This is a genomic window from Geobacter sp. AOG2 (genome assembly GCF_019972295.1).
Lineage (GTDB): Bacteria > Desulfobacterota > Desulfuromonadia > Geobacterales > Pseudopelobacteraceae > Oryzomonas.
In genome coordinates this window covers 3,176,260-3,233,575 of record NZ_BLJA01000001.1, presented here as the reverse complement: position 1 = coordinate 3,233,575, position 57,316 = coordinate 3,176,260, and the positions used below count along the sequence as shown (strand labels likewise).

At 58.4% G+C, this 57,316-nt stretch carries 51 protein-coding genes (2 of these 51 running past the window's edge); 28 read left to right on the top strand and 23 right to left on the bottom strand.

The genetic code is table 11. The features are described 5' to 3' along the window. From LDN12_RS14705 to metK, 4 genes are all read right to left on the bottom strand, one after another. A protein-coding gene (locus LDN12_RS14705; protein WP_223923410.1) for a U32 family peptidase crosses the window boundary here: on the bottom strand, positions 1–2,035 show its 5' portion. Its footprint begins 338 nt before the window's first position; the window shows 2,035 of its 2,373 coding nt (coding positions 1–2,035); its start codon is at positions 2,033–2,035; its stop codon lies beyond the left edge, outside the window. Positions 2,036–2,217: 182 nt separating this feature from the next. Next, the gene (gene asd, locus LDN12_RS14700; RefSeq protein ID WP_223923409.1) at positions 2,218–3,318 is read right to left on the bottom strand and encodes an aspartate-semialdehyde dehydrogenase; all 1,101 of its coding nucleotides are present in this window, start codon (positions 3,316–3,318) and stop codon (positions 2,218–2,220) included. Between the two features lie 31 nt (positions 3,319–3,349). After that, entirely contained in the window at positions 3,350–4,438 is a 1,089-nt protein-coding gene (gene leuB / locus LDN12_RS14695; protein ID WP_223923408.1) for a 3-isopropylmalate dehydrogenase, read from the bottom strand. 220 nt (positions 4,439–4,658) lie between these two features. Beyond that, positions 4,659–5,825: a methionine adenosyltransferase gene (gene metK, locus LDN12_RS14690; RefSeq protein WP_223923407.1), complete on the bottom strand. Its 1,167-nt coding sequence runs from the start codon at positions 5,823–5,825 to the stop codon at positions 4,659–4,661. Positions 5,826–6,049: 224 nt separating this feature from the next. Between metK and LDN12_RS14685 the strand changes: the two genes are divergently transcribed. The 6 genes from LDN12_RS14685 to LDN12_RS14655 all read left to right on the top strand — a co-directional run bounded on the left by LDN12_RS14685 (position 6,050) and on the right by LDN12_RS14655 (position 14,250). Continuing rightward, complete coding sequence (locus LDN12_RS14685) at positions 6,050–6,562, top strand: hypothetical protein (RefSeq protein WP_223923406.1); 513 nt, start codon at positions 6,050–6,052, stop codon at positions 6,560–6,562. After that, positions 6,562–8,628 (top strand): MXAN_6640 family putative metalloprotease, encoded by a 2,067-nt coding sequence (locus LDN12_RS14680; RefSeq protein WP_223923405.1) that lies wholly within the window; start codon positions 6,562–6,564, stop codon positions 8,626–8,628. Before LDN12_RS14685 ends, LDN12_RS14680 begins: the two co-directional genes overlap by 1 nt. 139 nt (positions 8,629–8,767) lie before the next feature. Next, positions 8,768–9,784 carry an efflux RND transporter periplasmic adaptor subunit gene (locus LDN12_RS14675; protein WP_223923404.1) on the top strand — a complete coding sequence of 339 codons (1,017 nt, stop codon included), beginning with the start codon at positions 8,768–8,770 and terminating at the stop codon, positions 9,782–9,784. A gap of 62 nt (positions 9,785–9,846) precedes the next feature. Continuing rightward, on the top strand, positions 9,847–11,775 hold the full coding sequence (locus LDN12_RS18010; protein ID WP_374045061.1) for an ATP-binding cassette domain-containing protein: 1,929 nt from the start codon (positions 9,847–9,849) through the stop codon (positions 11,773–11,775). Positions 11,776–11,789: 14 nt separating this feature from the next. Continuing rightward, the gene (locus tag LDN12_RS14660) at positions 11,790–12,923 is read left to right on the top strand and encodes an ABC transporter permease (RefSeq protein ID WP_223924076.1); all 1,134 of its coding nucleotides are present in this window, start codon (positions 11,790–11,792) and stop codon (positions 12,921–12,923) included. 199 nt (positions 12,924–13,122) lie between these two features. Further along, positions 13,123–14,250: an ABC transporter permease gene (locus LDN12_RS14655; RefSeq protein WP_223923403.1), complete on the top strand. Its 1,128-nt coding sequence runs from the start codon at positions 13,123–13,125 to the stop codon at positions 14,248–14,250. A 25-nt stretch (positions 14,251–14,275) separates the two neighbouring features. Here the strand turns inward: LDN12_RS14655 and LDN12_RS14650 are convergent, their stop codons facing one another. The 5 genes from LDN12_RS14650 to LDN12_RS14630 form a co-directional block, all read right to left on the bottom strand. Then, positions 14,276–14,962 carry a haloacid dehalogenase type II gene (locus LDN12_RS14650; RefSeq protein ID WP_223923402.1) on the bottom strand — a complete coding sequence of 229 codons (687 nt, stop codon included), beginning with the start codon at positions 14,960–14,962 and terminating at the stop codon, positions 14,276–14,278. Positions 14,963–15,048: 86 nt separating this feature from the next. After that, entirely contained in the window at positions 15,049–15,684 is a 636-nt protein-coding gene (locus LDN12_RS14645; protein WP_223923401.1) for a LysE family translocator, read from the bottom strand. A gap of 28 nt (positions 15,685–15,712) precedes the next feature. Then, the gene (locus LDN12_RS14640; protein ID WP_223923400.1) at positions 15,713–15,901 is read right to left on the bottom strand and encodes a hypothetical protein; all 189 of its coding nucleotides are present in this window, start codon (positions 15,899–15,901) and stop codon (positions 15,713–15,715) included. A gap of 17 nt (positions 15,902–15,918) precedes the next feature. Then, positions 15,919–17,952, bottom strand: a complete 2,034-nt coding sequence (locus LDN12_RS14635) for a cache domain-containing protein (protein WP_223923399.1) — start codon at positions 17,950–17,952, stop codon at positions 15,919–15,921. Between the two features lie 34 nt (positions 17,953–17,986). After that, positions 17,987–19,357, bottom strand: a complete 1,371-nt coding sequence (locus LDN12_RS14630) for a sigma-54 dependent transcriptional regulator (protein WP_223923398.1) — start codon at positions 19,355–19,357, stop codon at positions 17,987–17,989. Between the two features lie 356 nt (positions 19,358–19,713). On the opposite strand from LDN12_RS14630, the gene LDN12_RS14625 reads away from it, so the two are divergent. The 12 genes from LDN12_RS14625 (at position 19,714) to LDN12_RS14570 (ending at position 32,402) form a co-directional block, all read left to right on the top strand. Beyond that, the gene (locus LDN12_RS14625; protein ID WP_223923397.1) at positions 19,714–20,826 is read left to right on the top strand and encodes a hydrogenase small subunit; all 1,113 of its coding nucleotides are present in this window, start codon (positions 19,714–19,716) and stop codon (positions 20,824–20,826) included. After that, positions 20,810–21,745: a hydrogenase 2 operon protein HybA gene (hybA, locus tag LDN12_RS14620; RefSeq protein ID WP_223923396.1), complete on the top strand. Its 936-nt coding sequence runs from the start codon at positions 20,810–20,812 to the stop codon at positions 21,743–21,745. The genes LDN12_RS14625 and hybA overlap by 17 nt, the downstream gene beginning before the upstream one ends. Beyond that, positions 21,745–23,049, top strand: a complete 1,305-nt coding sequence (gene hybB, locus LDN12_RS14615; RefSeq protein WP_223923395.1) for a Ni/Fe-hydrogenase cytochrome b subunit — start codon at positions 21,745–21,747, stop codon at positions 23,047–23,049. Before hybA ends, hybB begins: the two co-directional genes overlap by 1 nt. A gap of 65 nt (positions 23,050–23,114) precedes the next feature. After that, a complete protein-coding gene (locus LDN12_RS14610; RefSeq protein ID WP_223923394.1) occupies positions 23,115–24,794 on the top strand; it encodes a nickel-dependent hydrogenase large subunit in 1,680 nt (559 codons plus the stop codon). 145 nt (positions 24,795–24,939) lie between these two features. Then, complete coding sequence (locus LDN12_RS14605) at positions 24,940–25,422, top strand: HyaD/HybD family hydrogenase maturation endopeptidase (RefSeq protein ID WP_223923393.1); 483 nt, start codon at positions 24,940–24,942, stop codon at positions 25,420–25,422. Positions 25,423–25,703: 281 nt separating this feature from the next. Beyond that, on the top strand, positions 25,704–26,687 hold the full coding sequence (locus LDN12_RS14600; RefSeq protein ID WP_223923392.1) for a methyl-accepting chemotaxis protein: 984 nt from the start codon (positions 25,704–25,706) through the stop codon (positions 26,685–26,687). Between the two features lie 20 nt (positions 26,688–26,707). Next, a complete protein-coding gene (locus LDN12_RS14595; protein ID WP_223923391.1) occupies positions 26,708–27,712 on the top strand; it encodes a hypothetical protein in 1,005 nt (334 codons plus the stop codon). Then, complete coding sequence (locus tag LDN12_RS14590) at positions 27,709–29,202, top strand: Ni/Fe hydrogenase subunit alpha (RefSeq protein ID WP_223923390.1); 1,494 nt, start codon at positions 27,709–27,711, stop codon at positions 29,200–29,202. Before LDN12_RS14595 ends, LDN12_RS14590 begins: the two co-directional genes overlap by 4 nt. Next, complete coding sequence (locus LDN12_RS14585) at positions 29,202–29,678, top strand: hydrogenase maturation protease (protein ID WP_223923389.1); 477 nt, start codon at positions 29,202–29,204, stop codon at positions 29,676–29,678. Before LDN12_RS14590 ends, LDN12_RS14585 begins: the two co-directional genes overlap by 1 nt. After that, the gene (locus LDN12_RS14580; RefSeq protein WP_223923388.1) at positions 29,675–31,612 is read left to right on the top strand and encodes a CoB--CoM heterodisulfide reductase iron-sulfur subunit A family protein; all 1,938 of its coding nucleotides are present in this window, start codon (positions 29,675–29,677) and stop codon (positions 31,610–31,612) included. Before LDN12_RS14585 ends, LDN12_RS14580 begins: the two co-directional genes overlap by 4 nt. Continuing rightward, positions 31,609–32,079 carry a hydrogenase iron-sulfur subunit gene (locus LDN12_RS14575; RefSeq protein ID WP_223923387.1) on the top strand — a complete coding sequence of 157 codons (471 nt, stop codon included), beginning with the start codon at positions 31,609–31,611 and terminating at the stop codon, positions 32,077–32,079. Before LDN12_RS14580 ends, LDN12_RS14575 begins: the two co-directional genes overlap by 4 nt. 98 nt (positions 32,080–32,177) lie before the next feature. Then, on the top strand, positions 32,178–32,402 hold the full coding sequence (locus LDN12_RS14570) for a sulfurtransferase TusA family protein (protein ID WP_223923386.1): 225 nt from the start codon (positions 32,178–32,180) through the stop codon (positions 32,400–32,402). An 89-nt stretch (positions 32,403–32,491) separates the two neighbouring features. Here the strand turns inward: LDN12_RS14570 and LDN12_RS14565 are convergent, their stop codons facing one another. Continuing rightward, the gene (locus LDN12_RS14565) at positions 32,492–34,219 is read right to left on the bottom strand and encodes a SulP family inorganic anion transporter (RefSeq protein ID WP_223923385.1); all 1,728 of its coding nucleotides are present in this window, start codon (positions 34,217–34,219) and stop codon (positions 32,492–32,494) included. A gap of 239 nt (positions 34,220–34,458) precedes the next feature. Here LDN12_RS14565 and LDN12_RS14560 point away from each other — a divergent pair, with 239 nt between their 5' ends. After that, a complete protein-coding gene (locus LDN12_RS14560) occupies positions 34,459–34,941 on the top strand; it encodes a DUF2062 domain-containing protein (protein ID WP_223923384.1) in 483 nt (160 codons plus the stop codon). 70 nt (positions 34,942–35,011) lie between these two features. Here the strand turns inward: LDN12_RS14560 and LDN12_RS14555 are convergent, their stop codons facing one another. Next, positions 35,012–36,013, bottom strand: coding sequence for an inorganic phosphate transporter (locus tag LDN12_RS14555; protein ID WP_223923383.1), 1,002 nt, complete (start codon positions 36,011–36,013; stop codon positions 35,012–35,014). After that, on the bottom strand, positions 36,006–36,626 hold the full coding sequence (locus LDN12_RS14550) for a DUF47 domain-containing protein (protein WP_223923382.1): 621 nt from the start codon (positions 36,624–36,626) through the stop codon (positions 36,006–36,008). The genes LDN12_RS14555 and LDN12_RS14550 overlap by 8 nt, the downstream gene beginning before the upstream one ends. Positions 36,627–36,846: 220 nt before the next feature. On the opposite strand from LDN12_RS14550, the gene uppP reads away from it, so the two are divergent. The 4 genes from uppP (at position 36,847) to lepB (ending at position 39,886) form a co-directional block, all read left to right on the top strand. Then, entirely contained in the window at positions 36,847–37,659 is an 813-nt protein-coding gene (gene uppP / locus LDN12_RS14545) for an undecaprenyl-diphosphatase UppP (protein WP_223923381.1), read from the top strand. Positions 37,660–37,706: 47 nt separating this feature from the next. Beyond that, entirely contained in the window at positions 37,707–38,396 is a 690-nt protein-coding gene (gene radC, locus LDN12_RS14540) for a DNA repair protein RadC (protein ID WP_223923380.1), read from the top strand. 61 nt (positions 38,397–38,457) lie between these two features. Next, the gene (locus LDN12_RS14535) at positions 38,458–39,057 is read left to right on the top strand and encodes a DNA-3-methyladenine glycosylase I (protein WP_223923379.1); all 600 of its coding nucleotides are present in this window, start codon (positions 38,458–38,460) and stop codon (positions 39,055–39,057) included. Positions 39,058–39,235: 178 nt separating this feature from the next. Continuing rightward, on the top strand, positions 39,236–39,886 hold the full coding sequence (gene lepB / locus LDN12_RS14530; protein WP_223923378.1) for a signal peptidase I: 651 nt from the start codon (positions 39,236–39,238) through the stop codon (positions 39,884–39,886). Positions 39,887–39,900: 14 nt separating this feature from the next. Here lepB and LDN12_RS14525 read toward each other — a convergent pair whose 3' ends face one another. The 3 genes from LDN12_RS14525 to LDN12_RS14515 form a co-directional block, all read right to left on the bottom strand. Beyond that, positions 39,901–40,020 (bottom strand): tautomerase family protein, encoded by a 120-nt coding sequence (locus LDN12_RS14525; protein ID WP_223924075.1) that lies wholly within the window; start codon positions 40,018–40,020, stop codon positions 39,901–39,903. A 115-nt stretch (positions 40,021–40,135) separates the two neighbouring features. Further along, entirely contained in the window at positions 40,136–41,377 is a 1,242-nt protein-coding gene (gene glgC / locus LDN12_RS14520; RefSeq protein ID WP_223923377.1) for a glucose-1-phosphate adenylyltransferase, read from the bottom strand. A 255-nt stretch (positions 41,378–41,632) separates the two neighbouring features. After that, positions 41,633–42,601, bottom strand: a complete 969-nt coding sequence (locus tag LDN12_RS14515; RefSeq protein WP_223923376.1) for a GlxA family transcriptional regulator — start codon at positions 42,599–42,601, stop codon at positions 41,633–41,635. A gap of 126 nt (positions 42,602–42,727) precedes the next feature. Here LDN12_RS14515 and LDN12_RS14510 point away from each other — a divergent pair, with 126 nt between their 5' ends. After that, positions 42,728–43,360 (top strand): cysteine hydrolase family protein, encoded by a 633-nt coding sequence (locus LDN12_RS14510; protein ID WP_223923375.1) that lies wholly within the window; start codon positions 42,728–42,730, stop codon positions 43,358–43,360. 287 nt (positions 43,361–43,647) lie between these two features. Here LDN12_RS14510 and hemG read toward each other — a convergent pair whose 3' ends face one another. Then, a complete protein-coding gene (hemG, locus tag LDN12_RS14505; RefSeq protein WP_223923374.1) occupies positions 43,648–45,054 on the bottom strand; it encodes a protoporphyrinogen oxidase in 1,407 nt (468 codons plus the stop codon). A gap of 181 nt (positions 45,055–45,235) precedes the next feature. Next, positions 45,236–45,664, bottom strand: coding sequence for a MarR family winged helix-turn-helix transcriptional regulator (locus LDN12_RS14500; RefSeq protein ID WP_223923373.1), 429 nt, complete (start codon positions 45,662–45,664; stop codon positions 45,236–45,238). A 528-nt stretch (positions 45,665–46,192) separates the two neighbouring features. Here LDN12_RS14500 and LDN12_RS14495 point away from each other — a divergent pair. The 3 genes from LDN12_RS14495 (at position 46,193) to LDN12_RS14485 (ending at position 49,652) form a co-directional block, all read left to right on the top strand. Next, complete coding sequence (locus LDN12_RS14495; protein WP_223923372.1) at positions 46,193–47,731, top strand: hypothetical protein; 1,539 nt, start codon at positions 46,193–46,195, stop codon at positions 47,729–47,731. Between the two features lie 69 nt (positions 47,732–47,800). Beyond that, positions 47,801–48,511, top strand: a complete 711-nt coding sequence (locus LDN12_RS14490) for a glycosyltransferase family 2 protein (RefSeq protein WP_223923371.1) — start codon at positions 47,801–47,803, stop codon at positions 48,509–48,511. Positions 48,512–49,166: 655 nt separating this feature from the next. Further along, complete coding sequence (locus LDN12_RS14485; RefSeq protein ID WP_223923370.1) at positions 49,167–49,652, top strand: ferritin family protein; 486 nt, start codon at positions 49,167–49,169, stop codon at positions 49,650–49,652. A gap of 239 nt (positions 49,653–49,891) precedes the next feature. On the opposite strand, the gene LDN12_RS14480 is transcribed toward LDN12_RS14485, so the two are convergent. After that, positions 49,892–50,062: a twin-arginine translocase TatA/TatE family subunit gene (locus LDN12_RS14480; RefSeq protein WP_223923369.1), complete on the bottom strand. Its 171-nt coding sequence runs from the start codon at positions 50,060–50,062 to the stop codon at positions 49,892–49,894. An 18-nt stretch (positions 50,063–50,080) separates the two neighbouring features. Beyond that, positions 50,081–51,940, bottom strand: a complete 1,860-nt coding sequence (locus LDN12_RS14475) for a metallophosphoesterase (RefSeq protein WP_223923368.1) — start codon at positions 51,938–51,940, stop codon at positions 50,081–50,083. A 257-nt stretch (positions 51,941–52,197) separates the two neighbouring features. Between LDN12_RS14475 and LDN12_RS14470 the strand changes: the two genes are divergently transcribed. After that, the gene (locus LDN12_RS14470; protein WP_223923367.1) at positions 52,198–53,097 is read left to right on the top strand and encodes a DnaJ C-terminal domain-containing protein; all 900 of its coding nucleotides are present in this window, start codon (positions 52,198–52,200) and stop codon (positions 53,095–53,097) included. An 83-nt stretch (positions 53,098–53,180) separates the two neighbouring features. On the opposite strand, the gene LDN12_RS14465 is transcribed toward LDN12_RS14470, so the two are convergent. From LDN12_RS14465 to LDN12_RS14450, 4 genes are all read right to left on the bottom strand, one after another. Then, a complete protein-coding gene (locus LDN12_RS14465) occupies positions 53,181–53,927 on the bottom strand; it encodes a sensor histidine kinase (protein ID WP_223923366.1) in 747 nt (248 codons plus the stop codon). Positions 53,928–54,014: 87 nt separating this feature from the next. Continuing rightward, entirely contained in the window at positions 54,015–55,412 is a 1,398-nt protein-coding gene (locus LDN12_RS14460; RefSeq protein WP_223924074.1) for an ammonium transporter, read from the bottom strand. A 186-nt stretch (positions 55,413–55,598) separates the two neighbouring features. Continuing rightward, positions 55,599–55,937: a P-II family nitrogen regulator gene (locus LDN12_RS14455; protein WP_223923365.1), complete on the bottom strand. Its 339-nt coding sequence runs from the start codon at positions 55,935–55,937 to the stop codon at positions 55,599–55,601. Positions 55,938–56,064: 127 nt separating this feature from the next. Beyond that, positions 56,065–57,316, bottom strand: the 3' portion of a protein-coding gene (locus LDN12_RS14450) for an ammonium transporter (protein WP_223923364.1). It continues 452 nt past the right edge of the window; the window shows 1,252 of its 1,704 coding nt (coding positions 453–1,704); its start codon lies beyond the right edge, outside the window; its stop codon occupies positions 56,065–56,067.

Below are 57,316 nucleotides of genomic sequence, written 5' to 3'. Positions count from 1 at the left end.
GGGCGGCCAAAAGGTCTGTCAGGTTGGCGGCGTCGTCCTCGATATAGAGGGTGCATGTCTCAGCTCCCAACTCCCGCCAGGCGGCCAAGGCCTGGCTGTTGAGGGAAAAGCAGCGGTGCCAGGTGGAGATGCGCACGCCCGCCAACCCTTTCAGAAGAAGGAAATGGGAGAGATTGGCAGCCTCGAAATTCCGGAATCCGGCCTGGTGCAGTTGGCGCAAGGTGTCGCGATACAGTTGCATATCCCGGTCGAAGATTATGAAGGGGAGCTGCCAAATTACGCGCTCCTCATAGCCGCGCATGCGGGGAATCGTTCCGGGGAGTTGGTGGATGGCCGCCCTGGAGAGCGGCAGAATCGTGGTATCGGCACCGCTTTGCAGTGGGAAACGCCAATCCTTGGGTTGATCCATGACCACCGCCAGGACCTCCTTGGGGCCGGTAGTAACGGGGCCTGCGCGAAACTCCGCCACATCGCCCAAGGCCGCCGTACGAGATGCAGTGACCCGCTCACGGAAGCCCGTGGAGAGAACCTCGTCCAACTGTCGATAAAACTGCCGCCGCACCTCCTTAAAGATGGCCGACGGTATCAACACCACCGGGAAATCGGGAGCCTCCAAGGATTCCAGCAGGAAGGGTGTCTCGCCGGTCCTGGCAAACTGCCCATGGAGCACTGACTGCATGTCTCCGCTACGGGCCGGCTCCAACGGGCCGAGGGGAAATTGGAATGGGTGCTTCAACCCACCGGCCTCGGCGTCTATATGCATGACACCGTCATGCAGAGCGACCCGCAGCCGACACGGCACCTTATCCCGCTGCACCGACTCCAGCCGCCGCAGGCAGGCATTCTCGCTCAGGGTGAAGGCCTCGCGGGAGGAGACTTTATAGACCGAGTCCCCGACACTGAAACGGAAGGGGGTTTCCACTTCCACCACGCTGCCCGCGCGAGCCTCCATCACCTTCTTGCGACCCACGAATAGCTCACGCACGGTCCAAGCCTGACCGGCCATATCGCTCTTGGGCTGGGCTCGCAGCCGATCCCCCACGAACAAAGGGTCACGACTCTCGAAGGTCAAGCGGTTGCCCTTAACTCCCTTGATCTGGCCGACGAAACGACCGGTCCCCCCCTTCTGCCAGGGGTTGGCGATGTCGTCCGGCTGTTGGGAGGCAAGAAAGCCTTTGGTCGGGGTACGGCCGAAGGAATATTTCAGGACCTCTTTGGCAGTGCCCAGCGCTTCCTTGCGGGACCGCTCCGGCGCATCCAGGACCAGTCGGTAGGCCTCGACCACGCTGGCCACGTACTCGGCCGATTTCATGCGCCCCTCTATCTTGAGGGATTTCACCCCGGCCTTGGCCAGTTCCGGCAGCATGTCGATGGCCGACAGGTCACTGGTGGAAAAGTAATGCCCCTCTTTGCCGCGATGGTTATACAGGCGGCGGCAGGGTTGGGCGCAGCGCCCCCGGTTGCCGCTGTGCCCCCCCAGATAAGAGGAGAAGAAGCACTGCCCCGAGACGGAAAAACAAAGGGCGCCGTGGACAAAGGTCTCAATCTCCACCGACGTGGCCGCGGCAATGGCCGCCACCTCGTCCAGGGCCAGTTCGCGGGCCAGTACCGCCCGCTGAAATCCCAAATCTTCCAGCATCTTGACGCCGGCCGTGTTGTGAATGGTCATCTGGGTCGAGGCGTGGAGCGGTATGGTGGGGAAGTGACGGCGAATCAGCCGGGCCACGGCCAGGTCCTGGAGGATCACTCCGTCCACCCGCATCCCCGCCAGGGCGGCCAGGGTCTCCACCAGTTGTGGCAATTCCTTCTCCTTCACCAGGGTGTTGAGGGTGATGTAGATCTTCCGGCCGTGGGCGTGGGCATAGGCCAGCATCCGTTCCATCTGGCCCATGGTGAAGTTCTTGGCCCGGGCTCGGGCGGAGAAGTCGCGCAGCCCGGCATAGACCGCATCAGCCCCCTTTTCCATGGCGGCGAAGAAGGATTCCAACGACCCGGCCGGGGCCAGGAGTTCGGGTTTGTTCACTACTGAGTTCATGGCAACCTTTTCAAATGAGAAAGCGCCCCCACGAGAGAGGCGCTCCGGATCTTACCTAAAGAACGTGATTTTACGCAAGGTCAAGGCTGCCGGGGGGGCACGCCGAGACGTAGCAAGGCTATGTCGCAGGCGGGAGCCCGAAAACTTACACGGAGATTGCGCAAAAGACACGTTCTCATTCATTACTTCTCAACAAGGATTCTCAACATGCGCCGCAACGGTTCCGCCGCACCCCACAGGAGTTGGTCGCCGCAGGTGAAGGCCTGCAGGTACTGGGGTCCCATCTTCATCTTGCGCACCCGGCCGACCGGAACCATAAGGGTGCCGGAGACCGCAGCCGGGGTAAGTTGGGCCAGGGTGTCGGCCTTGGTGTTGGGCACCAGCTTGGCCCACTGGTTGTCGTTGGCGATCAACTGTTCGATGTCGGCCAACGGCACGTCCTGCGTGAGCTTGATGGTCAATCCCTGACTGTGGCAGCGCATGGCACCGACCCGTACGCAGATGCCGTCCACCGGGATCGGCGTGGTCGTGCCCAGAATCTTGTTGGTCTCGGCAAACCCTTTCCATTCCTCGCGGCTCTGGCCATCCTCCACCTCCCGATCGATCCAGGGGAGCACGCTCCCGGCCAAGGGGTAGCCGAACTCCTTCTTGGGCATGACATCGCTACGGAGGGTGGCGGTCACCTTCCGATCGATCTCCAGTATGGCCGACGAGGGGTCCTTGAGCAGGTGCGCGACCGAGTCGTGCAGAACGCCCTTCTGAGCGAGCAGTTCACGCATGTTGGGGGCGCCTGCGCCGGAGGCCGCCTGGTAGGTCATGGAGGAGAGCCATTCCACCAACCCGGCACGGAACAGCCCCCCCAGCCCCATCAGCATCAGGCTGACGGTGCAGTTACCGCCGATGAAGTCTTTTTGTCCCTTGGCCAAGGCTGCATCGATGACGTTGCGGTTGACCGGGTCGAGAATGATGACCGCTTCCGGTTCCATGCGCAGGGTGCTGGCCGCGTCAATCCAATAGCCGTTCCACCCCTCTTTGCGCAGTTGCGGGTGAACCGCCTTGGTGTAGTCGCCCCCCTGGCAGGTGAGGATGACGTCGAGCTTCTTCAACTCGGCGATATCGTCGGCACTCTTGAGGCTGCCGGCGTTCATGGGGGCCGGCTGCCCGGCCTGGGACGTAGAGAAGAACACCGGCTCGATACCAATGGTGAAATCACCCTCCTCCTGCATCCGCTGCATGAGGACCGAACCGACCATACCGCGCCAACCGACGATTCCGACTTTCATAGTCTGTTCCTTTTCCGAGTGAGTTGGATTTCTATAATGCCGCGATGATCGCGTCGCCGATCTCTTTCGTGTTCACCAGTTTTTCCCCCGGTTTATTCTGATAGATGTCACGGGTGCGGAAACCCTGGTCCAGGATCTTGGCCACGGCGTTGTCGATGGCGTCGGATGCTTCGACCATGCCGAAGGAGAAGCGAAGCATCATACCCGCCGAAAGGATCTGGGCGATGGGGTTGGCGATCCCCTGGCCGGCGATATCCGGGGCCGAGCCGCCGGACGGCTCATACATGCCGAAGGTGCCCTCGGCCAGGGACGCAGACGGCAGCATGCCCAGAGAGCCGGTCAGCATGGCAGCCTCGTCGGAGAGAATATCGCCGAACATGTTCTCACACAGGATCACGTCGAACTGTTTGGGCCAGCGCACCAGTTGCATGGCGGCGTTGTCCACGTACATATGGGACAGCTCCACGTCCGGGTACTCCCTGGCAATGGTCGTGACGATCTCGCGCCACAATACCGAGCTGGAGAGAACGTTGGCCTTGTCGATGGAACAGACCTTTTTGCCCCGCTTGCGGGCTGCCTGAAAGGCCACATGGGTAATGCGCTCGATCTCCGGCACGGAGTAGCGCATGGTGTCCACACCGATACGGTCCCGGCCGCTCCCCTCGATACCCTTGGGCTGGGAGAAGTAGATGCCGCCGGTCAGCTCGCGAATGACCAGGACGTTGAAACCGCCCGCGATGACCTCCTCCTTGAGCGACGATGCGCCGGTAAGGGACGGGAAGATAATGGCCGGCCGCAGGTTGGCATAGAGGCCGAAGATCTTGCGCAGGGGGAGCAGCGCCCCGCGCTCCGGCTGTTCGTCGGGCGGCAGGGTTTCCCACTTTGGCCCCCCCACCGACCCAAACAGGATGGCATCACTGGACTTGCAGATGTTCACCGTTGTCTCGGGCAGGGCTTTGCCCTCGTTGTCGATGCCGGCCCCGCCCACGTTGGCGTGGGTCCGTTCGAAGGTTACCTGGTATTTCTTCTCAACGGCGTCCAGTACCCGCAACGCCTCGGCCATCACCTCCGGTCCGATGCCGTCGCCCGGCAGGACTGCTACCTTATACCCTTGTGCCATGCAAATCTCCTCTGATATATATTCGCAGTATACTAATTTCCATACCACCGTTTTGTCAACAGCGAGGATATAGCTCGTATCCCGAACGGTTAGTTCAAGCTCGCAATTTCCGCGACTGGCCGCATGGGACACTGGGTAACAAAACGGGGCGGTTTTGCAACCGCCCCGGCCTTGTCCATCCATTCGGCAGGATGTATGCAATGCTGTGCGGCTGGGACGCTTAGATGCCCGCCTTGGTCTTGAGAATCTCTGCCTTGTCGGTTTTCTCCCAGCTGAATTCGGGCAGCTCACGGCCGAAGTGGCCGTATGCCGCGGTCTTTTTGTAGATCGGACGGAGCAGGTCGAGCTGTTCGATGATGGCGCGGGGACGCATGTCGAATACCTCGCGCACCAGTTCCGCCAAACGGTCTTCGTTCACCTTGCCGGTGCCGAAGGTATGCACCATGATGGAGACCGGCTGAGCCACGCCGATGGCATAGGCCACCTGCACTTCGCACCGTTCGCACAGACCGGCGGCCACCAGGTTCTTGGCCACGTAGCGTCCCATGTAGGCCGCCGAGCGGTCCACCTTGGAGGGATCTTTGCCGGAAAAGGCACCGCCCCCGTGACGGCCCATGCCACCATAGGTATCGACGATGATCTTGCGGCCGGTCAGGCCGCAATCGCCCATGGGACCTCCCACCACGAAGCGGCCGGTGGGGTTAATGAAATAGCGGGTATCGGCATCCAGCAGGTTAGCCGGAATGACCTTTTTGACCACCTCCGCGATCACTCGTTCTTCGATCTCCTTGTGGGTCACGTCGGGGGTGTGCTGGGTGGAGATGACCACCGTGTCGATACGGCTCGGCTTGCCGTCCACGTATTCAACCGAAACCTGGGACTTGGAGTCGGGACGGAGAAAGTCCAACTGCCCGGATTTGCGCACCTCGGCCAGTTTTGCTACCAGTTCATGGGCCAACTGGATCGGCATGGGCATAAGTTCGGGGGTTTCGTTGCAGGCATAGCCGAACATCAGCCCCTGGTCGCCAGCACCCTGCTCTTTGTGCAGGCCGTCACCCTCATTCACCCCTTGGGCGATGTCGGGCGACTGGCGGTCGATTGAAACCAGCACCGCGCAGGTGTCGGCGTCGAAGCCCATTTCAGAGTCGGTGTAACCGATCTCCTTGATGGTATTGCGCACGATCTCGGAATAATTGATGACGGCGTTGGTGGTGATCTCTCCGGCGATGACGGCCATGCCGGTGGTCACCAGGGTTTCGCAGGCCACACGGGCCGTTTTGTCCTGGGTAAGAATGGCGTCGAGAATGGCATCGGAGACCTGATCGGCAACCTTATCGGGATGACCTTCGGATACCGACTCTGAGGTGAATATGAATTTTTCGGACATGAAACGGAACTCCTCTCTGGTGTCAATGATGCTGTATGCAAGGCGCTTAAGAGCCGGGTAACCGAAAAACCGGTAAAATCGTGGGTAATGAACTTCTTAATTTATAAATATGTGTTTGTTTTGTCAAGCAAAGATAGTCCGGCTTCATTCCGTTTGACTCGTGCACGCGACTTGCTGCACAATAACTCAATTTTTCGAAATTTCAGGTTCCGGGGAGTCACCCCATGTCCGCCGGTTTCAACCTCATACTTGCCGTAGTTGTCTGCCTGTTCCTGTGCGCTGCTGCCGTAGCATCCTCGAAACGCCGGGGGGACGCCTGGAATTATTACCATTTCGACGGTAGCCGCTTCGTCGCCGGCCAGACAACAGACGGAAAGGGCTTTGTGGCGGTGCGTGACGGTGCCCGGCCGGTAATACTGACGCATACCGCAAAGATCGAAGCGGCCATTCTGCCGGCAGGCACGGGTGTCGTGGCCGGAATCTGCTACGTCCGGACTTCGGGCGGAAAGCTGACCGAAGGCGCCGGATACCTGGCCAGCCCCACCATGCGCCTGCCCATCTCATCGAACAACGGTGTCGTAACAACCGTGCAAACCGACGAACAGGGCTATTTCACCGCCGTGCTCCCTCCGGGACGTTATGTCGTCGGAGACGGGCCACTTGCCAGGGAAGTTCGCGTGGAAAAAGATCAAACATCGCTCATTGCATTACGCGTGGGCAAAAGGATGGTGGACTGATGGAAAGCTGGCTCAGGAGGCTCGCCGTCGCGCTTGTTTGCGCACTTGGCCTCACCCTGCCGGGATATGCCGGGCAACTTGACGACTATTATCTGGCCGCATTCGGCGAACAGGCCGGTAGCGCCATGGAGAAAGCGCTCCTGTCCACGACGGCGGAAACAGCCGGGACCGCCCAATGTGGAACTCCGCTCAAGCACGGGCTCAGCCGGGATTGGAGCCAATTGGAAGCGGCAACCCAGGTGGTCCTTGCCAAACAGCTTGCCGCGCCGACTCTGACGGGCGAGGCAACCCTCCTCTCCAGCAGCGGACACTTCCTGATCCACTACGCAACATCGGGCAGCGACGTCCCCACGCCGGCAACCGGCTATAGCGTGACCTCATGGGTTCAGACCGTGGCTGACACCTTCGAAAACGTTTATTCGCACTACATGACCGTTTACGGCTACCACCCGCCGCCAGGCACCCCCTACAACATCTATCTGCGCAGCCTGGCTTCGCTGAAAATATACGGGCAAACGACATCAACTTCTTCTGCACCCTCCACAGGTTTCGCCAATGCCTACGGAAGCTACATCGAAATCGACAAGGATTTCACCAGTACCGTCTTTCATCCGCTGATATACACTCCTCTGCAAAGCCTCCAGATCACTGCTGCCCACGAATATCACCATGCCATCCAATACGGTTACAACTTCTTTTTTGATGTCTGGTATGCCGAGGCAACCTCCACCTGGTACGAGGACGAATTATACGATGGCGTCAACCAGCTTTATGCGTACCTCAGCGCATCACTGCTGAATACGAACTTGAGCCTCAATATCGCCCCCAACATCTCCACAGGCGGCGGGTACGGCCGCTGGCTGTTCAACCGACATCTTGCCGAAGCACATGGCGGGCAAAGCATCGTGCGTAGTTTCTGGGAACGCCTGGCGACAACAACGCCATCCGGGGGCGACATCCCCATGCTGCCCATAATCGACACGCTGTTACAAGCGGACGGTTCAAGCCTGGGCACGGATTTTCTCGGCTATGCCGGCAAGCTGTACACCGGTGCCTGGACTACCCATCAATCGGAGACCGTGCTGATTCCATCCCCAACCATGGCAGGGGAATTCAGTGCCTACCCGATAACGGTTGCCTCTATCCCCTCGCCGTCCACAACCTTGCCGCACTACTCGTTCGCATTCTTCCGCATACTGCCGCCAGCCGCTTCACCCGCGACATTAACCATTACCCTCACCGCCGATGCCGGTATTTCGGCCGTCGCTTTCCGCAAGACAGGGACCGGCACGAGCTCATTCATCCCCGGTACCGGCAACAATCTCATAACGGTCCCCGCTTTCAACACCGCCGACGAGGTCGTGCTCCTGCTTGCAAACACCACCGGCAACGACAACCTTTTTGCCGGATTCAGCAGCGACGGAACCCAAATCGCGTATGCCCTGCCGGGAACAACAATCCAGTCGGCTACTCCTTCCAGCGCACCGGCATCGGTCACCTTGTCATGGTCGGCGGTCGCCGGGGCAACAAGCTACCAAATATACCGCTCGGCGACCTCTTCCACATCCCTTTCCCTCTACAATGAAGTATCGGCGACCTCCTTTGTCGACAGCGCCATTGTTGTGGATCACACCTATTACTATTCGGTAATGCCCATCAAATCGGCCGGGCTTACTGGACCGGCTTCGCAAGTGGCAAACGTCACCGTACCTGCGGCTACAGCTTCCTCATCCGGCGGCGGTGGTGGCTGTTTCATCGCCACAGCGGCATACGGCAGCTACCTTCACCCCCAGGTCCGGGTGTTACGCGACTTCCGCGACCATTACCTGCTGACCAACGCCCCCGGCCGGGCCTTTGTGGCGTTCTATTATCGTTTCAGTCCACCACTGGCAGGCATTATCGCCCGCCATGAGGTACTTCGCGCTCTCACGCGGTTACTTCTGACGCCGATTGTCATGGCCGTTGCCCACCCGATGATGATGGGCGTCGCATTGCTATTGGCAACAAGCCTGTACATCCCGGTACGACGGCGGTGGAAGAGGATCATTCAGGCCCGAACCGCGTGAGAGCACCGCAACAAGGGTTACGGGATAACAAAAGAGGCGGCCGTGGCCGCCTTTACCGTGACGGGGCAAGTGCCATTGCCTGCCCCTGTGATATACTTAAAAACATGTCTCAGTGTGGCAATTCCCGGGAGGCCCCTCAATGCAGAAAAGGATAATTATCGGCGCCACTATTGTCACGGCACTTGCCCTGACGGCATTCCTCGTCATGTGCCGCAGACCGGCAGAGACGGGAGTTCTCAAGGTTTCGGGGACAATAGAGGTTACCACGGTCGAGCTGTCGTTCAAGGTCGGTGGCCGCTTGGCCCAGCGCCTGGTTGATGAGGGTGAGATGGTCACAGCCGGCCAGTTGGTGGCGCGTCTGGAGGATGACGAACTGAGAGAGGACAAAAACGTCCGGGCGGCTGAAAAGCGTTCGGCCCAGGCGGCCCTGGCCGACCTGCGGGCCGGTAGCCGCCGCGAGGAGATCGCCCAGGCCGAGGCGGTCCTGGTGCGGATGAAGGCCGAGGCGGAACGTTTGAAAAAGGATGCCATCCGCTCCGAAGCGCTCTTCAAACGTGACGTTATCCCCCAGAAGGACCTAGATGCCGCCCGAGCCGGGCGCGACGCCTCGGCGGCCGCGGTGCGTGAGGCAGAGCAGCACCTGAAACTACTGCGAATCGGGCCCCGGCCGGATGCGGTGCGACAGGCAAAGTCGCAAGTTGAAGCAGCCGAGGCTGGGTTGGCCCTGACCGAAACGCGCCTTTCCCAGAGCATGCTCTCTGCACCTCTAAGCGGGCTGGTTCTGGCCAAACATGCCGAGCAGGGGGAGATGTTGGCCGTGGGCGCTCCGGTCGTCACCATCGGAAAAATGGACGATGTCTGGCTGCGGGCCTATATTCCGGAATCCGAGATGGGGCGGGTCAAGGTTGGGCAGCGGGCACGCGTCACCGTGGACACTTGGCCGGGACGCCTCTTCGAGGGGACGGTGTCCTTCATCTCGCCCGAGGCGGAATTCACCCCTAAAAACGTCCAGACAGAGAAGGAGCGGGTCAAACTGGTCTACCGCATCAAAATAACCCTGTCCAACCCCAGGATGGAACTGAAGCCGGGCATGCCGGCCGATGCGGTGATCGAGACGGGAAGTCAGAAGGGCTCGCCCCAAGGGAGCACTCATTGATCACGCTGCCGGCATCGAATGCCCGTGCTCTTTCAGATTGTTATGGTGCAAGGTAAAACGATATGACCGTTGTAGCCACAGAGCTCACCCGCCGTTTCGGCGGCCTGACCGCCGTAGACGGCCTGACCCTTTCCGTGGCTCCCGGGGAGTTGTTCGGGCTGGTGGGCTCGGACGGTGCCGGCAAGACCACCACCATCCGCATGCTGACCGGCGTGATGGACCCAAGCTCCGGGGATGCCCGGGTGCTGGACTATCCCTGCCGAGACCTTGAACCGGTGCGCGGCGAGATCGGTTACATGAGTCAGCGTTTCGGCCTGTACCCCGATCTGACCGTGGCGGAGAATATCCGTTTCTACGCCGACATCTTCGGCGTGGCGCGCCGCGAACGGCAGGAGCGGACCGAGCACCTGCTCGCCTTCAGCAACCTCGCCCCGTTCCGGGACCGCAAGGCCGCCAATCTTTCCGGCGGCATGAAGCAGAAGCTGGGACTGGCCTGCGCCCTGATCCACACCCCCAAGGTGCTTTTTCTGGATGAACCGACCAACGGCGTCGATCCGGTTTCGCGCCGGGACTTCTGGCGCATCCTCTACGGCCTGTTGCGGGAGGGGGTGACCATCTTCGTGGCCACCGCCTACCTGGACGAGGCGGACCGCTGCCACCGGGTCGGCCTGATCCACAAAGGGCGCCTGCTGGCCTGTGACAAACCAACCGCCCTACGACGACTGACCCGCGGGAGCGTTCTGGAACTGGTAACTCCGGATGCACGCGCCGCGTCCCAGATGTTGCGGCGGGAACGCCCCGATCTCGCCGTCTCCCTGTTTGGCGACCGGCTCCACCTGACCAGCGATGCGCCGGAGCAGACCGACCGGGAATTGCGCGAACTGTTCCGGCAGTTCTGCATGGAATTGCAGGCCCTGGAGCAGGTCGAACCGACTCTGGAGGATGTCTTCGTAGCTATGATCGGCGGCGCGGATGGACAGCAACCGGGACCATCCTCTCCCGCCCCATCCGAACCTCCACTGGAAAAGGTAACCGGGGAACCGGCCGTGTCGGTACGGGGTCTGACCCGCCGCTTCGGCGACTTCACTGCCGTCAATGCCATCGACCTGGAGGTGGCCCAGGGGGAGATCTTCGGCTTCCTCGGCCCCAACGGCGCCGGCAAATCCACCACCATCCGCATGCTGTGCGGCATCCTGGAACCGAGTGCCGGCGAAGGACGGGTAGCCGGCTGTGATGTCCTGCATCAACCTGAACTGATCAAGACGCGGATCGGCTACATGAGCCAAAAATTCTCCCTGTACGAAGACCTGACCGTGGAGGAAAATATCGCCTTTTACGGCGGTATCTACCGCATCCCCCCTAAAAAGCTGATGCAACGGGCGCAGTGGGTGATCGCCATGGCCGGATTGGAAGAGCGGCGCCATTCCAAGGCGGGCGAACTCTCCGGCGGCTGGAAGCAGCGCCTGGCCCTGGGATGCGCCATGCTGCACGAACCGCCTGTGATCTTCCTGGACGAGCCAACCTCGGGGGTGGACCCCATCAGCCGCCGTTCCTTCTGGGATCTGATCAACCGGCTGGCAGCGGGCGGCGTGACCGTATTCGTCACCACCCATTACATGGACGAGGCCGAATACTGCGACCGCCTGGCCATGATCTATCGGGGAGAACTGGTGGCTCTGGGGAGCCCGTCGGAATTGAAGCAGGGACACATGGCCGAAGAGGTTCTGGAAGCGGCCTGCGAACGCCCCCAGGATCTGCTGGAGGAACTGGAGCGGCTCCCCGGCGTACGCCATGCGGCCCTGTTCGGTCGTGGCGCCCACGTGGTAACCGAGGATGGCGCAGCCACCGAAACGGCCCTGGCTTCATCCCCTCTGGCCAAGCAGGTGCGCTTACGCAGGGTGCTCCCCTCCCTGGAGGATGTGTTTGTTTCCCTGATCGAGGCGCGGGACCGGGCCGAAGGATCGAGCCGACTGCAAAGGGAGAACACATGACTGGCCGCATCGCCATAAAAATGCGCCGGACCTGGGCCGTGGCCCGCAAAGAGAGCCTGCACCTGATGCGCGACCCCCGCAGCCTGATCATGGGCCTCGCCATCCCTATGCTCATGCTGTTTTTGTTCGGCTACGCCCTCAATCTGGACATCGAAAAGGTTAAGCTGGCTGTGTGGGACCGGAGCGACACGGCGGCCAGCAGGGATTTCGTGACCCACTTCTCCTCCTCCCGTTACTTCCAGCTTGTGGAGCGGGCCTCGTCCTACGGCGAGATAGAGCGCGCCATCGACAGCCGCCGCGCCATCATCGCCCTGGTGGTGCCGGTAGACTTCAACCGCACCCTGGCGGGGCACGGGCGGGCCGATGTTCAGGCTATTCTGGACGGCAGCGATGCCAACACTGCCACCATCGTGCTGGCCTATGCAGAAACGGTGGCCCGTGCTTTCTCGGCCGAGATCATGGTGCAACGCCTTAACCGTGCCGGCCGCTCCCCGACACCAGCACCGGTGGACCTACGGCCCCGAGTCTGGTTCAACACCGACCTGGTGTCGCGCTATTACATCTTCCCCGGCCTGATAGCGGTGATCATGATGGTTATCGCGGCCCTGCTCACCTCCCTGACCGTGGCGCGGGAATGGGAGACCGGCACCATGGAACAGCTTATCGCCACGCCGCTCTCCGGCGGAGAGATTATTGCCGGCAAACTACTCCCCTACTTCATGATCGGGATCATCGACCTGATCCTATGTGTGCTGGTAGGATACTTTGTCTTCGGCGTGCCTTTCAGAGGAAATCTGGCGCTCTTGTTCGCCCTGTCCCTGTTTTTTTTGGTGGGGGCGCTGGCCTTGGGGATACTGATCAGCATCCTGGTCAAAAGCCAACTCCTGGCCAGTCAATTCGCCCTGGTGACCACCATGCTGCCGGCCTTCCTGCTCTCCGGGTTCATGTTCCCCATCGACAACATGCCCCAGGTGATCCAGATCGTCACCAACGTGGTCACGGCGCGCCATTTCGTCCACATCCTGCGCGGTATCTATCTCAAGGATGCGGGTATCCGGGAACTGGCCCCCCAGGTGCTGGTACTGGCCTTCTTCGGCGTGGCGGTGCTGACCTTGGCGGTGAAGAAGTTCAAAAAGAAAATCGATTGAAAAAGTTGAGGGATGAGAGACTCTGGCGGTGAGAATCTTCAGGAGAAAGATCGATTTATTTTTCAGGTTGTCCAAAAATAGTCAGATCGCCGCACCCGCAGAAAACCACGAGAAGGCGTAGCAGCGCTACATCGCACGAAGTGGTTTTCGAGGATGCGGCGAAATGGCTGTTTTTCAACAACCTGCAAGGGAACATCGCATGTTCGAACGGCTGAAGGCCATGCTCATAAAGGAGTTTATCCAGGTGCTGCGGGACCCGCGCACTAGGTTCGTGATCTTCGTCTTCCCGGTATTCCAGGTGGTGGTCTTCGGCTATGCGGTCAACACCGATGTGCGCAACAGCCGTACCGCCGTACTGGACCGGGATAACAGCCGCGAGAGCCGGACGATCGTGGAACGGTTCCAGCGCTCCGGGTACTTCGATATCACCGAACGAGTCACGGACGAGGGCCGTATCCGGTACCTGCTGGATCGTGGCCAGGTGCGGGCGGTCCTGGTTTTTGACCACGGCTTCGAAGGACGTCTGAGGAAGGAGGGTACGGCTCCACTGGCCCTGATTCTGGACGGCAGCGACGCCAACTCGGCTGGAATCGTATTGGGTTACGCCTCTTCGATCATCAGCGCCTACAACACGGAAGAGCTGACAGGCCGACTAGCCCGCAACGGGGTTGCCGCCCGGCCGGAGGGGGTGGTGCTACGCTCCCGGGCCTGGTTCAACCCCAACCTGGAGAGCCGGGTCTATTTCGTACCGGCGGTCATCGCCATGCTGGTTATGGTGGTGACCATGCTCCTCTCCAGCATGGCCGTGGTGCGGGAGAAGGAGATCGGCACTATCGAACAGGTAATAGTCACGCCTATCACCAAAGGGGAGTTCATCCTCGGGAAGACCATCCCCTTCATCCTGATGGGTTACGCCAATGTGATCATTGTTGCCTTCGTGGCAGTACGCTGGTTCGATATCCCCATCCGGGGGAGCCTGGGGCTGCTGGCCTTCAGTACCGGCCTATTCCTCATGAGTTCTCTGGGGGCGGGGCTCTTGATCTCTACAGTCAGCAGCACTCAGCAACAGGCCATGATGACCGCCTTTTTCGTTATCTTTCCCTGCATGCTGCTCTCCGGCTTCTCGTTCCCCATCGACAACATGCCGGTTGCAGTGCAGTACATCACTCTGATCAATCCCCTGCGTTACTTCATGATCATCCTGCGTTCCATCTTTCTCAAGGGGGTGGGGATCACGGTACTCTGGCGGGAATTGGCTGCCCTGGGGGCCATTGGGCTGACCGTGCTGCTGGTGGCGGTTGGACGATTCAAAAAAACGGTGGGATAGGGGGGGCCCGGCCCCCTTGCGTTTGTTAGCTCTCTCCGTGTTCCCGACTGATTTGCTCTGCAAGGTCCAAAAGGCTATTGACCGTTACCGTCGGCTCGATCCCCCATGGATCGAACACCGCATCCGGCGAGCGTTTGACCCATGCAGCCCGCATCCCGGAGGAGATTGCCCCGATCACGTCGAACGGATTGCTCGACACCAGCCAGGCATTCGACCCTATGGCACCGGCCCTCCGCAAAAAATGGCTATAGACAGCAGGATTTGGTTTAAACGACTTCATTTCATCGACGCTCACCACCCCTAAAAAGTAGTCTTTGATACCGGCATTCTTCAGCAACCCCTCCACCGCAACGGCACTGCCGTTGGAAAACGCGAAAATCCTGAAACCGGATTCCCGTGCACGAGCCAACCCTTCTTCCACATCGGCGAACGCCGGTAAGACGCTATATGCCTCCAAAAGCACCTGTTTGTCCTCGTGACTGAATGGGACCCGAAAAAATGAACTCGTGTAATCGAGAGCATTGGCGGTGCAGACGGCAAAATTCTCATAATTCTGCATCAGCCCCCGCCGAAATGAATATTCCAGTTGCTTCTCACGCCACGTACGTGAAAATTCAGAGGCTCTGTCACCGACATGCTTTTCCAGGGCAACAATGACGCCATGGGTATCGATGAGGGTTCCATAGACGTCGAACGCAAGTGTTATAGCCATACGATGCCCCCTTTTTTCATGCCTGATGTTTGAGTTCGGCGACAGCCCCGGCCCGACTGCTGGAAGAATGACCGTCCCCGAGCCAATTAGACCTGCCGGGTGGAGGCGACCAGTTTAACCCCCAAAATGGTCATGACCCCTCCTGCCGAACGGTCTATCCAGGCCTTGTACCGCAGATAGGCGGCACGTGGCCCGGCAGACGAAAGGGCCACGGCTACCAGGGCATACCAGCCCGCTTCGATCATAAAAATGACCACAACCGTAACCGTGGAGAGAGACAGCGGAAAGTTCTGGGGCAGGAAGGCGGCAAAGACACTCGCGTACACAATCGCCGCTTTCGGGTTGCTGACTTGTGTGCCGAGAGCCATTGCAAAAGAACGCCTGGCGTTCCGTTTTTTGGGTTCGGATGCTTCGGATTGAAACGCAAGCGGCTGGCTGGCTCCTTTCCATATCCGGCAGCCAAGATAGACAAGGTAAAGCCCGCCCATAGCCTTCAATGCCAGATACACGCCCGGAACAGCCACGAAAACCGCCTGAAGGCCTGCCAACGCCGCTACAGCGAAAAAAACTCCGCCGACCCCCATGCCGAGGGCAGCCGCCAAGCCGGCAGAACGCGACGAGGCCACGGCGGTACGGGCAACCATGAGGAAACTCGGTCCGGGGCTTATGGCGCCGACCGTTATGGCACCTGCGATGCCAAACAGGGGGAGGATTTCAAGCATATCAATCTCCTTGGCGAATTCCAGGCTGTCACTCTTTCCCTTTATCCCTACGGTAGAGGTCGATCAGAAAGTCGGCATCCCTGGGGGAGAGGTCGAATTTGAAGACCGCCTCCTGGATGAGCGGAGGAAGCCGCAGCTCGGGGTTTTCCTGAAGGTGACCGGCGATCCACTTGACAGCGCGTCTCAGGTCTTCTCCATCTGGTAACAGGTCATGCATAGACGATAGCGCTCCTTTTACGCGATAATATCTTTATCCTTCTCCACCTGTAGCTCTTGCTGTTCAGAGGTCTGTCGAAGAGGCAGGATCACGCTGAAGATCGTACCCTGGCCCGGTTCGCTCAAAACTTCGATCTCGCCACCGTGATCCCTGACGATACCGTAGGATACCGCCAGTCCCAGGCCGGTCCCTTGGGGTTTGGTAGTATAGAAGGGAGAAAACAGTTTCTCCAACTGCTCCTCGTCGATTCCCGGGCCGGTATCCGCCACTGCTATCCTGCACAGTCCGTCTTCCGGGTCTGCACCGATATCCACGAAGAGCGTACCGCCCCCCTCCATGGCCTGCAGGCCGTTCACTATCAGATTGGTGAAGACCTGACGCAGTTGGTCTTCGTCAGCCTCGATCACGATCTCTTTTCCCCGGTAATCGCGCGTCACGGTATAGGGATCAAGAGATACCTGGTGCCCAACCTGGTCCAGGATATCCTCCAGAACCTCCCCCAGGGAAAACCGGCTAAGCTGTTTGGTGCTACTGCGCGAAAATGCTCGCAGATTCTTGACGATTCGCTCGATCCGAGCGACTTGGCGCATGATGGTGTCGAGTTCCTCGGGGCCGTGATCACCGCCACCATTGTTCATCTCCAGGAGTTCCACGTTCCCCCGGATGATGGCCAGAGGATTATTGATCTCGTGGGCCACGCCGGAGGCCAGAAGTCCTATGGCCGCCAGACGCTCAGCCTGGGCTAAGTCCTTCTGGGCCAGCAACAGCTGTTCGTTTTTCTCCTCAAGTTGGGTGGTCCGTTCGGTCACCTTTTCTTCCAGCGTGTGGTTGAGTCCCAGGATTTCACGTTCCCGCTCCATCAACCGATGCTTCATGACATTGAACTCGGAGGCCAGCGAGGCGATCTCGTCATGACTGTCCACCGTAATGTCGGATAACTTTTCACCGGCTGCGATTCTGCGAGCCCCCTCTTCGAGAGCCTTGATCGGGCGGGCCATCTTGGAACCAAGCCAGGCCGAAAGCGGTACGCCGAACAGGGTAACGAGGATAAGGACCCCGGAAAAGATGATGTTGATCTGGGAACGAAGCTCGGCATACGGCTGTTCCGGCGTCCCCACGTAGAGAGCCCCGACCACAGCGCCGCGGTAGTCCCTGAGCGGTTCATAGGCGGTAAAATTCCATTTGTCGAGGACAAATGCCTTACCGTTCCATTTTTCGCCCCGGCTGATGGCACTATAGACCTCGGCGGACATCATGCTTCCTATAGCCCGTTCGCCTTTTTCGTCCATCACGCTGGTGGCTATGCGCACATCATCCAGAAAGATCGTCGCACTGCCGGTCGGTTGGCCGGTGCTCTCACGAGGCTGAAAGATAACCCGTGTGATTCGGTCTACAAGTTTGTTGTCGCCATTCAGCAGCATGCCCCCGTAGACCACGCCGGCAACGGAACCGTCGGAAGCCATGACCGGCGCAGCGGTAACCAGGAACAGCCCGCGGTTTTCGACCCGTTTCGTGTAGACCCGGGAAAGGGGTGTCGGCATGATAGGGATATTCAACTGTGAGGGCAATTGCGGATTTTCACGCGCAACCTGTTCGGACGGCAACAGGGCGATACCGCTGCAGACGATCCCCTTGGCAGCATCGGAGATGATCTTTTCAGCTTTGAGCGTATCGCCAGTACTGCCGGGGTTGGCGGCCCGATAACGAACAAAACCGTAACGGTCCACCAGAGTCAGGAAGCTGAGGCGGTCGTTCCTGAGTATGGATTGGAGCGGGAGAGCGGCAGAGGGGCCTTCGTTGTCGCGCAGGGCGGCTGACAGCTCCGGAGACAGGCCAGCCAGGCGGATGACGTCGCTCAGACGCACCAATTCCCCGAGAAAGATCTCATTGGCCGAGCTCAGGTTGGTTTCCACCGTTTGTTGGGCTTCACTGAGGAAGCGCGTGATAATGATCGAGGAGCCGACCACCCAGCAAACGGCGATGGCCGCCACCAGCGGCACCATGGTGCCCACCGTCAGCTTGAAGCGTATGGAGGTGAGCAGGAACTTCATGAAGTCTTGCGTCGCCAGGAACCAATGTCCACCATCATTCGGCCCGGCCGGCACTCAGGCCGAATTCGACGATCTTACGGTCCAGTGTCTTGCGGGATATACCGAGAATCTCGGCCGTACGGCTCTTGTGGAAACCGGTCCGCTTCAATACTGCCTTGATATGTTGCCGCTCCACCTCATCCAGTGCCACCAGAGGAGGCGCACCATGGGGAGCTGTCGCTGTTTCACGCCTCCTCCCGATAGGAAGCAGGGCAGCGGTGATGGTATTGGAACGGGCCAAAATGACGGCACGCTCCATAACGTTCTCCAACTCGCGCACATTACCCGGCCAGTCGTAGTCCTGCAGCATTGTCAGCGCTTCATCCTCGAAATCGCGGACCTCTTTCTTCATCTTTGCGGTATAGATATTCAGGAAATGGCGCGCCAGCGGCTCTATATCCTCACGCCGCTCACGCAGGGAGGGCAGGTTGACAGTGATAACGTTCAGACGGTAATAAAGATCCTCACGAAAACGTCCATCCCGAACCTCGTTCGCCAGGTCCTTGTTGGTGGCGGCGACGAAACGCACATCCACCTTGCGGGGCCGGGTAGAACCGACGGCAATGAAGTCCTTTTCCTGAATCACTCGCAGTAACTTGGCCTGAACCGTCGGACTGACATCGCCGATCTCATCCAGAAAAAGCGTCCCGCCATCTGCCTCCTCCACCAGCCCTTTCTGGTTGATCACCGCACCGGTGAAGGCGCCGCGCACATGTCCGAAAAGCTGGCTTTCCAGAAGGGTATCCGAGAGAGCGGCGCAGTTCAGGGAGACAAATGGTTTGCCGGCCCGCGGGCTGTTGGCGTGGATGGTGCTGGCGATAAGTTCCTTACCGGTGCCCGACTCTCCCAGAATCAGGATGTTAGCATCGCTGGAGGCGACCTGCAAGGTCAGGTCGTACACCTCACGGAAACGGGCGCTTCTGAAGATCATGGTTTCGGAACGGCCGGTCCCCCGTTGCAGTTCCTTGCGCAGCATGAGGTTTTCATTGGCCAACCGGTGGTGGTCGAGCAGTCGGTCAAGAACCGTCAGCAGCTTCTCTTTTGGAAAAGGCTTGGTGATATAGTCATAAGCTCCCAGTTTGATAGCCTGAACCGCATCGTCAATCGTACCGTGCGCCGTCATGATGACCACCGGCACCTCCGGGCGCTCACTGCGGAGATGCTTGAGAACCTGAAGACCGTCCATGTCGGGCATGCGTACATCCTGCAGGATCACGTCGCACTCCACGGCACCCGGAGCTTTTACACGCTTTAAAAGTTCGTTACCGCGCAAGAAGGTCTCAACACGGTAGCCGTTCGCACTCAAAAGCTTATCGAGATAGCGAAGAATATCCGCTTCATCATCACATACAAACACACTTGGCATTACACGTGCTCCTCGTTCCGGAATGGCGCCGGCTCCCCTCTGGTCTCCCCCATGAACCAGCGGGAAAACAAACCCTGCAATCTCTTCTTTGTGCACGGGAGACTTTACTTTTCCCCTTTGAGAACAAAGGGGGAGCAGGAGGGGACTACCTGGACAAAAAGATACATCATGTAGCAAAAAGACGCAACCGTTGTTTTGTTTTGGCGTCTACCCGCTCGGTATTGAGCGCATCTCCTTCAATAATTACGCGCAGTTGTAACAAGCGCCCCAGAAACACCAGATTGGCACGCCTGTTGCCGTATACTACAAGGTTTTTAACCAGCCACATACTCAAGTACATGACAGCGGAGGATGCAATGACAGAAAAGGGCCTTTTCCCCGGCGTTACCCGTCGAGACTTCATGAAGACCTGCATGACCGTATCGGCCATGTTGGGACTTCCCTACGGGATGGTTACCAAAGTTGCCCAAGCGGCCCAGAAGAGCGACAACAGGCCAGCAGTGATATGGCTCCACTTCCAGGAGTGTACCGGTTGTTCGGAATCGCTTTTGCGTTCGACGCATCCGACCGTTTCCAACTTGATCCTTGACATGATCTCCCTTGACTATCATGAGACCCTCATGGTCGGTTCCGGCTTCCAGGCCGAAAAATCCTTGACTGATTCCATGTTGGCCAACAAAGGAAATTATATCCTGGTCGTAGAGGGCGCCATCCCCACCAAGGACAACGGCATCTACTGCAAGGTTCACGGTAAAACATCCCTGGATTCGCTGAAGCATGCCGCCGAGGGCGCTGCCGCCATCATCTCGATGGGCACCTGCGCCAGCTACGGCGGTATCCAGTCCGTCGGCCCCAACCCCACCGGGGCCGTAGGGGTCCGCGACATCGTCAAGGACAAGCCGATCATCAACATTCCCGGCTGCCCACCCAACCCTTACAACTTCCTTTCAACCGTCCTCTACTATGTAACGTTCAAAAAACTGCCCGAACTGGATCAGATGGGCCGTCCCAAATTTGCTTTCGGCCGCAGAATCCATGAACACTGCGAGCGTCGTCCTCACTTCGATGCCGGTCGTTTCGCCCGCGCCTTCGGCGACGAAGGGCACAGCCAGGGTTACTGCCTCTACAAGCTGGGTTGCAAGGGACCGGCCACCTATGCCAACTGTTCGGTGCTGCGCTTCAATGATGTGGGCGCCTGGCCGGTTTCCATAGGTCATCCCTGCATTGGCTGCACCGAGCCGGACCTGCTGTTCAAGACCGCTATCGCCGACAAGGTTCAGATTCACGAACCAACGCCGTTCGACAGTTATGCACCGATCGACCTGAAGGAAAAGGGCAAAGGCCCTGATCCTCTGACCACCGGCGTCATCGGCCTGGCTGCCGGCGCAGCCATCGGTGCGGGCGTCATGATGGCCAAGAAACTGCCGGACGGCCCGGAGAAGGGAGATGATCATGGCAAAACCGAGTAGACGCCAGTTCCTCAAAATCATGGGTGCCACCGGCGCAGCCCTGCTGGCTGGTAAGAAGGCCTCGGCCAACGAGGGGCATAAGATCAACAATGAAACCATCGGCATGCTGTACGACGCCACCAAGTGCGTCGGCTGCAAGGCCTGCATGTCGGCCTGCAAGCGGGTAAACGGCGACTACGGCAGCCTTTCCTACGAGCGCGCCAAGTTTGACACCGACGGCCTGTGGGATGCCCCGGAGGATCTATCAGGCAGCACTCGTACCCTGATCAAGCTCTTCAAACAGTCGGAGCAGGAGTGGTCCTACGTCAAATACTCCTGTATGCACTGTCAGAAACCCTCCTGCGTTTCGGTCTGCCCGGTTGCCGCCATGACGCGTGATCCGGAAACCGGCATCGTGGACTACAACAAGAACACCTGCATCGGTTGCCGCTACTGCCAGGTGGCCTGCGCGTTCAACATCCCCAAATTCCAGTGGGAGAAGGCGATCCCCCAGATCGTTAAATGTGACCTGTGCAAAAACACCAACCTGCCGAAGAAAGGAATCAGCGCATGCGCCGAAGTATGCCCGGCCGGTGCGATCATGTTCGGCAAACGGAAAGATCTGCTGGAAGAAGCTGAAAAGCGGCTGCGGGAAAATCCGGGCAAGTACATCAACCACATTTATGGCGCGCACGAAGTGGGTGGCACCAACCACCTCTATCTCGCCAGCATGCAGTTCAACAAGCTTGGCCTGCCGACCCTAAAGGAGGATGCGCCTGCCGAATTCTCCGAAAAGATCCAGCATACCATCTACAAGGGTTTCATCGCCCCAGTTGCGCTCTACAGTACGCTCTGCTTCATCGCGGTTAAAAACATGAAGGGGCACGGCGAAGCGGAGAAAGAGCATGATACAAAAACCGACGAGGGGGGAGACCACTGATGGGACACGATGAGTACCAGAAACACGATGCGAAGATACTGACTCCCTCGTTCATAGTCCTCCTGACCCTGACCCTGATCGGGTTTGCGCTGATTCTTCTCCGTTTTGTAAAGGGGATCGGCGCGGTCTCGAACATGAGCGACGGCTACCCCTGGGGAATCTGGATTACCTACGACGTCGCCACCGGCACAGCCATCGCTTGCGGCGGCTACGCTATGGCAATCCTGGTCTATATCAGAAACCGTATGCATTATCATCCCATGATTCGTTCCGCCATCCTGACCAGCATGTTCGGTTATGGGCTGGCTGGCTTCTCGGTCATGGTGGACGTTGGGCGCCCCTGGAACGCCTACAATTTTTTCGTCCCCTCCAAGTGGCAGGCCAACTCGGCCATGTTCGAAGTGGCCGTATGCGTCATGGCTTACACGACGGTCCTGATCATGGAGTTTCTACCCGCCATTCTGACGACGCTGGAAAAGACCGAGTGGAAGACCTTGCAGCATCTGCTGGACCGGGTGTACTCACGCTTGGGCATGGAACGGCCCGAGCGGATCGGCGACCGGCTCGACAAGGTCAAGGAGTTGGCAGCCTGGGCTCGTCCCCGGCTCGACAAAATACTGATATTCATCATTGTTTTGGGTATCACCCTGCCGACCATGCACCAGTCGTCCCTCGGCTCGCTTTTGCTGATCGCTTCGACCAAACTGCATCCGCTGTGGCATACCGGTTTTCTGCCGTTGTTGTTCCTCATCAACTGCATGTATATCGGCTACTCCATCGCCATCCTGGAGTCGGTCCTCTCGTGTTACGCCTTCAAGCGCCCCTTTGAAACCAAGGAACTTTCAGGATTGGCACGGATCATCCCTTGGCTGACAGTCATCTGGCTCAGCGTCGTCATCGGAGACTTGGCTTGGCGCGGGCAACTGGCCAAAGCAGTTTCCTTTGACTTTTACTCGCGCTTCTTCCTACTGGAATTCTGCCTGATCGCCGGCGGCTCCCTGCTCCTGTTCAGCAAGCGCAGAAGGGAATCCATCCGCTGGCTGTTCGTATCAGCCGCCTTGATCGTACTGGGCGGCGCCCTGTACCGCTTCAATGTCTATCTGATCGGCTTCAACCCCGGCAAGGGGTGGCATTACTTCCCGGCCCTCGCAGAGGTGATGATCACGGTCGGAATCGTTGCCTTCGAGATCTTGGGCTACCAGGTACTGGTCAAGATACTGCCGGTTCTGCCGAAGCTGCATACCCGCGAGCAACTCGCGGAAGCACATCAGCACACCGTGGGAAAAAAGGCTTTGGAACACTGAACAACGAGGCAGAAACCAATACGCTGTTGAATTATTGTTAATAAAACCGATAACGGAGGAAATACATGGCTCGCATTACCCTTGACCCGATCACCCGCATCGAAGGTCACCTGAGAATCGATGTTGAAGTAAACGGCGGCTCTGTCAGCAACGCTTGGTCGTCCGCCCAGATGTGGCGAGGTATTGAAACCATCCTGAAAGATCGCCCACCTCAGGATGCCTGGATTTACGCCCAGCGTTTCTGCGGCGTCTGCACCACCGTTCACGCTATCTCCTCGATCCGCTCGGTGGAGAACGCCCTGAAGGTGGATGTACCGCTGAACGCCCAGTATATCAGAAACATCATCATGGCCCAGCATTCGGTGCAGGACCATATCGTACATTTCTACCACCTGTCCGCACTGGACTGGGTGGATGTGGTCTCGGCCCTCAAGGCCGACCCCAAGAAGACGGCCCAGTTGGCCCAATCCATCTCCAACTGGCCGGGCAACAGTGAAACCGAATTCAAAGCCGTCCAGCAGAAGCTGAAATCCTTCGTTGAAACAGGTCGCCTCGGCATCTTTGCCTCCGGCTACTGGGGGCACCCAGCGATGAAACTGCCGCCCGAGGCCAACCTCATGGCGGTCGCCCATTACCTCAAGGCCCTGGATTACCAGCGTAAGGCCGCTCAGGCAATTGCCATTCTGGGTGGCAAGAACCCGCACATCCAGAACCTGTGCGTGGGCGGCGTCGCGACCGCCATCAACATGGAAAACCTGGCCACCCTTAACATGGAGAAAATTGCTGCTCTGAAAGCCCTGATGACGGAAACCCGCGATTTTGTCCAGCAGGTTTACTATCCCGACATGGTAGCCATCGCCTCCATCTACAAGGAGTGGTTCAAATACGGCCGCGGCGTGGTAAACTACCTGGCCGTGCCGGAGTTGCCCGAAGATACCAAGAACACGAAGTTCGCCCTGCCGGGCGCCATCATCAACGGCGGCGACATCAAGAAGGCGCGCATCATCACCAACCATCAGGATCTGGACCTGATAGCCAACATCAAGGAAAACGTATCCCACGCTTGGTATGAAGGAAACAGTACCCTGCACCCCTGGGACGGCGAGACCAAGCCCAATTACACCGATTTTCAGGACAACGGCAAATACTCCTGGTGCAAGGCCCCCCGTCTGGACGGCAAACCGGTTCAGGTCGGCCCGCCGGCTCAGCTGTTTGCCGCCTATGCCGGCGGCAACGAGAAAGTCAAAAAGCTTGTGGATGCAAGCTGCGCCAAGATCGGTGTCGGCGTGAACGACCTGCACTCCACCATGGGCCGCCTCGGCGCCCGGGCCATCCGCGCTCACCTGATGGCCGACTACTCCCTGGAGTACCTGGACAAGCTGCTGGAAAACGTGGGTAAAGGCGACAAGGTCTATGCTAATCCCACCGAAATACCCAAAGGCGAATATAAGGGCGTCGGTTTCCACGAAGCACCGCGCGGCACCCTTTCTCACTGGATGGTGATCGAAAACCGCAAGATAAAGAACTACCAGGCGGTTGTCCCCTCGACCTGGAACGCCTCGCCGCGTGACGACAAGGGTGCACTTGGTCCGTATGAAGCCTCGCTGGTAGGCAATCCCGTGGCCGTGGCAGACAAACCGCTTGAGGTGTTGAGGACCATCCACTCCTTCGACCCCTGCATCGCCTGCGCGGTGCATACCATCGACCCGGAGGGGAAAGAGATCACAAACGTTAAGGTAATGTAGCAATCACCCTGCAACTCTCACAACAAAGGCGCAAAGGGCGCTGACAATAGTGAAGAGAGGTGGAGCGAATAAGCCGAGCCACTGTTCACTATTGTCGGCAGCCTTTGTGCTCTTTGTGTCTTTAGCGATGGCAAAAGGATACTTCATGAAAACCCTTATTTTTGGCGCCGGCAACCTGCTCCTCTCCGATGAAGGCTTCGGGGTCCATTTTATCCAGTACCTGCAGAAACACTATGTATTTCCGCCCGAGGTAACCTTGTACGACGGCGGCACGCTCGGTATCATGGTCTCCCACATGCTTGAAGACGCTGACCAGGTGTTCCTGGTGGACGTTATAGAAGCCAAGGGAGAGCCGGGGGATATCTATCGCTACGAGAAAGACGACTTCATGCTGGGCAAGCTGCCGATCAAGATGTCGCCACACCAGATCGGCATCCAAGAGGTACTGGCGCTCTCCGAAATCCGTGACCGCTGTCCCGAAAAGATCACCCTGTTCGGTATCATCCCCGCATCCTATGAGGCCGGTGCCGAGCTTTCGCCACTACTGTCCGGAAAGCTCCCCGGACTGGCCGAACTGCTGGTTGCCGAGATTGTGGCATCCGGGACACCGGTTGAAAAATGTTGTTGATTATATAGAACACGGGGAACGGACTGGGCGGCATTCCTCCAACCCATGTATACACCGTTGCTTTACCGATCTGGCGTATGTTATTTGTGCGCATCCTTGCGCCAAGGCTCTTGGGACCGTCACCCCCGACGGGCAGTTGAACAACACAGCTTAACACTGTGCCGCGCGCGCCGCTCCTTCGACCCACCCGCGCGGCATGAGGCCGATTGGCGACAAACTTTGAACCCCTGCACAAAATCAACACATACTCTCAGTTGAAGTGAAGGGAGCATACTCAGATCATGGTTTTTACCGGTTTCGCCTTTCCCCCCCTCAAATGGGTTTCCGGCATCGCCGCCTTTGTAGCCGTCCTTCTCTTTTCACAATTCTTTTCCGTCTGGGTTGCAATCGTATCCGGTCTGGCACTCGCGAGCATACACATCTATCTCGCCCCACGAGAAAGCCTCCCAGAAGAATCCACCAATGAGTTTACCTCCTCCCTGTCGGTTGAGCAGTGCCAACCGGTACACACCCCGACCGTCGATCTTGCCCCCCTGAAGCAATCCATGATCCAGGTATCAGACCAAGTGGCCACAACGGTCGGCATCGTCTGCGAGATCAGCGCAAACATGCTGGGAGATACCGATACCCTGGAGGCTTCGAGCCAGCGTCTTGAAGAACTCGCCGCCACGGGGCACACCATGGTCAACCAAGCACAGCAGGCCAAGTCCGGTATGGCTGACGTGGTCTCGGAGATATCCGTGGCATCCGGCGGTGCACAGCAGCTCGACGAGGCGATGCGCGCCATTTCCACTGCCACCGAACAGATCTCCGGCATGGTGGATGTGATCAGCGATATTGCCTCCATGACCAACCTTCTGGCGCTCAACGCCGCCATCGAGGCCGCCCGCGCCGGGACGGCGGGACGGGGGTTCGCCGTAGTGGCGGATGAGGTAAAGCGACTTTCTGAGAATGTCGACGCCAGCACGAAAGATGTTACCGCCATCATCAAGACCACTAACAGTACAGTTGCGGAAGGCATGCGGGTCGCCCAGACCGTGATACAAAGTGCGACGAAACTGGCCAGCCGTTCCGAGACCGTTTCCCGGTCGGTGGATTCACTAGTCATGGCAGTGGCGCAGCAATCCCAGAACCTGTCGCATGTTGCCGAAAAACTTGCCAAGGAATGCGGTTCCATACATGATTCGATAAACTCCATCAGCGGGGCCGTTATCTCCACCGCCGAGGCCGCCGATGAGGCCTGCGGCATCGCCGACCGACTCTGACCATCACAAAAGGAGGCGTCATGCCGAACCTCAAACCTAAACTTGCCATGTACTGGGCCGCATCTTGCGGCGGTTGCGAGATCGCCCTGGCAAACATCAACGAGGCGCTTCTTGAGATTGATGCCTATTTCGACTTCATGTTCTGCCCCTGCCTCCTGGATACCAAGCGTGCCGACATCGAGGCCCTACCTGACAAAGCTATCTTCCTGACTCTCTTTAACGGCGCCCTGAGGACGGAAGAAAACCTGGAAATGGCCGAACTCCTGCGTTGCAAATCTCAAATATTTATCGCCTTCGGTGCCTGCGCCGCCAGCGGTGGTATCCCGGCCTTGGCCAACCAGCACGGCATCAGCCACATGCTGGAAACAGTTTTCTGCGGCTCGGCAAGCACCGATAACATTCAGGGACTAATTCCCGGAGCGACCTCGGCCGTACCAGGCGGTGAGTTGGAACTGCCGGCGTTCCTGCAACGGGTGCTGGCCGTGCACGAGGCAGTAACGGTTGACTACACCATGCCGGGCTGTCCGCCCGAACCGGAACAGATCGTCGCCGTTATCCGCCACGTCGCTTCAGGCAATCCCCTGCCGGGAAACGGCACGCTGCTCGGTTGCACGCCCCGAGCCGTATGCGACCAATGTGAACGTGAAAAACGCGGTTCCTTGGCCGCCCGGTTAGTACGCCCTTTCGAAGCACTTCCCGAGGCAGGATGGTGCCTGGCTGAACAGGGATTTGCCTGCATCGGCACAGCCACCCATGGCGGTTGCGGCGCCCTCTGCCCCGCCGTCGCCATGCCCTGTACCGGCTGTTATGGCGCGCTCGATCTGGATGCCGATCCTGGCGCAGCCGCGTTGTCGGCCCTTGTCGCTGTTGTCGATCCCGGAGAGTCCAGCGGCAAAGCGGAGGCCGACATCCATGCCCATCTGCGTGGCGCCCTTGCTGGTGTGGCGGACCCGCTCGGCACCTTCTATCGCTACAATCTGGCAACAGCCACGGTCGCCAACCGTAGCCCGGAGGTTGACCAATGAACCAGCGCATCACCATTGACCCCATCACCCGCCTGGAGGGACATGGCAGGATCGAGATCTTTCTTGACGACGCCGGCGAGGTTGTTTCAGCCTATTTTCAGGTTCCCGAACTGCGCGGCTTCGAGTCCTTCTGCGTCGGCCGACAATCTGAGGAGATGCCCAACATCACCAACCGCATCTGCGGGGTATGTCCCGAAGCGCACCACATTGCCGCAGCCAAGGCTCTTGACGAGATGTTCGGAGCCCCCTGCCTCCCCGCAGCGGTCCGAATCCGCGAGCTAATCTACAGCGCGTTTTTCGTCACCGACCATACCACCCATTTCTACTGCCTCGGCGGGCCCGATTTCATCGTTGGGCCCGACGCTCCCAAGGAAGAGCGAAATATCCTCGGTGTGATTCGCAAAGTCGGCCTGGATGCCGGCAAGGAAGTCATTGCTTGCCGGGCGCGTAATCACGGACTGATCAAAAAGCTTGGCGGCCGGGGCGTTCACCTCTGCGGCGCCTTGCCCGGAGGATGGAGCGTTGCGGTCACCCCGGAGATTGCCGAAGAAGCCCGGCAGATTGCTCGGCAAAACATCGAATTCGCCCTGTTCTCCTTGGAAACCTTCCACCAAATCGTCTTGGGCAACGAGGCCTACCGAGACTTGGTAATGGGTGATCTTTACGCGCACCAAACCTATTCCATGGGTACAGTGGACGCCGATAACGCACCTAACTTCTACGACGGCACCATACGGGTCGTCGACCCGGCCGGCAACGAGCTCACCCGCTACCGGCCCCAGAAGTACCTGGACCATATCGCGGAACATGTGGAGCCCTGGAGTTACGTCAAATTCCCCTACCTGAAGAAGATCGGCTGGAAGGGGTTCGTGGACGGCCCCGAGAGCGGCGTCTACCAGGCAACCCCCCTGGCACGACTTAACGTGGCCGACCGGATGGCAACACCCCGCGCCCAGGCCGAGTTCGAGAGGTTCTTCGATGCCTTCGGCTGCCGCGGCACCGGTCCGGGCGGCCGCAATCGCCCGGTACACCATCGGCTCGCCACCCACTGGGCGCGCCTGGTCGAGCTCCTCTATGCGGCGGAACGGATGCAGGAACTGGCCGACCACCCCGAGCTGTGCGACCCTAATGTTCGGCAGATCGTTTCATATCGCGCCGGTGTCGGCATCGGTTCCGTCGAGGCGCCACGCGGGACCCTTACGCATCATTACAGCTGTGATGAGCGGGGCATCCTTACCAGTGTCAATCTGGTGGTCGGAACGACCAACAACAACGCCCCCATTGGCATGTCCATCGCCAAGGCCGCCAAGGGTCTGATCCACAATGGTGTAGTCAACGACGGCATCCTTAACAGGGTTGAAATGGCCTTCCGTCTTTATGATCCCTGCTGTTCCTGCGCCACCCACGCCATCGGCACCGCACCGTTGGAAATCACGATCCGCCGCGCAGGCGTCGGTACCATTCTCGACCGGATCAGCCGGGGCTGCTGATGGTGGTCATCGGCCTGGGATCACCGTTTCTCACCGATGACAGTGTCGGGCCCCGGGTCGTCCGCGAACTTGCCAGAGAGGAGTATCCCGGCGTCCGTTTCGTGGAGGCTCATGCGGGCGGTCTACTGCTGTTGGAGGAGTTGTCCGGTACACGAGGGGCCATCATCATCGACGCGTTGCTCGACGAGGGCCTCTCTCCGGGCGAGGTGGTCGTGAGCGGCATCGAAGGTGCTTCGCACAACGCGGCCTGTAGCCATGATTGCGGTCTCACCGAGGCGCTCGATATCGGTCGCACCATGGGGATGCCGCTCCCCGACGACACGGACATAAGCCTGGTTGCCGTGGTCGCCAAGGATGTCACAACTTTCAGCGAAGCTCTTACTCCCGAGGTCGAGACTGCGGTACAGCGGGCCTGCACCGCAGTCCGCTCCATCCTCGCCCGGAGACATGCGGGTTCACCCGCGGAGGCACCATGAATCATCAACCGAAAACCGCCATAATCCTGTGTACCTGCAGCGGCATCATCAGCGAGAAGATCGATTGGGAAAAGGTGCGAACCCAGTTGGCCGGACACCCGGACAAACCGGTCGTCACGACCGATGAACTGGCCTGCGGTGCCGACAACCTGGAGAAACTAGCCGCCTGGCTGAAGGAGCAGGGACCGGAGCGGGTCGTGGTGGCAGCCTGTTCGCCGCGGGAGCACGAAAGGACGTTCCGCAACCTGCTGACCGCTGTCGGTATTAACCCCTATTACCTCCAGATGATCAACGTCCGCGAGCAGGTGGCCTGGGTTACCGCCGATCCCGACCAGGCGACGCGCAAGGCGGCGCGCCTGATAACAGCAGCCTTGCAGCGGGTCGGCCACCATCAGCCGCTCATGGAACGCCATGTCCCGGTACGGACCGACGTTGCCGTCATCGGAGCCGGGCCAGCGGGTATTCAGGCCGCCCTGACCCTGGCGCGCGCCGGTCGTATAGTGACGCTGATAGAAAAAGAGCCTTTTTTCGGCGGTATGCCGGTACGCTTCGAAGAGCTATTCCCCAATCTGGAGTGCGGCCCCTGCCTCCTTGAGCCGGGCATGGGCGAACTGCTCCACGGCCCGGAAAGCGAGCACATCAAGCTCCTCACCCTGACGGAGGTGACCGAGGTTAAAGGAAGCTTCGGCAACTGGCAACTAACTCTGCGTCAGCAACCCCGCTACATCAATCCTGAACTCTGTATCGGCTGCATGATCTGCGCCACGGTCTGCCCGGTGCGACGGGAAAACCGCTGGAACTGCGGCGGTGAACTGGCTGCCGTAGATGGCCCGTTTGTCGGCGCGCTCCCCAACCTTCCTCACGTGGATGCCGGCCACTGCCTGAAGCTGAACGGCCGGGAGTGCGGCGCCTGCTTGGCCGAATGCCCGGTGGAGGGTGCCCTTGACTTCAACGACACAATCCGCGATAGTGTGGTGGAGGTCGGTGCCATCATTGTGGCCACCGGGGCCGAGGAACTGCCGGTTTCCCCGCCCGTTTTCGCAGGCCGGGACAATGTCTTCTCCGCCTATGCCTTCGAGCGGTTGCTGGCCATGACCGGCCCCAGCGGCGGCGAACTCGTCAAAGGGGACGGTTCCGCCCCTGCCTCCCTCGCCATCGTGCAGTGCGCAGGATCGTTCGATGACGTCGTCACTTACTGCTCCGGCACCTGTTGCCAGGCTGCCCTGAAATATGCCCATATCTCCGCGGCAAAGCGGGAAGGGCTGACCGTCACCCGCCTGATCAGGGAGCAGGTGGTCGCCGGAGTCAACGCCGCCCGCCTCTTCAACCATGACCACAGCCATGTGATCCGTTACAGAGGGCTCGGGGACCTGACCGTGGCCGAAACGCCGAACGGACGGGTCATCACCTGTGCATCGAGCGGCACCCAGATCCCTGCCGACATGATAGTGCTCTGCGGACCCACGGTTCCCAGCCAAGGAACTGCGCAAACGGCGCGTCTTCTGGAACTGGGCGTGGACGATGCCGGCTTCATCGCCCCCATCCACGCCCTCTCCGGCTCCTTTCTCAGCCCGCTCAAGGGAATCTACCTGGCCGGCACCTGCCGCGGACCGGGCGACATCCGCGAGGCCTTCGCCTCGGGCACCGCAGCGGCTGGCGTTGCACTCTCGGAACTGGTGGAGGGGCGCGATCTGGCCGTAGACCCCCAGGTGGCTGTCGTGGACGTGGAGCAATGCGCCGGCTGCAAGAGCTGCATCAGAGTCTGCCCGTATAAGGCCATCTCCTGGAATGAAGTCGCAAAAACGGCCGACGTTTCGGACATTCTCTGCCGAGGTTGCGGCACCTGCGTGGCGGTCTGTCCGGCCGGTGCCATCACGGCCCGGGGTTTTTCCCGCGCCATGCTGCGCGCCGAGATTGAGGGGGTATTATCATGAGTTGCCAAACCATGCCGGACAGAGCGCCATACCCTGCCGCAGAAGTTATGAGTGCCGGTGCACCGACCGAGGTCAGGATTGTGGCATTTCTTTGCAACTGGTGTTCCTATGCAGGAGCGGACAAGACCGGCATGAACCAGCTTCCCGTTCCCGCTGAGCTGTCGGTCGTGCGCGTCATGTGTTCCGGCCGGGTCGAACCGACCCTGATCCTGGAGACATTCCAGAAAGGCGCTGACGGGGTGATGGTACTTGCATGCCATCCGGGCGACTGCCATTACAAGGAGGGTAACCTGCGGGCCTTCTGCCGGGCCGAACTTCTCGAGCGTATGATGCCACAGCTTGGGGTTAATCCGGCGCGCTTCTATTTTGATTATGTTTCCGCGGCGGAGGCAGAGAAGTTTTCCCAGGTGACAAACGACTTCGTAGCTTCCATTCGCGCGCTGGCCGGCACTGATTCAGAACGATAAGAAAAGAAAAAGGTTGCAGCACGAGCCACCCCGCAGACGAATCCGCATATCCCGCTTGAATGGGGTTTGGTATCACACCACACATAGGGAGGTTAACAATGGCTACACAAACACTTGACTGCCTGGGTATGAAATGCCCGCAGCCGACCCTCAAGGTCAGCATTCTGGCGACTAAGATGAAACCAGGCGATATCCTGGAAGTCGTCGCCGACTGTTCCACATTTGAAAGCGATGTCCGCGAATGGTGCGCCCGCTCGAAAAAAACCCTCCTCTGGGTCAAGGACGAAGGGGGCGGCAAAAAACGGGTTCAGATAAAGTTCTGATCCCCCTAACACCCTTCACACGCAAAAGGCCGACTCTCTATTGAGGGCCGGCCTTTTGACCTTTTGTTACCTTTGAATACGGTCAGCCGCTATACCGGGGCTTCCGCCAGCCCGGCGGCCGCTTCATCGCCGATCCCGCCGAACTGTTCGTGGATATCCTCGGCCCGGTGCAAAGCTGAGCGGATATTGGGCAGTATATTACGCGCACCCAGCAGTCTGGGCAGGTTAGAGGTGTAGATCAGTCTCTTGGGCTGGCCCCGCGTACCGCACAGGATAAGCGTTCTGCCCGATTCATGGAGCTTTTCGTGGAACTGCTCGATAGCGTACAAACCGGTGGCGTCAATGGCGGTCATGTAGCGTAAGCGCAGGATGACGACCGGTTGTAGACGGTCCACTGAATTGGCCATGCGGGACAGTTTCTCGGCAGCGCCGAAAAGAAGCGGCCCCTGTACGTGGAACATGCTGACGTAATGAGGGATACTGTGATCCTGTACGATGTGGGCCTTGGCCTTCTCAATAGCCTCGGCCGTCAGGGGCGCCACCACGGTGGTACGCGAGACCTGGTAGATATACAGGAGCGCCGCCAGGGTCATGCCGACCTCCACGGCAATGGTCAGATCGGCCACCACGGTCAGGATGAAGGTAATCAGCCAGACGGAGATCTCTTTCCGGTTGAGGCGCAGGATCATCGGTATCTCTCGCCACTCGCCCATGTTGTAGGACACCACGAAGAGCACTGCGGCCAGGGTTCCGAGCGGGATGAATCTGGCCAACGGCGCGGCAAACAGGATGATGCAGAGCAGGGTCAGAGCATGGATGATGCCTGAAATGGGGGAGCGCGCTCCGGAGCGGATGTTGGTGGCAGTACGGGCAATGGCGCCGGTTACCGGGATGCCGCCGAACAGGGGAACCGTCAGGTTGGCCACCCCTTGGGCCACCAGTTCCACATTGGAGTTGTGGCGGTCGCCGCTCATGGAGTCGGCCACCACCGCTGAAAGCAGGCTCTCGATGGCTGCCAACAACGCTACGGTCAGAGCTGATGGGAGCAGAGGCAGGATCAGTTCGCGATGAAATTCAGGGATCTGCATGCGGGGCAGCCCGGTGGGGATACCGCCGAATTTGCTGCCGATGGTTTCTACTGGGATACCCAACAGGGCAACACAGGCTGTGGCCGCCAACAGGGCGACTATCGAGCCGGGTATGCGGCGTGTGAAACGGGGCACAATCAGGATCACGGCCAGCGACGCAAGGGCCAGCACAATGGCGGTCAAATCGGCCTTGTTCAGATTCACGGCAATGAAACGCATCCGCTCGATGAACTCGCTGGGCACCTTGGCGTCAACCCGCAGTCCCAGGAAATCCTTGAACTGGGTGGAGGCAATCAGAATGGCAATGCCGTTGGTAAAGCCGATCACAACCGGCCGGGGGATGAATTTGACCGCACTGCCCAGGCCGGTTAGCCCCAGAAACACCAGGATGACACCAGCCATCATGGTGACCGTCAGCAGGCCGGAAAGACCGTGCTTGGCGATAATGGCAGCTATCACTACCACGAACGCCCCGGTCGGGCCGCCGATCTGTGTCCGGGAGCCCCCCAGTGCCGAGATCAGGAAACCGGCGATGACTGCCGTGTAAATGCCGGCCTGGGGCGTGACGCCGGAGGAGATGCCGAAGGCCATGGCCAGCGGCAGGGCTACCAGGCCGACCGTGATCCCACTGGTTGTGTCGGCAGCGAGGTCGGCCCGTGTATAGCCCTTAAGCACCTGAACAGACTTGGGCAGCCACTTTGTCAGCTTGCTCTGCTTCGCTTGCTTCATAATGTCTTTCTAACCATTCCTTTCCCGATTCTACAATGAAAATGGGGGACACGGCTACTGTCTCAGCGCGAGGGGACACCGATCTCCAACCAGGAGGTTAAAGCCGCTGTAATATGTTTAATATACTATCGGTACTAGTACGATAAAACGTCAAATGTCAACTATTTTGGTTCGACATGACCGGAAAAGTTGACAAGATCGGCAGGCAGGCTTTAGAGTTAGTCGTATCTGGAGAGAGAATGTTCAATAAGGAAAAATTCATACAGCGGTTCAAGGCCATCCTGTCGCTGGATAGCCATCCCGCCCACATTGCGGCCGGCTTTGCCGTCGGCGTCTTCATCAGCTTCACCCCCTTCTTCGGTCTCCACACCCCTCTGGCCATCGCATTAGCCTTCGTTTTTCGTCTCAACAAGCTTACCTGCATCAGCGGCGCCTGGATCAATACCCCGTTGACCGTGGTGCCGACCCTGGCGTGTAGCTACAAGCTCGGCCGATTCCTACGGGGAAAGCCTGTTAATGAACTGGCACTCAAGGGGCTGGAATGGCAGCACCTCAAACCCTATGCCAAATCTCTGCTGTTGGGAAGTTCAATCCTCGGGTTTGTAGCGGCGGTAGCCGCCTATTTCACCTGTTACTGGCTGGTGGTCGTATTCAGGCGGAGAGATGCCTCAATGGCAGAAATAACACGGGAGATGGAAGAAGTTGGAGAGGATCTGGAGTAATAAAACTAATTAAAGGCGGGCAGGAAGCCCGCCTTTTTTGTACGCGGCAATACGTCTTTGGAAATAGCCCCTACCTGCCGAGCAGTGGATTCAGCACCTGATAGGTCAGATAGGCCACCAACCCCGAAGCGGGGATGGTCAGTACCCAGGCCAGCACAATACGCTGGGCCACCTTCCAGTTGACCGCCGTGAGCCGTTTGGAGAGCCCCACACCTAGAATTGTCGATGTGATGACATGGGTCGTGCTGGTGGGCATGCCTAGGGCCGATGCCCCCAGGATGACCCCGGCCGAAGCGGTCTCCACGCAAAAGCCGTGCACCGGCTGGAGCTTGACGAAATCACGCCCCACGGTCTTGATGATGCGCCAGCCGCCGACGGCCGTCCCACAGGCCATGGCAGTGGCGCAGGCCACCATCACCTCCCACGGAACCACAAATGTCTTCAGAAAACCATAACTGACCAGCGCCATGGTGATGACTCCCATGGATTTCTGGGCATCAGCCGTTCCGTGGGAAAAGGCCATGAAGGCAGCCGAAAGGACCTGCAAACGGCGGAAATGCTTGTTGAGCCCGCTGGGGGCGCTGTTGCGAAACACGCGGTAGAGGAACAACATGAAGATGAATCCAACGATTGTTCCCAGCACGGGTGAAATCAGGAGGGCGAGAACGATCTTTTCCAGCCCGTCCCACTTGAGCGCGCCGAGGCCGGCATGGGCGTACACCGACCCCATGAGACCACCGATGATGGCATGGGATGAGGAGGAGGGGAGCCCGTAATACCAAGTAATCAGGTTCCAGATGATCGCGCCGGCGATACCGGCCAGGACAACCATCTGGGTGATGTTGGCGCTGTCCACAATCCCCTTGCCGATGGTGGAGGCCACCTTGGTGGAGATCATGGCACCGGCGAAGTTGAGTATTGCGGCCATGCAGATGGCCGCCTTTACAGAAAGCGCCCGGGTCGAAACGCAGGTTGCGATGGCATTGGCCGTATCGTGAAAGCCGTTGATGTAGTCGAACAGAAGTGCCGCCACGATGACCAGGCAGAGCATCACCAGGACCGGATCAAGCATTTTTCACCACCACGCTCTCAAGGATATTGGCGGCGTCTTCGCACTTATCGGTGGCCTTTTCCAGCGTTTCGAAAATTTCCTTCCATTTGATCAATTGGATCGGATCCTTCTCCTCGTCAAACAAACGGCTGATGGCCTCGCGGGAAACCCGGTCAGCCTCGTTCTCCAAGGCGTTGATATCAACGCACGCCTCGAAGATATGGTCGTTTGACTGTTTACCAAGCATGGCGACCGCTTTGTCCACGGCCTGACAAGACTGGAGGATGATGAAGCCAAGGGACTTGGCCTCGTGGGGTATGGTCTCAACATTATACATGATGATCCGCTGGGCCGATGCGTCGATCAGGTCGAGGATGTCGTCCAGGGCGCCGGACAGGGCATAGATATCCTCCCTGTCGAACGGGGTAACAAAGGTTTTGTTCAGTTTCTGGATAATCTCGTGGGTGAGCGAGTCGCCGTTATGCTCGATATCCTTGATTCTGCGCTGGCTGGTGGCAGGATCGTCAAAATTGTCGAGCATATCCTTGAGGGCCTTGGCGCCTTCTATAGTGTTCTCCGTCATCTGTTTAAAAAGCTGGAAGAACTTCTCTTCCTTGGGGATCAATCCGAACATGCCGCCTCCCGTCCTTGTAGCACCGTTGCGAGTAAGGTAAAAAACCTATCATTGATACCACACTTTTCGCAGACTTCCCACAGAAATGTCATAAGACTGTAACCTTGCTGCCACACAACTGTTTAGGCGGTTGCCTTTGAACCGGTCTTGCAGTATCTTGAATTCACTAGGAGTCAGGAAACAAGCTGTGGCTCCTGCCTCCCGCCAGAAAGGGATCTTCATGAATATGGTTCATGCAGTTGTGCTCGGTGCCTTGCAGGGATTTTCCGAAGTTCTTCCCATCAGCAGTTCCGCCCACCTGATCCTGATCCCCTGGTTTCTGAAATGGCCCGAATCGGGCCTGACCTTCGATGTGGCCCTGCATCTCGGCACACTGATCGCTCTGGCGGCCTACTTCCGCCGAGATATTATCCAACTGGTGCTAGGTGCAGTCGATGCACTGGCGACGCGATCACTGGACTCTTCGGCCAAACGGCTACCGTTTCTCATCCTGGCCGCCACGGTACCGGCAGGTATCGTCGGAAAGCTTTTCGAACAAACGGTGGAGGATGTTTTCCGGGAGAGCCCCTTGCTGATCGCCATCTTCCTGATCGTGTTCGGCATCATCCTGGGTCTTGCCGACCACTGGGGTCGCAAACGATACGGTCTGGGGGATGTCAAAACCGGCAATGCCCTTTCAATCGGCCTGTTCCAATGCCTGGCGCTGCTCCCCGGCGTCTCACGTTCGGGAATCACCATCACCGCCGGCCTGATGTTGGGCTTTACCCGTGAGAGCGCGGCCCGCTTCTCCTTTTTGCTCTCACTACCCATAGTAGCCGGAGCGGCTCTCCTCAAGACGCTGCACGTCGCAAAACACGGCATCCCTGCCGGTGAAGGCCTCCCCATGCTGGTCGGTATCGGTGTTTCGGCGGTTACCGGCTACATCAGCGTGGCCTTCCTGCTACGCATGGTCCATAAAAAAAGTCTCGCACTATTTGTCTGGTACCGCCTCCTGGCTGGCGGTGCAGTGATTTCCCTCATAATGGCGCAATGAACCCTCCCCTCCAAGAGGGGGAACTACAGAAAAAAAGGGGAGACTTCATGGGTGGCGGGATCAAGGGGTGGCCCCAGGATGAACGTCCTCGGGAAAAAATGCTCAAACAAGGGGCGGCCGGCCTGACCGACGCCGAACTTCTAGCCCTCATCGTCAGAAGCGGCGACCCGACCACCGGCCAGAGCGCCATCGACCTGGGGCGCGAACTGATCGGCCACTTCGGCAGCAACCTGCGTGAACTGGGTAGCGCCGACATCACCGAGATCACCGCCATCAAAGGTATGGGATTGGCCAAGGCGGCCGGCGTCAAAGCTGCCTTCACGCTGGCTTCGCGCTTTCAGGCCCGCAAGCTCGAGAGTTTCGACCGCTTCACCTCGCCCCAACAGGTCTTCGACTACTTCCACCATGAATTCCGCGACAGCCGTAAGGAATATTTCCTGGTGCTGCTTCTGGACGGCAAAAATCGCATCATCCGCCGCGTTCAGATCTCGGAAGGATCCCTCAACCAGAGCATCGTCCACCCACGCGAGGTATTCAGCCCTGCCGTCAAGGAATCAGCGGCGTCACTGATACTGGTCCATAACCATCCCACCGGTGACCCTGTCCCCAGCGGGGAAGACATCGCCGTTACCCGCCGTCTGCGTGAGGCCGGAGACCTCATGGGAATCAAGGTACTTGATCATATCATCGTCGGCGATGGCGAGTATGTGAGTTTCGTGGAACGGGGGTTACTGTAGGCCGGTCAAGGGAGACGGCTGACGGAATGATGGGACAATTCAAACGACTGAAGGAGTGAACGTGCCACGCGAATATGTTGTGTCTGATGCCATAACCCGCTGTGCCTGGGTCGGCAGCGACCCGCTCTACCAGGCCTATCACGACCGGGAATGGGGCGTGCCGGTGTACGATGACCGGCTGTTGTTCGAGTTCCTGACGCTGGAAGGCGCCCAGGCCGGGCTCTCCTGGATTACCATCCTGCGTAAACGGGAAGCATACCGCGCCGCCTTTGCAGGGTTCGACCCCGAGATGGTGGCCTGTTTTGATGAAAGGAAAACGACTGAGTTGCTGGCCAACCCCGGTATCATCCGCAACCGTCTTAAAGTTGCATCGACCATAACCAATGCCCGCGCCTTCCTGAAGGTTCAGGAGGAGTTCGGTTCGTTTGCTGCCTACCAATGGAGTTTTGTGGACGGTAGGCCGGTCCGGAATACCTGGAAGAGCATGCAAGATGTCCCGGCCAGCACGACGGTGTCGGATGCCCTGAGCCGCGACCTGAAGCGCCGCGGTTTCCGTTTTGTCGGTACGACCATCTGCTACGCCCACATGCAGGCGGTCGGCATGGTCAACGACCACACTGTAGATTGTTTTCGCTGGCGGGAATTGGAACAAGAGGCATGACAGCACGGCTACTCAACGCAAACCGCCGCGCGATAACGCGGTAGCCGGGCAGGGAGCCACTCCGGCATCCCTTTTTTCTGCAACCTTTTTCCGCATTAGTGCGTCTTTATAGATGGGCACGCTGATCTCTCTTTGCAGGGAGTCGGCGCGTCAGCGTTGAGAGGAAAGGATGCCGTACATGACAGAGTCAACTGAAACCCCTCCCGTGGAGCAGAATAGTGTTAGAGGAAAGTCCAAATTCCGCGAGTATGGCGAATCGATCTTCTGGGCGATCATCCTGGCGCTCATCATCAGAACCTTTGTGGTGCAGGCCTACAAGATCCCGTCCGGTTCCATGGAGGATACCTTGGCCATCGGCGACCATCTCCTGGTGAACAAGTTCATCTACGGGACCAGGATACCCTTCACTCACCTCCGGGTTTTGAAGATCCGCAACCCGAAACGTGGCGACGTGATAGTCTTCCAATTCCCGGAAGACCGCTCCAAGGATTTCATCAAGCGGGTAATCGGCGTACCGGGTGACGTAATCCAGGAGCGGGACAAACAAGTGTACGTGAACGGGGTGCCCTACCGGAACCCTCACGAAGTCCACAAGGACCCGGAGGTCTTCCCCAAAGAGGTGAACCCGCGGGACAATTTCGGCCCGGTCACGGTTCCGGCCAACTCCTACTTCATGATGGGGGACAACCGGGACCGTTCCTATGACAGCCGCTTCTGGGGTTTTATCAAGGAGAGCGACATCAGAGGCGAGGCGATCATCAAATACTGGTCATGGGACCAGAATTCATGGCGGGTGCGCTGGGGGAGCATCGGGCAATTAATCAATTAGAGGGAGCTATTTCCCTATCCCCAGCCCGAAAGCGACTGCCTGCCCACACCGATGTTGTCGCGTTCCAGCTCGTTGATCAGCACGATGAACTTTTCCTGGGGTATCCCAGTGATGTCGCTGGCCTCGCGGGTCAGGTCCCGTACCAGTTATGCCTTCTTTTCCCTCGGCAGTACGGACAGGTCGACGGTTATAACCGGCATTGTCGTTTCCCTCTCTTTATCGGGGCCTGAGCCCTGTATCTAGTTTAGATCACTTGTCTTTCCTCGGCACCACCACAATGCCGGATTCGGTTACCGTATAGCCTCTGCGCCGGTCTGCCTCGTGGTCGTAACCAATGACCGTCCCGTCCGGGATGACCACTCCCTTGTCGATGATCGTCTTTCTGATCTTGGCGTGCCTGCCGATGTTCACGTTTTCGAACAGGATCGAATCCTCCACCAGGCTGTAGCTGTTGATCTTGCACAGCGGACCGATGATCGATCTGCGGACCGTGCCACCGCTCGTTATGCAACCCGCGCAGACGTATGAGTCGATGTTCTGGCCGCGGCGGTCGTCGTCGTCGAAGACCGTCTTGGCCGGCGGCAGGTTGCCCTGGTTGGTAAGGATGGGCCACTTGTAGTTGTAGAGGTTGAGCTGGGGCGACACGTGGATCAGATCCATGTTTGCCTCGTAATAGGAGTCGATGGTGCCCACATCCTTCCAGTAGCCACGCTCCTCGGCCTTCATGCCGGGAATCTGATTATCGTTGAAGTTATAGGCGAATACCCGGTCCCCCTTTTCCAGCATCATGGGGATCACATGCTTGCCGAAATCCAGGTCTTCATGCTGTTTCTTCCCTTCCAGCAGCACCTCGATCAATTTTTTGGTCGGAAAGATATAGTTGCCCATGGACGCAAAGCAGGTCGATCGACCGGGAATCGTTTCCGGGGCGTCAGGCTTTTCCGAGAAGGCGGTCACCCGTGAATCATCATCCACGGAAAAGACGCCGAACCGCTTGGCCTCTTCTACCGGCACCTCAAGGGCGGCAATCGTAATGTCGGCCCGGTTCATACGGTGGTAGTTGATCATCTGGCCGATATCCATCTTGTAGATGTGGTCGCCGCCGAACACGGCCACGTAATCCGCATCCGAAGACTCGACGAACCGTAGATACTGCAGGATGGCGTCAGCGGTCCCCTTGAACCACTCCTCGCTCTCGCTGCTGGTTTCCGGCGAGATGGCCACATAGAACTCCCCCAGGCCGGTCCACTTGCCCCAGGATTCCCGGATATGCTTGTTGAGCGAGTACGCCCGGTACTGGGTCAGGATATAGACCTTCTTGATCCCCGAGTTGAACAGGTTGGAGAGCACGAAATCGATGATCTTGTATTTGCCGCCGAACGAAACGCTCGGCTTTGCCCGTCGCATGGTCAGCGGACTGAGCCGCTCGCCTCTGCCACCGGCCAATACCATTGCGATCGTGTTCCTTCCGACATTGTCCGAGCTGTACATGGGGCGCCTCCTCTTCTGATTATCGGGTTGTTATGGGTAAAGACGGGCTGCTCCGGCTCGAAAAAAAGCCGCCCCATCAGCGACCTGCTGACCTGAGCGGCTTTTTATCCGGCCTATGGGGCTTTATCCCGTGAATCCATGTCCTCTCCCGGGAGAGTTAATCGTAACGAAGCTGTCTCAAATTACGCTGGATAGGCCTTACTGTCAAGGTTCGCCGTGGCTTTTCAGCGGAAAAACGGGCGCCTGGATGCGGGTTCAGGAGGGGTTTCCGGCGCCCCTGAACTCCTTGCGGTAGCGGAATGGCGACGTATGCAATTCCCTGCTGAAATGCAGGCGTAGCGCGGCTTCGGAGCCGAAGCCGGCCTGTTGCGCGACCACGGTTATGGGGGCGGAGGTGGTCTCCAGAAGACGTTGCGCAAGGGCCAGCCTTTGGTGGAGCAACCATACCCCTACGGTGGTTCCGGTAATGTTACGGAAATGGCGTGTAAAACTACGGCGGCTCATTACGAAATGTTCCGCTAATGTATCGATAGTATACGGTCGGTCCAGGTGTCCCAGCAGCCATTCCAGGTTACGGGAAAATTTGTCTTCGGCGGCATGACCCCGGATCGGCATCTCGATGTATTGCGCCTGTCCCCCCTGCCGGTGCGGCGGCACCACCATGCGCCGCGCCACCCGGACGGCCGCCTCCGCGCCGTGGAGCTTGCGCAGGATGTGCAGACAGCAGTCGATCCCGGCAGCCACCCCGGCCGAGGTGATCACATCGCCGTCGTCCACGTAGAGCACGTCGGGCTTGACCGCGATCCGCGGGTAGCGCCGCGCCAGATCGTCCGACCAGCCCCAGTGGGTGGTGGCCGGGCGGTTGTCCAGCAGCCCGGCGGCGGCCAGGACAAAGGTACCCAGACACAACCCCACCACGGTCGCGCCGCGCCGGTGGGCTGCGACAAGGGTAGTCAGGAGGCTTTCCGGCGGGGCCTCGTCCGTATCGCGCCAACTGGGCACGATCACGATGTCCGCCCGTTCCGCATCCCGGAGGGTGTGGTGCGCCCGGATCTCGAATCCCGCGCTGCTGCGCAGCACCCCCTTCCCGGCGGCGCAGACCATCAGGTTGAAACGCGGCGCATCCGGGTTGCGCTGGTCCTCGCCGAAGACCATGCAGGGCACGGAGAGATGGAAGGGGCTTATGTGGTCGAATGCGATGACGGCAATGGTTTGCGTGTGCATGGCGCCTCCCGGCATGGGGAACATCTTTGGCCCGATTTAATCAATTATTGTCATTCGGGCCACTTTTTTTCAAGGGAAAAAGGGGGCATAATCCGGATCAAAGCTCAAGGAGAAAGTGGAACCGCCATGACACAGAAACCGAACAGGGCCTTGATTGTGATCGATGTGCAGAACGACTATGCGGGGGGCAACCTGCCGATCGAATATCCGCCGGTGGAGCACTCCCTGGCCAATATCGGCCGGGCCATGGACGGGTCCAGGGCGGCGGCCATCCCGGTGGTGGCGGTGCAGAACGTGAACCCGGCGACGGCGCCGTTCATGGCCGAAGGGACGCCCGGCGCGGAGCTGCACCCGGTGGTCGCCTCGCGCGGCTGGGATCACTACGTCAGGAAAAACATGCCCGGCGCCTTCACCGGCACCGGCCTGGAAGCGTGGCTGCGGGAACGGGGGATCGACACCATCGTCATCGCGGGCTACATGACCCACAACTGCGACCTCTCCACCGCCGTGCAGGCGGTGCACGCCGGTTTCGGCGTCGAATTCCTCTCCGACGCCACCGGCTCGCTCCCCTATGCCAACCGCGCCGGCAGCGCCAGCGCCGAGGAGATCCACCGGGTGGTCACGGTGGTCATGCAGTCGCGCTTTGCGGCGGTCCTGAGCACCGACGAGTGGCTTGAGGCCGTCTCCACCGGGGCCGCGCCGGAACGGGACACCATCTACGGCTCCAACCAGCGGGCGCGGCAGGGGCGGAAGCAATAACAGCCATCGCGGAATATCCGCATAGCGACCAGACGTTGTCCGGTTTAGTCGTTGCAATGGAAACAAATCCCTGCTTTATCCCCTCACCCGGCCTTCGGCCACCCTCTCCCGGTGGGAGAGGAGATGATGAGTGTCCCTTCTCCCAGCGGGAGAAGGTGCCCCGGAGGGGCGGATGAGGGGGATTGTGACGTGCCGCAAAAAAACTAACGGACATACGTGCAGAGCACCCAACAGAAAAGGGCCCGAAGCAGGGCCCTTTTCTGTGGTCAACGATGGTGCGTGGCCGGTTACGCCAGCGCCAAGGCCTCGTCCGAGGCCCGCTGGGCCGCGGCCACGCAGTCGTTCAGGCCGATGCCCCGATAGGAATTGCCGGTCAGGATCAGGCCGGGATGGGCCTGTAGCCCCGTTGCCAGCGCTTCCAGCCGCTTGCCGTGCCCGGTCGTGTACTGGGGGATGGCCTGCTCGTGGCGGAAGATGCGCACGAACGACGGGTCCGCCTCGATCCCCATCAAATCCTTCAGGTCCCGCTTCACCCGTGCCGCCACCTCGTCGTCGCTCAGCTTGATGTATTCGGGGAAACTGGCCCCGCCCATCATGCTGCGCAGAAGCACCTTGCCCTCCGGCGCCCGGTTCTCGAACATGCTGGAGTCCCACAGGGTGCCCAGGATGCTGCGCCCCTCCTTCTTGGGGATCAGATAGCCGAAGCCGTCCAGCGGATGGGCGACCCGGTCGCGCTCGTAGCCGAAACAGATCACCGTCATGGTGGCATAGGGGATCTGGCGCAGCACGCCCGAGATCCCGGCATCCAGGCCTGCAAGCATCTCGGCCGTGGCAAAGGCCGGGGCGGCGACGATGACCACGTCCGCGTCCTGTTCGCTGCCGTCGGCGCAACGCACCCGATAGGGAACGCTCTGCCCCTTCTCCACCGCCGTCACCGGGCTGGAGGGCTTGACGATGTCCCCCAGGGATGCGGCCAGGGCGTCGGTCAGATACTGGATGCCCTCGCGGAACGAGGTCAGGACCCCACCCGGCCCGGCGGCACTGGAGACCGCCTTGCCCGCGGCCCGCTCCTTTTTCTTCTTCTTGGCCAGCATGATCATGGCCCGCACCAGCCCGCCGTACTCCCGCTCCAGCTCGGCAATGCGCGGGAAGCAGGAGATGAGCGACATGGTCTCCGGGTCGCCGGCAAAGATGCCGGACACCATGGGGGCGATCAGCTTGTCCAACGCCTCCTGCCCCAGCCTGCGGCGGCCGAACGCCGCCAGGGTTTCATCCACCCCCACGGGGGCCTTGGCGATGAACGGCGTCGGCTCCAGGGCCAGGCGCAGCTTGCCGGGCCAGGAGATCAAGCGGCTTTTCAGGAAGGACGAACCGTTTTCCGGCATGCGGTGCAGCTCTCCGCCGGAATAGATGAAGCGCTTGCGGGCATTGTCGTTGCTCCGGTGCAGATGGCCGTCCACGCCGATGGCCGAGCACAGCTCCAGGGTCTGGGGCTTGCTGTCCAGAAAGCCGTTGGGGCCCCACTCGCAGGTATAACCGTCGGCCTTGATGCTCAGGATCTTGCCGCCGATCCGCTCTTCCTTCTCCAGCAGGGTCAGGTCCACCTCCACCCCCGCCTTGCGCGCCTTGTCCCGAAGCAGCCAGGCCGTAGCCAATCCCGAAATCCCGCCGCCGACCACGATTATCTTTTTCATCCCCGCCCCCTTCTTGCCGTCTAGCAGGTTGTTGAAAAACAGCCATCTCGCCACCGTCCTCGAAGGCCCCTTCGTGCGGCGTAGCGCTGCTACGCCTCCTCAGGGCCTTCTGCGGGTGCGACGATCTGACTATTTTTGAACAACCTGGGTATCTTAGCACCCAGCTAAGTTCTGATCCGCATTATTCCAGTTTGCCGAGAATCTCCGCCAGACTTTCAAAAGCCACCACCAGCCGTTCCTGATCCTTGGGCGGCAATCGCTCCAGCAGGGTGCGGTAATTCTCCACGATCCCCAGGCGCAATTCCCGGATCAACTCCTCGCCCTTTTCGGTGGTGTAGATCATCACCTGGCGGCGGTTGTCCTCGTCCACGGTCCGGTACACGAACCCCAGGTTCACCAACCGGTCCACCATCTCGCTGGCCGAGCTCATGGCGATCTGCAGCTCCTTGGCCAGCACGTTCAGGGTGCAGTTGCCCTTGTCGTAGATGGTCAAGAGCATCTTGTACTGGTTGTAGGTCAGGTCCATCCCCTCATGGACGATGCTCCTGATCCTCCCCATGACCCGCATGATGACCGGGTAAAGCTGGGCTATGCGTTCGATCTGCTCCATGATTCGTCCCGCACATAAAAATAGTTACCCGAATTGTTCGGATAACTAAATGTTAGTCACATTAACCGTGCTTGTCAAGCGGGAAAAAACGGATCGACCACCCCCTATCCCCCGGTTGTTTGTTCCCGTTCGTGTTTTTCGTGTCGTTCGTGGATAGATGATATTTTTTGGGTTTGATGTTTGGGCGGGAGGGGGGTCAAAATGATACAAAAAGGGGCTCATGGCGGCAATTAGAGGTTTTTTTTGTGTGATACCGGGTGGTTTGGCGAAGACGGCTGAAACAGTCTTTTTATGTTAATTTTTTTAACATTTTTGAGAAAGTGTTAATTATTTTAACATATAGATTTTGCGATTGATGTTTGTGGATGCGGAGAGTAGAAATGGGTTTGCTTTAATAAGGAGGGCTTATAAAACGAGGTACCGAGCAGTAGCAACTGACAATGAGTTTCAAGGCTAGGGCCGGGCTAAGAGCATCAGACCATTAATGACGTATGTGTCGTACTTGAACTGAATCTATTGGAGTGCAATGTGGAATTTGGCTTGTTTTCAAGAATGTTTTTGCGAGTCAGGACGGTCAATGACCGCACTTTTCTATTAATCCTTGTAATCCTCTTGTCTGGATATTGGCTCCTATTTCACTGGCCTTGTCTTAATTATTATTGGAATAATGATGACCTGCATTTAATTCGCAAATTCACTTCAAATGAACTCAGTCAGGTATTTACGAGCACTTGGGACGTTGATCGAATTGAGACTCCTGGGTTTCGACCGTTCACTACTTGGTTCAATCATTTCCGCTATATGTTCCTAGGCGAATCACCGGCCAATCATCGCTTGTTTCTGCTTATTTTAATGTCAAGCTTATTATGGTTTGTTGGATGGATCGGCTTCAAGTTTGGTCTGAATCGAGGCCAGATTGCATTGGCACTACTCATTCTTGTATCTACGAAAGCTTTTTCTGGGGATATAATTTGGGTTGCTGATGGAATACATGTTTTTCAGAACTTGCTAATTGTTATAGCTATAGTAGCAATGATGAAGTTTATTAAAAATAAGTCAGTATATTTTGGTTTATTGTCTCTGTTTTTGGTGTGGATGGCCTTATGGGCGCGTGAAGACAGTTTGGTAGCATTCCTGATAATGCCGATTATTTTCGTAATATATTATTGCAAATGTAATAACACAAACTTATCTCTTGGATGGTTGACACTAAAATCTACTAAAGCAGATATTATTAAGTATTCTACTTATTTTATATTATTTTTTAGTATTGCTCTTCTTTCACTTGTGCTTCGTAAAATTTACGTTCCTGAAACAAGTACCAGTACCATGTTGCCCTCAAGTTCATTGACTGGAATTATCAACCATATCAAAATGAGCATGTGGATTGTTGGCGGTTCCCCATCAAAAGAATTTTTAAGCCTACGACCGCCAAATGCACAGACTGGAAGCTTGTTAATAAATTTATTAACATATTCTTGGGGTATGATCCTCGGAATATATCTGCTTTATTATTTAATCACGATCAGAAAATTCGATACTTATGCACGCCAGATCAGTACGTGTTTTATCTGCATGGGACTTGCCTGTACACCTGGTTTTGTTGTGGAGCGCTCCAACCTTGTTTTTTTGCCCACATTGTTCTTTTCATTCATCGTTGCACTCACCACCTTCAATATGTGGGATAGAGCATCAATTATTTCCCTGAACAATCATGCCTTAAGCATAAAATGGTCAGATAAATCGTATAATATTATGCACTTATCCATTATATTGATATGCATATTTGCCATATCCGGCTCGATGTTGCGGGCAACTATTCAAAGAATTGATATGCACCCTTTGAGTATCAATCAAATTTCCCGGAATCGTATTTTTTTGGTCGATATTAAAGCAAATATACCCGATGAAAGGGTTAATTATTTGATATATCAATGGGACATCATTGGAATAGCCAGGAAAACTACAAGGGAAGAATTGTTAAATAATGTAAAAATGGGTCTATATAATTCAGATTGGTCTGGAGTTAAGCCTTTTATACCTCAGGTAACATATCTGGCACCATAATATGGACTAAATTACCTGATATAACATCATTAAACTTATCACCAGAGAATATTGACAAAGGATGCCCATATGGTATTTGAGTTGGCCTTGGTAATGCCAGTATACAATGAAGAGGCTTGCATTGAGCATGTGGTATTATCCTGGTATAAGGAGCTGTCAGGTCTAAATATAAACTTTGTGATGCTTGTGTTAAATGACGGATCACGAGACGGAACTGAAAGCAAACTGGCTCAATTTGCTCAAAACGATCATATAAAAATTATCAACAAAAAAAACAGTGGACACGGTCCAACTATTCTTCAGGGCTACCACATGGGCGTTAATCTTGCCGAATGGATTTTCCAGACTGACAGCGATGACGAGATGAAGCCTAAACATTTCAAGGAATTATGGAATCGCAGAAAGGAATATGACGCTCTCTTTGGTTTTCGCCAGGGCAGGGAACAAAGTTATAGCCGTTCGTTCATTAGCTTTGTATCGAGGCAGACGGTCGAAACTATATTCGGTAAAGGAGTTATGGATGTAAATACTCCTTACAGGTTGGTACGTTCCGAGTTATTGAAAAATATCACTAAACAGATACCAGATGACTCTTTCGCCCCGAACGTTATGATATCCGGGGCTTTGGCCAAGGCTTCGGCACGTATTTACAATCACCCTGTTCCGCACGAAGGGCGTCGAACGGGGAAAGCATCAATCGTCCGCTGGAGACTGTGGAAATTTTCCGTGTTATCATTTCTGCAAACTCTTAAATGCCGACCAAAATTAGGAGACTTCTAGGGGCCAGGTTCAACACATTTAAATATTCTCAACCAGGAAAGTGCAAACGGGAGGCGTAAGGGGACGTAGCAGCTTTATTGCTTTATAGGGCCTTAAGCAGGGAACACCCCTCTTTTCAATCGAATCCCCCCTCCCAAGCTCTCACCGACCGCTTCACCACACGAACACAAACCACCCCGCGCATCCCATTAAAAAAGGCCCGCACATGACAACCATGTGCGGGCCTTTACCGTTAACGCCGGTGGAGATCGCTATACCTCTTTCGCCTTGATCTCGATCTCGTCCTTGCCTTCGGACGCCTTTCTGAAATTGCGGAGTAACCAGGCCACCGGCAACCCATAAACCGCCTTTCCCCCGGCATCTCTACCCCCCCCTCGCCCCAACCTCTCCACCACACAACCGGACTCTTCAAACCACCAAAGCCCCTCCGATTCAGAGGGGCTTTGCGGTGCAATAAATATAAAGCGGTCCGCGAAGCCTGAAGGTATCAGCCCGACGCGCAACGGTAGCGGCCGTGATATATGGAAAACATCTGGTACACTATCCTTACATAATGCTGGACAAGGCCGGGGAGGGCAATGACCCACGTGGGTTCAAAGTTCAGGGTTGCCCCTGACGTGCACATCATTCCCCGCACCAGACAGAGGAGATAGCCATGAATGTTTTCGATTGTGCCATCAAGATTGAAGAGGAATCCAGAAAGCTTTACGAAGAGCTGGCAACGGCGGCCACCGTGCCGGAGTTGAAGAATCTCTTCACCCTTCTGGCTGCATCCGAGGAGGAACACCGCGATGCCCTGGTAAAGATGAAAATGGACGCCAAACCCTCAAAGGCCCAATTCAAGGCTTTGGAGGAAGCCGCGTGCGTTTTCCAACCCCTCCTGGCAAAGCGCGAACTCATGACGGAACTGAAGAACGAACGCGACGCGTACCTGCACGTGGTAAAGGAAGAGGAGAAGGAGATCGGATTTTACGTGGAATCGGCCGATCAGGCAAAGGACGAGGCGGTCCGGGAGATCCTGCTCAAGATCGCCGAAGAGGAGCGGAAGCACCTGAGCATCGTCGAAAACATCTACTCCTTTGTCGAGTCGCCGAAAAACTTCCTGGCCTGGGGCGAGTTCAGCAATCTCAAGGAATATTGAGTGGAGCCCCGGCGGGTCTCCATTCTACATAAAATGAACAATTTGGATGTACACCTTATGCATTTCCCATCAGGGGGAATAATGAGGTATCAGGTCTGCATATTGACATATTTAAGCCCGGTGCCGATGGGTACCCTTAAAGGGACGTAGCTGCTTTATCGCTTTATAGGGACTTAAATACAAAGGCCCGCACATGACGACCATGTGCGGGCCTTTACCGTTAACGCCGGTGGCGATCACTATACCTCTTTCGCCTTGATCTCGATCTCGTCCTTGCCTTCGGACGCCTTTTTGAAGTTGCGGATGGTCTTGCCCAGGGCGCCGCCGATCTCCGGCAGGCGGCTGGCCCCGAAGATCACCATGACGATGGCGAGGATGATGAGTAATTCCGGTACGCCGAATCCGAACATGCCCTCTCCTTCCGCGTCCTAGACGCCGGCCACGGCGGCGAAGCAACCGTTGTAGTTGATGACGGCCCACACGGTGCCGCTGGCGGTATCCACGCCGTAAGTACCCAGGGTGTAACTGGATTTCCAGGCGCCGAGCACGAACTTCTTGGTGCCGCCGGTGCTCTTGTTCACGGCGTTGGTCCAGTTGCCGCTGTCGTCCGGGGTGGCCAGGGCGAACGTACCGGCCTGGACCTGGGCGTCGGTCACCTTGGTCTTGTCATAGGTCATGGAGATGGCGAAGATATCGGTCTGGGTGCTCCCCAGGGAGGCCGACATGCCCCGCAGCAGCAGGATGTCGCTGGCGGTGCTGTTGGCCGCATACCAGCCGGTGTTGACGACGGCGCTGAAGAAGCGGCCCGAGGGGTCGGTCACGGTGTAGCCGTTGGAACCGGCCAGGACCTTGGCGACGGTGCCGCTGCCGGCCGGGCTGGTGTCCTGCACCGTGGTGTAGGCGGCGCCGGCCGCCACCACGAACTGGCTGCCGTTCAGGCTGTAACCGAAGGTCTCCCGCTTGGTGAAGGTGAGGGTCGGGGTGGTGGCGATCACCCCGCCGTTGACCGGCGAGGGATAGGCGGGAGCGGAGTAGTAGTCCACCGTCACGTGCGAGCCGTCGACGGTCACGAGGCAATAGCCGATGGTGTTCAGTTCCTGCTTGGCAAGGGTCTGGCGCTTGCCGCCGCAGTAGGTGGCGTCGTTGGAGGGGTTGGCGGGATAGTAGAATTTGCTGCTGTTGGAAGCGCCCACGATCTGCATCACCTTGGCGCTCGTGCCGTCGGAGGTCGCCACCAGGCTGCGGTCGTACATGTGGTCGTGGCCGCAGAAGAGGTACCCGGCCTTGTTGTTCTGCAGGCTGGTGATGAAGGCGTCCAGCCCCGGAGAGTTGGTGGCCGACGGGTCGGAGCCGAAGAGGACGTCCGTGTGGTCTTCGGTGATCATGCCTTTGTGGCTGAAGACAAAGGCGTGGCCGCCGGTGGGCTTGCCGGCCAGGACGGTGTCGATCCAGCTCTGCTGCGCGGCGATGGACGTTCCGAGGGAATAGGCGGTGGTGCCGTCGGCATTGAGGCCGTCGACGGTGTTGAACTGATCCAGCAGCACGAAGCGGACATTGCCGTAGTCGAAGGAGTAGGAGAGCCCCAGGAGGTTATTGGCGCTGGTGCTGGGGCTGCTGAAGTTGGACCCCATGGTGAAGGCGGAACCGGTCTTGGTAGGGGAAGCCTGGAGGTCGGAATCGGGATTGCTGAGGCTCAGGATATCCGCCGGCGTCGCGTTCATCTGGCCGTTCTGGGTCTGGGGGAAGGCCCGCTGGAACTCGGTGGCCGTGGTTGTGGCGCTGTCGTGGTTGCCGCGCAGGGGGAAAAAGCCGATCCCGGCGTTGTACAGGGCCTGGGCGAAGAGCGCATGCGTGTCCTCGGCGGCGACGTTCGTGTAGGTGTAGGTCGTGGTCGTGCCGTTGACGGTCTTGGTGGCGGTGGTAGTGGTGGTGGAGCTCGCTTTTTCCGTCAGGTCGCCGGTCTGCACCACGAACTTGACGCCCTTGTCGATGAACTCCCGGTTCAGCTTGTTGATGATGTCCACCGGCGTGCCGTTGGGGTTGTAGCCGTCATCGACCTGGGTCCACTGGGAGTCGTTCATGACGGCGAATTTCCAGGCGGTCTTGGACGGCACCGCGGCGGCGACCGTGCTGGTCGTGGACGCGGACGACGAGGTCCCGCAGCCTCCCATGACCATGCCCACCGCCATTGCGCCGGCTCCGGCGGCGGTGCGCTTGATGAACTCGCGCCGGCCGATGCCCGCGACCGTTCCCGGTTCAAGCTCCTTGTTCTCATCATTGTGTGACATGCGTACGTTTCCTCCTTCATCTGGTATAGGTTGCGACTGCCGCCCGAAGCCTCCGGGAAGCCCGGTTGCGTGCCGATGCTCCAGAGGAGTAAGTACCAGACTATCTCCGATGATGGCGTTAAGGTCAGGTTAAGAGTGTGTGAACTTTTTGGGGCCGGGCGGAGAAATGTGGGGGCGGCCCCGAAGGGATTCATTGACAGGAGGCCGTCCAACCATTACATTTCGTGGTGAGAGAAGCACGATAAAGGATGGAAACAATGGCACAGACGGATTATTACAAGGCCCTTGGGGTCGAGAAGAACGCCACCCCGGACGAGATCAAGAAGGCCTTCCGCAAGCTGGCGGTCAAGTATCACCCGGACCGCAACCCTGGGGACAAGGCTTCCGAGGACAAGTTCAAGGAGATCAACGAGGCCTATGCCGTGCTCTCCGACGCCAAGAAGAAAGAGGAGTACGACACCTTCGGCTCCAGCGGCTTTCATCGGCAGTATAGCCAGGAGGACATCTTCCGCGGTTTCGACTTCGGCAATGCCTACAAGGATATGGGCGCGGGCGGGGGCGAGGACATCTTTTCGCGGCTGTTCGGCGGGGCCTTCGGGCGCGGCGGCGGGCGGGGCGGTTTCCGGGCGGCGCCCCAAAAGGGTGCGGACCACGAGATGGAGACCGACGTCACCTTCCGCGACGCCGCCCAGGGAGCCGAAAAGCTGGTGGCCTTCCGCAGGAACGGCAACCGCGAGGAGTTGAAGGTCAAGATCCCGGCCGGCGTGGAAAACGGCAGCAAGATCCGTATTGCCGGCAAGGGTGGGCCGGGGGACGGCGGCGGCCCGCAGGGGGATCTCTACCTGATCATCCGGGTGCTGGCCGATCCGGTCTTTACCCGCGACGGGGGCGACCTGTTCGTGGAGCGTTCCATACCCTTCAGCGCCGCCTGCCTGGGGACGTCGCTGGATGTGCCGACCCTGGAAGGGGACAAGCGCATCAAGGTGCCGGCGGGCATCCAGCCCGGCACGAAGATCCGCCTGAAGGGATGCGGCGTGAAGCCGCTGGGCTCGAACACCAAGGGGGATCTCTACGTGAAGGTCACCATCCAGGTGCCGGGGTCCCTGAGCGCGGAGCAGAAAAAGCTGGTGGAGGAGTTGGCCGAAAGCGGCCTGTAAGGAAAGCCGAAAAATTTTTACGGCGGAAGATCAGACAAAAAGGCCGCTCCCGGCAACCGGAGCGGCTTGTTACTGTAGCGGGTTCACTCCGCGTCCTTCACGACAAAGGTCACGGTGAACGATGTCCCCCGGTTGCGGCGGCTGCGCACCTCGATCCGCCCCCCCATGTTTTCCACCAGTGTCTTTGTCACGAACAGCCCAAGTCCGGTCCCCTCCCCCGGTTTCTTGGTGGTGAAATACGGTTCGAAGATCCTCTTTTGCACGTCCTCCGGTATGCCGGGCCCGGTATCGGCGATGACGATCTGCACCTCTCCCTCGGAATTGGCGGAGGTTTCGACCAGGAGCCTTCCGCCCCCATCCTCCATGGCCTGCAGGGAATTCATGATGATATTGAGCAGGATCTGCTTGAGCAGGTTGCCGTCCATCCTGATCGCCTGCAAGTGATAATCCAGATTGCGCAACACGGTGACGCCGCGCTTGGCCGCCTCGTACAGAAGGAAGTCGAGGATGAACTCGACCGCCAGGTTGATGTCCGTCTCCTCCGTGGCCTCGTCCTGCCTGCTGAAATTGAGCAAGCCGCGCGTCAACTGCGAGAGGCGCTGAGCTTCGGACCTGATGCGGCCGACCATTTCGCGGACGAATTCGGGTACCTCCTTCTCCCGCAGGATCAACTGGGCAGCTGAGGTAATCACGGAGAGGGGGGCGTTCAGTTCGTGGACAACACCTGACGAAATCCTCCCCAATTCGGCCATTTTTTCGTTATAAGCCATCTGTTTGAGCAGTTCTTCATTGATGTTGTCGTTATTATGCTTGTCTGCCAGGGTCTTCATGTGAGCTCCGGCGTCGCAGGGGTGCATGGGCGGAAGCCGCCCGCAAAGGGGCGGCTTCCTGGGGTTTTACACAGAGGAGAAGACCGGTTACATATTGTAGCCTGCTTCGGAATGCTGCGTCTGGTCGAGGCCTATGATCTCGTCTTCTTTTTCCACACGCAGGCCGATGGTCTTGTCGAGAACGAACGAGATGATCAGGGTGACGACGAAGGCATAGGCGCCCGCGGCCACAACGGCGATCAACTGGATCATGAGTTGCTTGGCATTGCCGGCCAGGAGGCCGGTCGCGCCGACGGTGGCGAAGACGCCGGTCAGGATGGCGCCGAAGGTCCCGCCGATGCCGTGCACGCCGAAGGCATCAAGGGAGTCGTCGTATTTCAGCTTGGCTTTCATCAGCACGCCCAGGTAGCAGATGATACCCGCCGCAGCACCCATGAGCAGGGCTGCGCCCGGCTGCACGAAACCGGCGGCCGGGGTGATGACGACCAGACCGGCCACGACACCCGAACCGAAGCCCAGGGCGCTGGGTTTGCCGGCATGGATCCATTCGGCGATCATCCAGGAGAGGCCGGCGGCGGCCGGGGCGATGGTGGTGGTGGCGAAGGCCAGGGCGGCCAGGCCACCGGCCGCGTCGGAGTTGTTGGCGCCGACAATCGCGGAACCGGCATTGAACCCGAACCAGCCGAACCAGAGCAGGCCGACGCCCAGCAGGGTCAGCGGCAGGTTATGGGGAGCCATGCGCTCGTGGGGGTAGCCGTGACGCTTGCCGAGAAACACCAGGAAAGCCAGCGCGGAGATACCGGAGGAGAGATGGACGACCGTACCGCCGGCAAAGTCCAGGGCTCCCTTCTTGAAGAGCCAGCCGTCGGTCATCCAGACCCAGTGAGCCAGGGGGTCATAGACCAGCGTGGTCCACAGCAGGACGAACAGACAGTAGGCCGAGAACTTGACGCGTTCCGCCAGGGCGCCGGAGACGAGGGCCACGGTGATCATGGCGAACATGGCCTGGTACATGGCGAAGACCAACTCGGGGATTGCGCCCGGCTCCTTGGTGTAGTTCTGGAACAGGGCCCAGTCCACCGTGCCGCTGGCCGCATCCTTCATGATGATCAGGCCGTTCAGCATGAACTTGCTGAAGTTACCCACCAGGCCGCCCCCAAGGTCGGGGGCAAAGGCGAGCGAATAGCCGATGACCGCCCACTGGACGCCGACGATGCCCATGGCCACAAAGGAATGCATCATGGTGGAGAGCACGTTCTTCTGACGGACCATGCCGCCGTAGAAGAGGGCCAGGCCGGGGATCATCAAGAGCACCAGGGCCGAGGAAACCAGCATCCAGGCGGTGTCGCCGGTGTTCAGCACCGGCTTGACGTCGGGCGGCGTGGCCGGAGCGGCCGGCGTCGCCATGGCGGCCGGAGCCGCTGCCGAAGGGGCCGCTGCGGTTGCTGCCGGTGACGCTGCCGGGGCCGTTGTCTCTTCGGCCATAACTGCAAGGGGTGCAAGAAGGGTGAGTGCAGCGAGGATTACGGTTGCGCATAGCCGCCGCAAGCTGCGTAGCGGCAGGGATGCCTTGTAAAAGGCTTCATTACCCTTACGAGAGTTGATACAGCTTTGTACCATGACTGAACCTCCGAAATGAATATGTGTATGAATGCTTGGTAAAGCGAGAGATTATACCGCGTCGTTGCCCTTTTCACCGGTACGGATACGCACCGCCTCCTCCAGAGGGATAACGAATATCTTGCCGTCGCCGATTCTCCCGGTTTTGGCCGCGGTTTCGATGGTTTCGACGACCTTGGGGACCAACTCATCCGCGATAACGATCTCCAGTTTGATCTTGGGGATGAAATCCACCACATATTCGGCGCCGCGGTAGAGTTCGGTGTGGCCCTTCTGGCGGCCATAACCCTTGACTTCGGAGACGGTGATGCCTTCGATACCGATATCGTTGAGCGCGTCTTTCACTTCGTCCAGCTTGAACGGTTTGATGATTGCCTCGACAAGCTTCATTGCTTACCTCCAATTCTGTGTTGGGTAGTGGGACTGCCAAGTCCTGCTTGCATTGATCAGCCTTATTCTCGCGTTATAGTTTACCCCCGCCGCCGCAAATTGCAGCGGCGGGGGTTGTCGTTACCAATTATTTCTCGACCTTTTCGTGATGCGCGCCACTCAGGGGCAGATGACGCAGATTGAAGTCGGGATAGGCCGAAACCGCAACCTCATGCTGGTCAAGGCCTTCCAGTTCCTGATCCTTGGGAACACGCAGACCGACAACCATATCGAGCACCTTGAAGAACACATAGGAGATGATGAAGACATAGACGATATTCGTCAGGGTCCCGATGCACTGGGCGAAGAACTGTCCGGAGTCGCCGTAGAAGAGCCCGGTTACCGTCCCTTTTACGCCGTTGAAACCGTCGCCGTAGCTGCCGTCGGCGAAGAGACCAAGGGCCAGCACGCCCCAGGCGCCGTTGGTGCCGTGCACCGAAACCGCACCGACCGGATCGTCAACCTTCAGGACACGCTCCACGAAGAAGACGCTGAGGCAGCAGAGAATACCGGCAATGGCGCCGATGAGGACCGACACGGGAGCGGTGACGAAGGCGCAGGGGGCGGTGATGGCAACCAGACCGGCCAGCAGCCCGTTGGCGCTCATGGAGATATCAGGCTTGCCGTAGCGTATCCACATGAATATCCAGGAAGAGACGGCACCGGCAGCACCGGCCAGCATGGTGTTGGTGGCGACCACGGCGATGCGGAGATCGGTACCGGCCAGGGTGGAACCGGCGTTGAAGCCGAACCAGCCGAAGGCCAGGATGAAGCAGCCAACGATCGCCATGGGGACATGATGTCCGGGAATCGGGTTGGCGGAACCGTCCTTATTGAACTTGCCGATGCGGGGGCCGAGCACTATGGCCCCGGCCAGGGCGCACACACCGCCGGTCAGGTGAACGACGGAAGAACCGGCGAAGTCCACATGGCCATGGCCAAGTCCGAACATATTGCCGAGTTGGGAGAGCCAGCCGCCGCCCCAGACCCAGTTGGCATAGAGCGGGTAGATGATGCCCGATACGAAGAAACCGTAGACGAAGAAGGATTTCATGTTCCAGCGTTCAGCCATGGAACCGGTGGGGATGGTGGCGGTAGTGTCCATGAAGACCATCTGGAACAGGAACAGGGCGAATATGGATGCGTCATAAACCTTGTTGCCGAGGAAGAAACCGGTGGTGCCGAACAGACCGAAGTCCTTGCCGAACAGGTGGACGGTGAATTCACTGCTCAGCGCCTTGGCGCCACCCAGGGTGGCAATACCGCCGACCCCGCCCATCTGCAGGGCAAAGCCGCAGATCCAGTAACCGAGCAGACCCAGACCATAGACCATGAAGTTC

Excerpts from the sequence above, each read along its gene's own strand:
- LDN12_RS14650 (WP_223923402.1), bottom strand. The coding sequence starts at position 14,962 with ATGGCTATAACACTTGCGTTCGACGTCTATGGAACCCTCATCGATACC.
- LDN12_RS14480 (WP_223923369.1), bottom strand. The coding sequence starts at position 50,062 with ATGTTCGGATTCGGCGTACCGGAATTACTCATCATCCTCGCCATCGTC.
- LDN12_RS14560 (WP_223923384.1), top strand. The coding sequence starts at position 34,459 with ATGTTCAATAAGGAAAAATTCATACAGCGGTTCAAGGCCATCCTGTCG.
- LDN12_RS14645 (WP_223923401.1), bottom strand. The coding sequence starts at position 15,684 with ATGCTTGAAATCCTCCCCCTGTTTGGCATCGCAGGTGCCATAACGGTC.
- LDN12_RS14550 (WP_223923382.1), bottom strand. The coding sequence starts at position 36,626 with ATGTTCGGATTGATCCCCAAGGAAGAGAAGTTCTTCCAGCTTTTTAAA.
- leuB (WP_223923408.1), bottom strand. The coding sequence starts at position 4,438 with ATGGCACAAGGGTATAAGGTAGCAGTCCTGCCGGGCGACGGCATCGGA.
- lepB (WP_223923378.1), top strand. The coding sequence starts at position 39,236 with ATGACAGAGTCAACTGAAACCCCTCCCGTGGAGCAGAATAGTGTTAGA.
- metK (WP_223923407.1), bottom strand. The coding sequence starts at position 5,825 with ATGTCCGAAAAATTCATATTCACCTCAGAGTCGGTATCCGAAGGTCAT.
- LDN12_RS14630 (WP_223923398.1), bottom strand. The coding sequence starts at position 19,357 with ATGCCAAGTGTGTTTGTATGTGATGATGAAGCGGATATTCTTCGCTAT.
- LDN12_RS18010 (WP_374045061.1), top strand. The coding sequence starts at position 9,847 with ATGACCGTTGTAGCCACAGAGCTCACCCGCCGTTTCGGCGGCCTGACC.
- hybA (WP_223923396.1), top strand. The coding sequence starts at position 20,810 with ATGGCAAAACCGAGTAGACGCCAGTTCCTCAAAATCATGGGTGCCACC.
- LDN12_RS14575 (WP_223923387.1), top strand. The coding sequence starts at position 31,609 with ATGAGTTGCCAAACCATGCCGGACAGAGCGCCATACCCTGCCGCAGAA.
- LDN12_RS14465 (WP_223923366.1), bottom strand. The coding sequence starts at position 53,927 with ATGAAGACCCTGGCAGACAAGCATAATAACGACAACATCAATGAAGAA.
- LDN12_RS14685 (WP_223923406.1), top strand. The coding sequence starts at position 6,050 with ATGTCCGCCGGTTTCAACCTCATACTTGCCGTAGTTGTCTGCCTGTTC.
- LDN12_RS14595 (WP_223923391.1), top strand. The coding sequence starts at position 26,708 with ATGCCGAACCTCAAACCTAAACTTGCCATGTACTGGGCCGCATCTTGC.
- LDN12_RS14500 (WP_223923373.1), bottom strand. The coding sequence starts at position 45,664 with ATGGAGCAGATCGAACGCATAGCCCAGCTTTACCCGGTCATCATGCGG.
- LDN12_RS14470 (WP_223923367.1), top strand. The coding sequence starts at position 52,198 with ATGGCACAGACGGATTATTACAAGGCCCTTGGGGTCGAGAAGAACGCC.
- LDN12_RS14590 (WP_223923390.1), top strand. The coding sequence starts at position 27,709 with ATGAACCAGCGCATCACCATTGACCCCATCACCCGCCTGGAGGGACAT.
- LDN12_RS14605 (WP_223923393.1), top strand. The coding sequence starts at position 24,940 with ATGAAAACCCTTATTTTTGGCGCCGGCAACCTGCTCCTCTCCGATGAA.
- LDN12_RS14610 (WP_223923394.1), top strand. The coding sequence starts at position 23,115 with ATGGCTCGCATTACCCTTGACCCGATCACCCGCATCGAAGGTCACCTG.
- hybB (WP_223923395.1), top strand. The coding sequence starts at position 21,745 with ATGGGACACGATGAGTACCAGAAACACGATGCGAAGATACTGACTCCC.
- LDN12_RS14580 (WP_223923388.1), top strand. The coding sequence starts at position 29,675 with ATGAATCATCAACCGAAAACCGCCATAATCCTGTGTACCTGCAGCGGC.
- hemG (WP_223923374.1), bottom strand. The coding sequence starts at position 45,054 with ATGAAAAAGATAATCGTGGTCGGCGGCGGGATTTCGGGATTGGCTACG.
- LDN12_RS14515 (WP_223923376.1), bottom strand. The coding sequence starts at position 42,601 with ATGCACACGCAAACCATTGCCGTCATCGCATTCGACCACATAAGCCCC.
- radC (WP_223923380.1), top strand. The coding sequence starts at position 37,707 with ATGGGTGGCGGGATCAAGGGGTGGCCCCAGGATGAACGTCCTCGGGAA.
- LDN12_RS14475 (WP_223923368.1), bottom strand. The coding sequence starts at position 51,940 with ATGTCACACAATGATGAGAACAAGGAGCTTGAACCGGGAACGGTCGCG.
- LDN12_RS14640 (WP_223923400.1), bottom strand. The coding sequence starts at position 15,901 with ATGCATGACCTGTTACCAGATGGAGAAGACCTGAGACGCGCTGTCAAG.
- LDN12_RS14675 (WP_223923404.1), top strand. The coding sequence starts at position 8,768 with ATGCAGAAAAGGATAATTATCGGCGCCACTATTGTCACGGCACTTGCC.
- LDN12_RS14600 (WP_223923392.1), top strand. The coding sequence starts at position 25,704 with ATGGTTTTTACCGGTTTCGCCTTTCCCCCCCTCAAATGGGTTTCCGGC.
- LDN12_RS14625 (WP_223923397.1), top strand. The coding sequence starts at position 19,714 with ATGACAGAAAAGGGCCTTTTCCCCGGCGTTACCCGTCGAGACTTCATG.
- LDN12_RS14485 (WP_223923370.1), top strand. The coding sequence starts at position 49,167 with ATGAATGTTTTCGATTGTGCCATCAAGATTGAAGAGGAATCCAGAAAG.
- LDN12_RS14585 (WP_223923389.1), top strand. The coding sequence starts at position 29,202 with ATGGTGGTCATCGGCCTGGGATCACCGTTTCTCACCGATGACAGTGTC.
- LDN12_RS14655 (WP_223923403.1), top strand. The coding sequence starts at position 13,123 with ATGTTCGAACGGCTGAAGGCCATGCTCATAAAGGAGTTTATCCAGGTG.
- LDN12_RS14635 (WP_223923399.1), bottom strand. The coding sequence starts at position 17,952 with ATGAAGTTCCTGCTCACCTCCATACGCTTCAAGCTGACGGTGGGCACC.
- asd (WP_223923409.1), bottom strand. The coding sequence starts at position 3,318 with ATGAAAGTCGGAATCGTCGGTTGGCGCGGTATGGTCGGTTCGGTCCTC.
- uppP (WP_223923381.1), top strand. The coding sequence starts at position 36,847 with ATGAATATGGTTCATGCAGTTGTGCTCGGTGCCTTGCAGGGATTTTCC.
- LDN12_RS14455 (WP_223923365.1), bottom strand. The coding sequence starts at position 55,937 with ATGAAGCTTGTCGAGGCAATCATCAAACCGTTCAAGCTGGACGAAGTG.
- LDN12_RS14510 (WP_223923375.1), top strand. The coding sequence starts at position 42,728 with ATGACACAGAAACCGAACAGGGCCTTGATTGTGATCGATGTGCAGAAC.
- glgC (WP_223923377.1), bottom strand. The coding sequence starts at position 41,377 with ATGTACAGCTCGGACAATGTCGGAAGGAACACGATCGCAATGGTATTG.
- LDN12_RS14680 (WP_223923405.1), top strand. The coding sequence starts at position 6,562 with ATGGAAAGCTGGCTCAGGAGGCTCGCCGTCGCGCTTGTTTGCGCACTT.
- LDN12_RS14490 (WP_223923371.1), top strand. The coding sequence starts at position 47,801 with ATGGTATTTGAGTTGGCCTTGGTAATGCCAGTATACAATGAAGAGGCT.
- LDN12_RS14460 (WP_223924074.1), bottom strand. The coding sequence starts at position 55,412 with ATGGCCGAAGAGACAACGGCCCCGGCAGCGTCACCGGCAGCAACCGCA.
- LDN12_RS14570 (WP_223923386.1), top strand. The coding sequence starts at position 32,178 with ATGGCTACACAAACACTTGACTGCCTGGGTATGAAATGCCCGCAGCCG.
- LDN12_RS14555 (WP_223923383.1), bottom strand. The coding sequence starts at position 36,013 with ATGCTTGATCCGGTCCTGGTGATGCTCTGCCTGGTCATCGTGGCGGCA.
- LDN12_RS14565 (WP_223923385.1), bottom strand. The coding sequence starts at position 34,219 with ATGAAGCAAGCGAAGCAGAGCAAGCTGACAAAGTGGCTGCCCAAGTCT.